General features: G+C 65.4%; 39 protein-coding genes, 2 tRNA genes and 1 pseudogene. 20 read left to right on the top strand and 22 right to left on the bottom strand.

The features are described 5' to 3' along the window. From rpsB to B2527_RS03050, 5 genes are all read right to left on the bottom strand, one after another. Positions 1–559 (bottom strand): 30S ribosomal protein S2 (rpsB, locus tag B2527_RS03070; RefSeq protein WP_293706071.1); only part of this gene is annotated, 559 nt, incomplete at its 3' end. Positions 560–843: 284 nt separating this feature from the next. Continuing rightward, entirely contained in the window at positions 844–1,851 is a 1,008-nt protein-coding gene (locus B2527_RS03065; protein WP_293706070.1) for a Csu type fimbrial protein, read from the bottom strand. Next, positions 1,839–4,070, bottom strand: coding sequence for a fimbria/pilus outer membrane usher protein (locus tag B2527_RS03060; RefSeq protein ID WP_293706069.1), 2,232 nt, complete (start codon positions 4,068–4,070; stop codon positions 1,839–1,841). Before B2527_RS03060 ends, B2527_RS03065 begins: the two co-directional genes overlap by 13 nt. Before the next feature lie 109 nt (positions 4,071–4,179). Further along, the gene (locus tag B2527_RS03055) at positions 4,180–4,968 is read right to left on the bottom strand and encodes a fimbrial biogenesis chaperone (RefSeq protein ID WP_293706068.1); all 789 of its coding nucleotides are present in this window, start codon (positions 4,966–4,968) and stop codon (positions 4,180–4,182) included. Positions 4,969–4,979: 11 nt separating this feature from the next. Continuing rightward, a complete protein-coding gene (locus tag B2527_RS03050) occupies positions 4,980–5,489 on the bottom strand; it encodes a Csu type fimbrial protein (RefSeq protein ID WP_293706067.1) in 510 nt (169 codons plus the stop codon). A 259-nt stretch (positions 5,490–5,748) separates the two neighbouring features. Between B2527_RS03050 and map the strand changes: the two genes are divergently transcribed. The 7 genes from map (at position 5,749) to B2527_RS03015 (ending at position 14,158) form a co-directional block, all read left to right on the top strand. Beyond that, positions 5,749–6,525 carry a type I methionyl aminopeptidase gene (gene map, locus B2527_RS03045; RefSeq protein WP_293706066.1) on the top strand — a complete coding sequence of 259 codons (777 nt, stop codon included), beginning with the start codon at positions 5,749–5,751 and terminating at the stop codon, positions 6,523–6,525. After that, positions 6,522–9,161: a [protein-PII] uridylyltransferase gene (locus tag B2527_RS03040; RefSeq protein WP_293706065.1), complete on the top strand. Its 2,640-nt coding sequence runs from the start codon at positions 6,522–6,524 to the stop codon at positions 9,159–9,161. The genes map and B2527_RS03040 overlap by 4 nt, the downstream gene beginning before the upstream one ends. Further along, complete coding sequence (dapD, locus tag B2527_RS03035) at positions 9,161–10,210, top strand: 2,3,4,5-tetrahydropyridine-2,6-dicarboxylate N-succinyltransferase (protein WP_293706064.1); 1,050 nt, start codon at positions 9,161–9,163, stop codon at positions 10,208–10,210. Before B2527_RS03040 ends, dapD begins: the two co-directional genes overlap by 1 nt. Positions 10,211–10,384: 174 nt before the next feature. Continuing rightward, the gene (locus B2527_RS03030; protein WP_293706063.1) at positions 10,385–10,741 is read left to right on the top strand and encodes a Spx/MgsR family RNA polymerase-binding regulatory protein; all 357 of its coding nucleotides are present in this window, start codon (positions 10,385–10,387) and stop codon (positions 10,739–10,741) included. Between the two features lie 58 nt (positions 10,742–10,799). Next, positions 10,800–11,927: a succinyl-diaminopimelate desuccinylase gene (gene dapE / locus B2527_RS03025; protein WP_293706062.1), complete on the top strand. Its 1,128-nt coding sequence runs from the start codon at positions 10,800–10,802 to the stop codon at positions 11,925–11,927. Positions 11,928–12,198: 271 nt separating this feature from the next. Continuing rightward, positions 12,199–12,747, top strand: coding sequence for a hypothetical protein (locus B2527_RS03020; RefSeq protein ID WP_293706061.1), 549 nt, complete (start codon positions 12,199–12,201; stop codon positions 12,745–12,747). A 463-nt stretch (positions 12,748–13,210) separates the two neighbouring features. Continuing rightward, the gene (locus tag B2527_RS03015; RefSeq protein WP_293706060.1) at positions 13,211–14,158 is read left to right on the top strand and encodes a S41 family peptidase; all 948 of its coding nucleotides are present in this window, start codon (positions 13,211–13,213) and stop codon (positions 14,156–14,158) included. A 186-nt stretch (positions 14,159–14,344) separates the two neighbouring features. Here B2527_RS03015 and B2527_RS03010 read toward each other — a convergent pair whose 3' ends face one another. Continuing rightward, complete coding sequence (locus B2527_RS03010; protein WP_293706059.1) at positions 14,345–15,031, bottom strand: pentapeptide repeat-containing protein; 687 nt, start codon at positions 15,029–15,031, stop codon at positions 14,345–14,347. Between the two features lie 444 nt (positions 15,032–15,475). Between B2527_RS03010 and asnB the strand changes: the two genes are divergently transcribed. Together asnB and B2527_RS03000 are read left to right on the top strand one after the other, a co-directional pair. Then, entirely contained in the window at positions 15,476–17,161 is a 1,686-nt protein-coding gene (gene asnB / locus B2527_RS03005; protein WP_293706058.1) for an asparagine synthase B, read from the top strand. 154 nt (positions 17,162–17,315) lie between these two features. Continuing rightward, entirely contained in the window at positions 17,316–17,741 is a 426-nt protein-coding gene (locus tag B2527_RS03000) for a RidA family protein (RefSeq protein ID WP_293706057.1), read from the top strand. 153 nt (positions 17,742–17,894) lie between these two features. Here the strand turns inward: B2527_RS03000 and B2527_RS02995 are convergent, their stop codons facing one another. Beyond that, positions 17,895–20,507, bottom strand: a complete 2,613-nt coding sequence (locus B2527_RS02995; RefSeq protein WP_293706056.1) for a penicillin acylase family protein — start codon at positions 20,505–20,507, stop codon at positions 17,895–17,897. Positions 20,508–20,658: 151 nt separating this feature from the next. Between B2527_RS02995 and B2527_RS02990 the strand changes: the two genes are divergently transcribed. Further along, entirely contained in the window at positions 20,659–21,147 is a 489-nt protein-coding gene (locus tag B2527_RS02990) for a ferritin-like domain-containing protein (protein ID WP_293706055.1), read from the top strand. A 173-nt stretch (positions 21,148–21,320) separates the two neighbouring features. Here B2527_RS02990 and B2527_RS02985 read toward each other — a convergent pair whose 3' ends face one another. The 3 genes from B2527_RS02985 to B2527_RS02975 form a co-directional block, all read right to left on the bottom strand. Then, positions 21,321–21,977 (bottom strand): thiopurine S-methyltransferase, encoded by a 657-nt coding sequence (locus tag B2527_RS02985; protein ID WP_293706054.1) that lies wholly within the window; start codon positions 21,975–21,977, stop codon positions 21,321–21,323. 214 nt (positions 21,978–22,191) lie between these two features. Next, positions 22,192–24,435: a DNA topoisomerase IV subunit A gene (parC, locus tag B2527_RS02980; RefSeq protein WP_293706053.1), complete on the bottom strand. Its 2,244-nt coding sequence runs from the start codon at positions 24,433–24,435 to the stop codon at positions 22,192–22,194. Positions 24,436–24,498: 63 nt separating this feature from the next. Continuing rightward, entirely contained in the window at positions 24,499–25,362 is an 864-nt protein-coding gene (locus B2527_RS02975) for a helix-turn-helix domain-containing protein (protein ID WP_293706052.1), read from the bottom strand. Positions 25,363–25,581: 219 nt separating this feature from the next. Between B2527_RS02975 and B2527_RS02970 the strand changes: the two genes are divergently transcribed. The 4 genes from B2527_RS02970 to B2527_RS02955 are packed head-to-tail and all read left to right on the top strand — an operon-like array spanning position 25,582 to position 30,280. Continuing rightward, on the top strand, positions 25,582–26,028 hold the full coding sequence (locus tag B2527_RS02970; protein WP_293706051.1) for a MarR family winged helix-turn-helix transcriptional regulator: 447 nt from the start codon (positions 25,582–25,584) through the stop codon (positions 26,026–26,028). Positions 26,029–26,033: 5 nt separating this feature from the next. Further along, complete coding sequence (locus B2527_RS02965; RefSeq protein WP_293706073.1) at positions 26,034–27,521, top strand: efflux transporter outer membrane subunit; 1,488 nt, start codon at positions 26,034–26,036, stop codon at positions 27,519–27,521. 10 nt (positions 27,522–27,531) lie between these two features. After that, a complete protein-coding gene (locus B2527_RS02960) occupies positions 27,532–28,713 on the top strand; it encodes an efflux RND transporter periplasmic adaptor subunit (RefSeq protein WP_293706050.1) in 1,182 nt (393 codons plus the stop codon). A 7-nt stretch (positions 28,714–28,720) separates the two neighbouring features. Then, a complete protein-coding gene (locus B2527_RS02955; protein ID WP_293706049.1) occupies positions 28,721–30,280 on the top strand; it encodes a DHA2 family efflux MFS transporter permease subunit in 1,560 nt (519 codons plus the stop codon). 265 nt (positions 30,281–30,545) lie between these two features. On the opposite strand, the gene B2527_RS02950 is transcribed toward B2527_RS02955, so the two are convergent. Then, positions 30,546–30,632: transfer RNA gene (locus B2527_RS02950), tRNA-Leu, on the bottom strand. A gap of 226 nt (positions 30,633–30,858) precedes the next feature. Next, positions 30,859–30,945: transfer RNA gene (locus B2527_RS02945), tRNA-Leu, on the bottom strand. A gap of 115 nt (positions 30,946–31,060) precedes the next feature. Here B2527_RS02945 and rnr point away from each other — a divergent pair. The 3 genes from rnr to B2527_RS02930 all read left to right on the top strand — a co-directional run bounded on the left by rnr (position 31,061) and on the right by B2527_RS02930 (position 35,683). After that, on the top strand, positions 31,061–33,574 hold the full coding sequence (gene rnr / locus B2527_RS02940) for a ribonuclease R (protein WP_293706048.1): 2,514 nt from the start codon (positions 31,061–31,063) through the stop codon (positions 33,572–33,574). A gap of 121 nt (positions 33,575–33,695) precedes the next feature. Beyond that, positions 33,696–34,439, top strand: a complete 744-nt coding sequence (gene rlmB, locus B2527_RS02935; RefSeq protein WP_293706047.1) for a 23S rRNA (guanosine(2251)-2'-O)-methyltransferase RlmB — start codon at positions 33,696–33,698, stop codon at positions 34,437–34,439. A gap of 8 nt (positions 34,440–34,447) precedes the next feature. Next, positions 34,448–35,683 (top strand): P1 family peptidase, encoded by a 1,236-nt coding sequence (locus B2527_RS02930; protein ID WP_293706046.1) that lies wholly within the window; start codon positions 34,448–34,450, stop codon positions 35,681–35,683. 332 nt (positions 35,684–36,015) lie between these two features. Here the strand turns inward: B2527_RS02930 and B2527_RS02925 are convergent, their stop codons facing one another. From B2527_RS02925 to B2527_RS02915, 3 genes are read right to left on the bottom strand one after another with little or no spacing between them, the layout of a single operon-like run. Continuing rightward, on the bottom strand, positions 36,016–37,443 hold the full coding sequence (locus B2527_RS02925) for an efflux transporter outer membrane subunit (protein ID WP_414716978.1): 1,428 nt from the start codon (positions 37,441–37,443) through the stop codon (positions 36,016–36,018). Beyond that, complete coding sequence (locus B2527_RS02920; protein ID WP_293706044.1) at positions 37,440–39,392, bottom strand: MacB family efflux pump subunit; 1,953 nt, start codon at positions 39,390–39,392, stop codon at positions 37,440–37,442. The genes B2527_RS02925 and B2527_RS02920 overlap by 4 nt, the downstream gene beginning before the upstream one ends. Next, positions 39,389–40,732, bottom strand: a complete 1,344-nt coding sequence (locus B2527_RS02915; protein ID WP_293706072.1) for an efflux RND transporter periplasmic adaptor subunit — start codon at positions 40,730–40,732, stop codon at positions 39,389–39,391. Before B2527_RS02915 ends, B2527_RS02920 begins: the two co-directional genes overlap by 4 nt. 198 nt (positions 40,733–40,930) lie before the next feature. Between B2527_RS02915 and B2527_RS02910 the strand changes: the two genes are divergently transcribed. From B2527_RS02910 to B2527_RS02900, 3 genes are all read left to right on the top strand, one after another. Further along, the gene (locus B2527_RS02910; protein WP_293706043.1) at positions 40,931–41,656 is read left to right on the top strand and encodes a response regulator; all 726 of its coding nucleotides are present in this window, start codon (positions 40,931–40,933) and stop codon (positions 41,654–41,656) included. Continuing rightward, positions 41,653–43,044, top strand: coding sequence for an ATP-binding protein (locus B2527_RS02905; protein WP_293706042.1), 1,392 nt, complete (start codon positions 41,653–41,655; stop codon positions 43,042–43,044). Before B2527_RS02910 ends, B2527_RS02905 begins: the two co-directional genes overlap by 4 nt. 160 nt (positions 43,045–43,204) lie before the next feature. Then, a complete protein-coding gene (locus tag B2527_RS02900) occupies positions 43,205–44,035 on the top strand; it encodes a GGDEF domain-containing protein (protein ID WP_293706041.1) in 831 nt (276 codons plus the stop codon). A 13-nt stretch (positions 44,036–44,048) separates the two neighbouring features. Here B2527_RS02900 and rnt read toward each other — a convergent pair whose 3' ends face one another. From rnt to B2527_RS02865, 7 genes and pseudogenes are all read right to left on the bottom strand, one after another. Then, a complete protein-coding gene (gene rnt, locus B2527_RS02895) occupies positions 44,049–44,693 on the bottom strand; it encodes a ribonuclease T (RefSeq protein WP_293706040.1) in 645 nt (214 codons plus the stop codon). 257 nt (positions 44,694–44,950) lie between these two features. After that, positions 44,951–45,721 (bottom strand): DNA-binding domain-containing protein, encoded by a 771-nt coding sequence (locus B2527_RS02890; RefSeq protein ID WP_293706039.1) that lies wholly within the window; start codon positions 45,719–45,721, stop codon positions 44,951–44,953. Further along, the gene (locus B2527_RS02885; protein ID WP_293706038.1) at positions 45,718–46,578 is read right to left on the bottom strand and encodes a DUF692 domain-containing protein; all 861 of its coding nucleotides are present in this window, start codon (positions 46,576–46,578) and stop codon (positions 45,718–45,720) included. The genes B2527_RS02890 and B2527_RS02885 overlap by 4 nt, the downstream gene beginning before the upstream one ends. Further along, entirely contained in the window at positions 46,562–46,924 is a 363-nt protein-coding gene (locus B2527_RS02880; RefSeq protein WP_293706037.1) for a hypothetical protein, read from the bottom strand. Before B2527_RS02880 ends, B2527_RS02885 begins: the two co-directional genes overlap by 17 nt. A 136-nt stretch (positions 46,925–47,060) precedes the next feature. Next, on the bottom strand, positions 47,061–47,453 hold the full coding sequence (locus B2527_RS02875) for an RcnB family protein (protein ID WP_293706036.1): 393 nt from the start codon (positions 47,451–47,453) through the stop codon (positions 47,061–47,063). 168 nt (positions 47,454–47,621) lie between these two features. Next, positions 47,622–48,329: a phosphate signaling complex protein PhoU gene (gene phoU, locus B2527_RS02870; RefSeq protein ID WP_293706035.1), complete on the bottom strand. Its 708-nt coding sequence runs from the start codon at positions 48,327–48,329 to the stop codon at positions 47,622–47,624. Between the two features lie 154 nt (positions 48,330–48,483). Beyond that, positions 48,484–48,663, bottom strand: a pseudogene (locus tag B2527_RS02865) (phosphate ABC transporter ATP-binding protein); the annotation flags it as partial.

The raw sequence follows: 48,663 nt of genomic DNA, 5'->3' as shown, positions 1-48,663 counted from the left end.
CCACGGCGATCACCGGGATGCCGAGCTTCTTGGCTTCCTTGATGGCGATGTCTTCGTGACCGATGTCGATGACGAAGATGGCGTCCGGCAGGCGGTTCATTTCCTTGATGCCGCCCAGCGAGGCTTCCAGCTTGTCGCGCTCGCGGCGCAGGCCCAGCACTTCGTGCTTGACCAGCTTGTCGAAGCTGCCGTCGGTCTCACCGGCTTCCAGTTCCTTCAGGCGGGCAACCGACTGCTTGACGGTACGGAAGTTGGTCAGGGTGCCGCCCAGCCAACGCTGGTTCATGAACGGCATGCCGCAACGCTCGGCTTCTTCCTTGATGGCATCGCGCGCGCTGCGCTTGGTGCCCAGGAACAGGATGGTGCCGCGCTTCTGGGCAACGGACGAGATGAAGTTCATCGCGTCGTTGAACAGCGGGACGGTCTTTTCCAGGTTGATGATGTGGATCTTGCCGCGGGCACCGAAGATGTACGGCGCCATCTTGGGGTTCCAGTAGCGGGTCTGGTGGCCGAAGTGGACGCCGGCTTCCAGCATCTGACGCATGGTGATCTGGGACATTGCAAAACTCCTGATAGTGGAACTGACACCGCGCGCGGCCGGTTTGTTCGGGCCATGCTGCGATGCGCGGCTTCTGGGTAGGGCGCGCAACAGTTCCGGGGTTGGGCTTCCCTGGCGCCTACGTGGCCGAACCCTGACTGGCAGGGCACCCCGGCACGGATGGGGGCGACAGGTGAGGATTCACCGGTGGCGCCCGGTGTCGGCGTGTTTGTAAGGACCAAGTCCCAGCAAAGCCCGTCGAGTATAGCGGCAGGCTGGGCTGGCCGCAAATGCTGGCGATCCGGTCAGTAGGTCAGGGTGACGGTGATGGTGTCGCTGTAGCGGCCGGGTACCGCCTCCGGCTGGGCGAAAACCTGGCCGTAGACCGTCAGGGACATGTCCTCATTGTCACCGGTATCGGCTGCGGCGGTGGGTAGGGTGTCGCCCCAGGGGATCAGCAGCGCGGGGTCGCGGTACAGCTCATAGGCCAGGTAATTGCCGTTGGAGACCATCCTTCGCTGCCCGTTGAGCGCATTCAGGCCATTGCTCAGCGTCACCGACCAGTCGGTGTCGGTGGCGCAGCGCAGCTGGATTGTCGAGCTGGCCTCGCGCGTGCTGTCCAGCCGGGTAACGGTGCCGAAATCGAGGTCGCTGGCCAGGTTGAGGACGCAGTTGGCGGTGGCGCGGGCCTGAACGGGACCAAAGAGGAAGGTGCTCTGGCCGGCGCTGCCAAATACGGGGGCCACCCCGTCACGGCAGTTTTCCGGGGAAGGCGCGCCCCCAAATGGGGCAGCAAACGAATAGCGCAGCAGTCCGGGGCCGGGGAAGCCTTCATAGAGGTACGCCGCTGGCAGGTTCTGTCCTGGCGGGATACGGCCGTAGGCGGTCAGGTTGATCTGCGCCGTGCCGGTCAGGGGTATCGACAGATTGCTGTAGAAGATGGGGTGGCCGCTGCTGAGCGAGCCGATAAGTTGGTTGCGTGCGGCATTGGCATAGAGGTCGTAGTTCATGAATGCATTGACGCCGTTGTCCAGGCGGCGTGGGGCAATGCCGGGTGGGGTGCCCTCGTCGATGAAAGCGCATACCGTTACCTGCACCGGCACCCCGGGCAGGCCTTGGCAGCTGACGGTCAGCGTGGCCGAGGCAGTGCTGTCGCCGGCGCTGGAGACCGTGCCGAAGTCCAGTGGCGTTGAACTCAGCACGCGACAGGACTGCTGCGCAGTGGCTGGCAGGGACGACCAGAGCAGCAGCACTAGCAGCAGCTTGCTCAGGATGCCCTGGTCTTGCCGGAGGCCTGACCTCAGGGGTGGCATTGCAGGGGCTCCAAGGCGATCGGGGCGACGGGCGGGCTGCCCGGGTCGGGCAGGGCAAGCCGGCATTCGCGGCTGTCCTGGCGGACGCGCAGGCTTGCATCGGCCGGTACGTTGTCCAGGTACAACTGGCCGTCATGGCCGATCACCGTGCTGGTGACGGCGCGGCCATGGCTTTCGATCACGGCCGGGGTGCCGGCGCGGAGCCAGCGCTTGTCCAGCCCAAGGATGTTTACGCTCAATGGTTTGCTGGGCTGCAGGCGAAATGTCGCGCGTACCCCGCTGCGTGCTGCCGGCACTACCTGTTGCTCGAAGGCGTCGATCTGCATGTCTGCGGGCAGCGCAAGCGGGTCGATGCTGAGCAGGTTGCGTTGCCAGGCGTGCAATGGCGCCACCAGCAGTTCGCCGCGTGCATCTGTGCTGCCGACCGGCTGGTTCTGCAGGCGGATGGGCACGCCGGGCACGCCGCTGGTTGAAACCAGCGCGAAGGCATCGTCGGCGCGGCGCAGCCTGTGCAGTCCGCTGCCGAACCAGGCCAGGCTGCCGGTGCTGTTCACATAGGCCAGGGTGCCGATGTCGCTGATGTGGTCAAGGCCGAGGGCCCAGCGGCCCTGTTCGTGGAGATGGTTGATTTCCAGGTGCGCGCTGGATTGTGCCCCGGTACTGGTCTGCGCACGCCAGCCCCAGTCGCCGTTGTCCAATACCTGACTGTGGTTGGCTTCCAGCGTCACCCCATTGCCGTCATCAGCATGGCGCAGCGCGCTGCTGAGCTGGGTGTGGCGGTCAAGCGGCGTGGATACGTACAGATAGATATTGTCCATGTCGCGCTCGCCCAGATCGTGATTGAGCTGCAGGCTGATCCAGGCTTGCCCTGGCAGGCTCCGCGACCATCCCGCACCGGCCAGGCGGATGTCCGGCATGCCGGGATAACGCTGGCTGATGTAGTTGAGGCTGAATTGACCGCTGTGCACATTGCCGAAGCCGACAAAGAACCGATCCGTGCGCAGCGGCAGTGTCGCCTGGCGCAAGTACGCAGGTGCGTCGGCGAAACGCGGGCTGCGGCGCTGGGTGCTTGCCGAAACGCTGAAGCCGGGTGCGTTCCATTGGTAGCCCAGGCTGCGTTGGCTGCCACGGAGTCCGCCCGCTTGGCTGCCGCTGACCGAGGCGCTGAGCACTCCCCCCCGATCTGCCAGCAGGCCGACGGCGCCGATGCCAGCCAATTGCAGGTCCTGCGCAGCCTCGGCATGGGCTTCCAGGGTCAGTCGCTCCCCCAGGCCATGGCGCAGGCTGGCGCTGGCCAGCGGCTGATGGTCATAGGCGAAGGAGCGTATGCCGTAATCGCGGCGCAGAACGCCGATATCCAGCGACCAATCCGACAAACCCCGTTGCAGCAGCTCGGGCGCCCCGTAGAGTGGAAATTCCAATGCGCTGCTGTGTCCGTTGATGTCGGTCACCAGCAGCTGTGCCTGCCCAATGCCATTGAGCGCGGGCATCGCATCGAGTTGGAAACGCCCGGGGGCCACGCGCTGGCTGGCCTGGCGCACACCGTTGATGTAAAGGTCCACGGTGGAGGGCAGTACCGCCTCGCCGGCGAACGACGACAAGGGGGTGGTGACCCGGTAGGGTTGCAGGCTGAAATCGCGCGCGAGATGCAGCCCTGCCATGCGCGCGGAGCGTGACCAGCTGAGCGCCCCGCTGAGCTGGTCACCCAGGCTCAGGCTCAGCATCCGATCCGGAAGATCCAGCTGCCAGCGGCTGTCCAGGCGGGTGCTGGTGGCGTGCTCGCCGCCCGGGCCCGAGCCCAGCCGGGTGTTCTGGCTGCTGCTCCAGGTGCCGGGCCCCAGCCCGAACAGGCGCAGCTCCAGGTAGCCGTCGATATCGCGCTCGCCCTGCAGTTGCTGGGCATGCAGGTCGTAGTTCAGCAGCAGGCCGGGGCTGGTATTGCTCACTGCCACGGCACTGCGCTCAGGGCCAGCGCGCAGGTAGGTGGTTGGCCGGTCCAGCATGTGCACCGGCACCTCCAGGTCCAGGCGTTGGTTGCGGGCGTCATAGTCAACACGGACGCCGCTCAGCTGGTCCAGTCGGATATCGGGCGCTTCGGCGGCAATCCCTGGAGGAAGCCTGAGGCCAAGTTCGCGCAAGGTCTGGGCACTGGCGGACAGGGTTTGCCCGCGCAGGCTGAGACGGGCCAGTGTGCCGTCAGGGTCCTGGTTGATATGCACTTCCAGATGCAGCTCCTGGGCTGGAAAACGGGCGCCGTCGCCTGCTTCGGGCCAGCTGAGTGGGCGCGCCGGCATTGACGGTGAAACAGCCGCGGCAGCCAGGGCCGCATTAGCGAGCAGCAGGGGGAAGAATCTGCGCGACGGGGGCATCATTCAGCCTGGCCAGCGGGTGGCCTGGTAGAGGGAGACGCGTGGCCAATGGCAGTTTCCACTGCATGCGTTGGCCTGCCAGCACGTAGCCGAGCAGGCCGCGCTGCAAGGGGATGATGGTGCCATTGTCCGCAGTCCAGCCGAGCTCGCTCAGGCGCACGCGCTGGTTGCCGGTGTTGCGCACGTCCAGGATCAGTGTGTCTGCCGATACCTGCCAGCTGGCCTGCAGGGAGCTTGTGTCCAATGGCACTTTGCCGATCTGTTCGCGCGTTTGGGCGCCGCTTGGCAGCACAAATACCGGTATCGAATAACGCAGCTGGAACTGCAGGCCTGCGGGCTGCGGTCCACCGATCTCCGGCAGCTCATCCACCCATACCCGATAGGCCTGCTCGTACTGGGCCGGTGCCGTCGCCATGGGCATCGGGCGTACGATGCGGACGAGCTGCCGCTGGCCGGGCGGGATCTGCACGATGGCCGGGCTGGCGCGCAGCACCTGCGAGGGTTCCAGTTGGTCGCTTGCCGTGGTTTGCGACCATTGCTGGACCCGGATCTGTGCGTTTATCGGGTGGTCTGCGCTGTTCTGCAGCCATAGTGCGTTCGCCTGCTGGTTTTCACTGAATTCCAATACGATCGGCGCAACCTGCAGGTTGCCGGCGGTGCAGCCGGATGCACAGGCAAACAGCGTGGCCAGCAGCAGCCCGTGGCCATCGCTGGCCCTGCTCGGCCTGCGCAGGCAGGGGGCGCGCATCGCCGCCGTGCTCAATAGGTGATCGTGGCGACGACGGTGTCGCTGTAGCTGCCGGCGGGTGCATCGGTGGACGGCACGCGGCCATAGACCGGGATGCTCTGTGCGCTGGCCGTGCCGGTGCCGGCCAAGGTGTCGGTGCCGACGACCTCGCCCCAGAAATCCTGGCGGCCGGCATCGCGATACAGGCCATAGGCGATGAAATTGTTGTTGCCATCACTCATGCGGCGGTTGTCGGCGGCTGCGGTGGTGCTGGTGGCGTTGGCACCGGGGTTCATGCCGATGGTGTAAGGCGTGCCGCTGCTGCAGGTCACTTCCAAGGTGCCTTGGGTGTCGGCCGGGGCGCCGGTGGCGCGGGCCAGGGTGCCGAAGTCGAGGTCACTGGCAGCCACGGCCTGGATGTCGCAGGACTCTGTGATGACGATGCGTACCTGGAACTGGCTGGTCTGGGTGGCGGCGCGGGCGGTGGCAATGCCGGCAAGCGCCAGGGTGGTGACCAGTGCGAGAGCGTTGAGGGTGTGCATGGCAGTCTCCCTTCAGGGTGCTGATGGGCGGGCTGGGAGGGGCGTCAGTCCGCAGTTGCAGCAGACCATGCATGGTGTGGGTCCTTGCCTGTTCATAATTGAGAAAACAAGCTGAATGCGGATTTTTGATCATCTGTGTCAATCGCAGCGGGGTGGGTGCGATGGTTGCTGCTGAAACCGGCTGGCGCCGCCGGTGGCAGCTGGACTGCGGTACAGCGCCGGGTTCGGCTTCCTTGCGTAAATGCGCGATAATCAGGGGATGGCAATCCAACTGAAAACCCCTGAAGAAATCGAGAAGATGCGCATCGCTGGCCGTCTGGCGGCCGAGGTGCTCGACATCGTCGCCCCGCACGTAAAGCCCGGTGTGACCACCGAAGAGCTGGACCGCATCTGCAACGACCACATCATAAATGTGCAGGGCACCATCCCGGCCAATGTGGGCTACCGCGGGTTCCCGAAGACCGTGTGCACGTCGGTCAACAACGTCATCTGCCACGGCATCCCCAGTGAAGCCAAGGTGCTCAAGGACGGCGACATCGTCAACATCGACGTGACCGTCATCAAGGACGGCTGGCACGGCGATACCAGCCGCATGTATTACGTTGGCACCCCGTCGGTGATGGCCAAGCGCCTGGTGGAGACCACCAAGGAAGCGATGTGGCGCGGTATCCGTGCGGTCAAGCCGGGCGCGACGCTGGGCGATGTGGGCCACGCCATCCAGGAATACGCTGAGTCCGAGCGTTTTTCGGTGGTGCGCGAGTACTGCGGCCACGGCATCGGCAAGGTCTACCACGACGAGCCGCAGGTGCTGCATTACGGCCGTCCGGGCCAGGGCCTGGTGCTGAAGCCGGGCATGACCTTCACCATCGAGCCGATGATCAACGAAGGCACCCGTTACACCAAGGTGCTGCCAGATGGTTGGACCGTGGTCACCAAGGACCGCAAGCTGTCGGCGCAGTGGGAACACATGATCGCGGTGACTGAAGACGGCGTTGAAGTGCTGACGCTGTCACCGGCCGAATCCGCGCAGGCATGACCCAACTGCCGGCGGGCCCGAGTCAGGACGCGCCGGCAGACCCTGCCGGTGATGCGCAATGGGCTGCTGACGCACGGCAGTCACTTGCCCATACCGATGCACGCCTGTGCAGGCGCTTCGAGCAGGGCGACAACGTCGAGCGCCTGCTTGGCCTGCGTGCCCGTGCGGTGGATCAGCTCATCAACGAGGCCTGGCAGCGCTGTGTTCCGGCCGACGCTGGCCTGGCGCTGTTCGCGGTAGGTGGCTACGGACGCGGTGAGCTGTTCCCGCGTTCGGACATCGACCTGCTGGTGCTGGCCGAGAGCGAGGTGCAGCAGCGCCACGAGGCTGCACTGGCGCGGCTGTTCGCTCTGCTATGGGACGCCGGCCTGCCGGCCAGCCATGCCGTGCGTTCGGCGGCGCAATGTGTGCAGGCCGGCGCTGACCAGACCGTGCTGACCGCACTGATCGAGGCGCGCCCGTTGTGCGCCGACGCCACTGCCCAGCATGGGTTGGCGCGGGCAATTTCGCCCAGCCTGGTGTGGCCGCCGCGAGAGTACTTCCTGGCCAAGCGTGAAGAACTGCTGGCAAGACACCAGCGCTTTGGTGATACCGCCGACAACCTGGAGCCGGACATCAAGGATGGCCCGGGCGGTCTGCGTGATCTCAATACGTTGGGCTGGATGGCCTTGCGCGCGTTTGGTGTCAGCAACATCGACGCGCTGGTCGGGCTGGGCCACCTGGGCCTGGACGAGGCCGCCGCGCTCAAGCGCGAGCGGCTGGTGCTGGCGCGGCTGCGTTTTGGCCTGCACCTTGTGGCACAACGCGCCGAGGAGCGGTTGCGTTTCGACTACCAGAAGACCCTTGCCGCACGCATGGGCTTTGCCGACGACACCGAAAGCCTTGCTGTGGAAAAGATGATGCAGGGTTTCTATCGCAGTGCGACGGTGATCCGTCGCATCAGCGATCGCCTGCTGCAGCGCTTTGAAGAACAGTTCGACGGCGAAGCCACGCCGCAACCGGTGGGCGACGGGTTTTCGCTGCGCCGGGGCTACCTGTCCGCGGACGATCCGCTTTGGCCCCATGGCGATATCCGCAGCATCTTCGCCCTGTTTGCCTGCTGGGCGCGCATACCGGAGGTGCGTGGGCTGCATTCGCTCACGGCACGTGGCCTGGCCGAGATGCTGGACGAGATTCCGGCGTATACCGATGTCGCTGAGCCTGTGCGTGATCAGTTCTTGGCTTTGCTGCGCGGCCCGCGCGCGGTCGATACGCTGGCCCGCATGGCGCGCCTTGGCGTGCTGGGGCAGTGGATTCCGGCATTTGCCGCAGTGTCCGGGCGGATGCAGTTCGACCTGTTCCATGTCTACACGGTGGACCAGCATACCCTGATGGTGCTGCGGAACATGGGGCTGTTTGCAAGTGGGCGCGCCGACGAGCGCTTCTCCATCGCCCACGAAGTCTGGCCACGCCTGCGCAAGCCCGAGCTGCTGCTGCTGGCCGGTTTGTTCCATGACATCGCCAAGGGCCGCGGTGGCGACCATTCGGAGCTGGGTGCGGTGGACGCGCGCGCGTTCTGCAGCGCGCATGGCCTGAGCACATCGGATACCGAGCTGGTTGCCTGGTTGGTCGAGCAGCATCTGCGCATGTCGGTGACCGCGCAGAAGCAGGACATCACCGATCCGGATGTAATCCATCGTTTTGCCGGCCTGGTGGGCGACCGTGACCGGTTGGACTATCTCTACCTGTTGACCTGCGCCGATATCGCAGGCACCAGCCCGAAGATGTGGAATGCCTGGAAGGACAGGCTGCTGGCTGACCTGTACTTCGCCACCCGCCGCGCGCTGCGCGAAGGGCTGGAGTTCGCCTTGCCCCAAGCCGAGCGGGTGCAGGAGGCGCGTGACAACGTGCGTGAGCAGATGAGCCTGCTGGGTCACAGCGACGCGGTGATCGATCGCCAGTTCGCGGCGATGCCGGACGAGAGTTTCGTGCGCTTCCGACCCGAGCAACTGGTCTGGCAGGCCGCCTCGCTGGTTGAGGTGCACAAGGGCGGCACCTTGGCCAAGGTGCGGCGTATCGCGCCGGAGAGCGATGCGCTGGAGGTATTCGTGCATTCGCCTGACCGTGACGGCATGTTCGCCGCCATCGTGATGACGCTGGACCGTGCCGGTTACGGCATCCATCGCGCACGCGTGCTGGATGGCCCCGACGACACCATTTTCGATACCTTCGAAGTCACCCCATCGGGCAGTTTTGCCGACGGTGATGCCGCGCGGCTGGAGGCGGCGCTGCGCAAGGCGCTGGCCGGCAACATCCTGGCGTTGCGCCCGTCGCGGCGGGTGATGCCACGCCAGCTGAAACATTTCCGTTTCGCACCGCGCATCGAGTTCCTTGAGTCCAGCCGCACGGGCTGGACACTGCTCAATCTGGTGGCGCCGGACCGGCCCGGCCTGCTTGCCGACGTCGCGCATGTGCTGCGCGACCAGCGACTGCGCGTGCAGGACGCGCGCATCGCCACCTTCGGTGAGCGCGCCGAGGATCAGTTCCAGCTCACCGACCGCCACGACCAACCCCTTACCGAAACCTCCATGCAGGGCCTGCGCGATGCGTTGCTGGCTTGCCTGGATCCCGATAGAACGCCAGGAGACCCCCACTGATGGCCACCAAGAAGCCAGCGGCCAAGAAGGCTGCCCCCACCAAGACCGCCACGCGCAAGGTCGTCGCCAAGACGCCCGCTGCCAGGAAAGCCGTGGCCAAGCCTGCTGCCAAAAAGGCTGCGGTGGTAAAGCCTGCACCGAAGAAGCCGGTGGTTGCCAAGCAGAAGGCCGTTCCGTCAGTGGGGCCGCGCAGCCTGCGCAAGCCGCCGGCAGCGGGCGTGGCCGAGCTGAAGTTCAGCATTGAAAGCGCCTTCGAGCGCCGCACCATGCTGACCATGGACGAGATCGAAGGCTCGACCCGGCCGCTGGTCAACCGCGTCATCGACGGCCTGGAGTCGGGCGAATTCCGTGTCGCCGAGCCGGATGGCAACGGTGGCTGGAAGGTCAACGAATGGTTGAAGAAGGCCGTGTTGCTGTACTTCCGTGTCAATGACATGACCGTGATGGATGGCCGCCCCGCGCCGTTCTGGGACAAGGTTGAGTCGCGTTTTGAAGGCTATGACGAGGCCGCCTTCCGCCAGGCCGGCGTGCGCGTGGTGCCGGGTGCGATTGCCCGCCGTGGCACGCACTTCGGCAAGGACGTGGTGCTGATGCCGAGCTTCACCAATATCGGCGCACACGTCGGCGAAGGCACGATGGTCGATACCTGGGCCACGGTGGGTTCGTGCGCGCAGATCGGCAAGCATTGCCACCTGTCCGGTGGTGCCGGCATCGGCGGCGTGCTGGAGCCGCTGCAGGCCAGCCCCACCATCATCGAGGACCATTGTTTCATCGGTGCGCGTTCTGAAGTGGTGGAAGGCGTGGTGGTGGGCCACCACAGCGTGATCGGCATGGGCGTGTTCCTGAGCCAGAGCACCCGCATCTACAACCGTGCCACCGGCGAGGTGACCTACGGCTACGTGCCGCCGTACAGCGTGGTGGTCAGTGGTTCGCTGCCGTCCAAGGACGGCACGCATTCGCTGTACTGCGCGGTGATCGTCAAGCAGGTGGACGCCAGGACCCGCGGCAAGACCAGCGTCAATGACCTGCTGCGTGGCCTGGCGGATTAAGTTATTCCTTCTCCCTGCGGGACTGCAGCCCCCTTTTTGGGGGAAGGTGCCCCGAAGGTGCGGATGAGGGTAAGGCCGTCGCCTGCGGTGTGATTCGCAAGAGGCTTCGCCCTTACCCTCACCCCAACCCCTCCCCCAAAGGGAGAGGGGCTACATCAGCGCGAGCTTTGAACCATGACCACGATCTACGGATTGAAGAACTGCGATACCTGCAAGAAAGCCACCAAGTGGCTGGACCGCTTCAACGTCGCCTATACCTTCGTTGATTACCGCGACAACAAGCCCAGCCCGGAAACCCTGCTTGAATGGGCCGGCAAGGCCGGCGGCTTCGCGGCGATGATCAACAGATCCTCGACCACCTGGCGGCAGCTGCCGGACAACCGCAAGTCGCCCGAGTCCGATGCCGAATGGAAGCTGCTGCTGCGTGAATACCCGCAGCTGATCAAGCGCCCCCTGGTCATCACCGATGACGGCACCCTGAGCCAGGGTTTCAGCGACAACGGCTTCAAGGCGCGCTTCAACATCGCCTGATCCACCACCGCATGCAGGAGCGGCACACGCCGCCAAGCCACCGATCCAGAAGGCCGCCATGAACGACGTACTAGCCCTGACCTGCGATCTGATCGCACGCCCCTCGGTAACCCCGGAAGATGCCGGTTGCCAGCAACTGATCGGCGCGCGCCTTGCTGCGGTCGGCTTCAGCTGCGAACACCTGCGCCTGGGGGAAGTCGACAACCTCTGGGCGACCCATGGCAGCGGCGCACCGGTGCTGGTGCTGCTTGGCCATACCGACGTGGTGCCGACTGGTCCGGTCGAGGCCTGGAGCAGCGATCCGTTCAAGCCGGAGGTGCGCGATGGCGTGCTGTACGGCCGCGGCGCCGCCGATATGAAGGGCAGCGTTGCAGCCTTCGTGGTGGCAGCCGAGCAGTTCGTGGCAGCGCACCCCGATCACCCGGGCACGCTGGCGGTGCTGCTGACCAGCGACGAGGAAGGCGATGCCATCGACGGCGTGCGCCACGTCGCCAGACTATTCGTCGAGCGGGGGCAGGGCATCGACTGGTGCATTACCGGCGAGCCTTCCTCGACCGCCAGGCTCGGCGACCTGCTGCGGGTGGGGCGTCGCGGCAGCCTGTCGGCCAAGCTGTGCATCAAGGGCGTGCAGGGGCATGTGGCCTACCCGGACAAGGCGCGCAATCCCATCCACCTGGCCGCCCCGGCGCTGGCCGAACTCACCGCCCGGCATTGGGATGACGGCTACGAAAGTTTCCCCTCCACCAGCCTGCAGATCTCCAACATCAACGCCGGCACCGGTGCCAACAATGTGATCCCGGGCGAGCTGCAGGTGATGTTCAATCTGCGCTACAACCCGCACTGGACGGCGGACAAGCTGGAAGCCGAGATCACCGCATTGTTCGACCGCCACGGCCTGGACTATTCGTTGCACTGGCACCGCAGCGGTGAGCCGTTCTATACCCCGGAAGGCCGCCTGCGCAGTGTCGCGCGCGAGGTGCTGGCCGGGTTTGCCGGCGCGGCGCCGGAAGAAAGCACAGGCGGCGGCACCTCCGACGCCCGCTTCATCGCCCCGCTGGGGGCGCAGTGCATCGAAGTCGGGCCGGTGAATGCCAGCATCCACCAGGTTGATGAGAACGTGCGCGTGGCCGATCTGGAGGCGCTGCCGGCGCTTTACCGGCAGCTTGTGGAAAGACTGCTGGGTTGAGATGTCGCTTGCCAGGCAAAGCGATCTTGCCAGGCAAGGCCATCCTCTCCTGTCCAGAAGGTCCAGCCGTGTTCTGCTGAAAACCTGAAATGGATGTTCGCTTGGCTGGGACGAAGCGGGTCCTGAACTGACAGCCTGGGTTGATGGCAGATTGGCGAGCTGGACGGAGCCGGCAGCCCCGCTATCGGTCTGGTGCAAGCGGACTGCCCGCGTTGGGTGAGCTGCGGATAGGGCGCATGACCGGACTCCCCGGTCAGCTTATGGGGGACGTATGAAAGCTTTCATACTGCTCATGCTGATTCTTTTTGCCAGCCCCATGGCATCGGCGGAAGGGCGAGGCATGCATCTCATCCATCCGCAAGGATCCGGTCTGGTGGTCACCGGTTTGAAGCGCGACGGGGATCTTCATGTGACGTTTGCAGGGCAAACCTGGGTGTCCGGCACGGTGATTGGACGTTGGCCTGACGGCGCAACCAACAGGCACTACAAGGATCCAGAGTTTGTTCTGGTTCCAGACCCTGAGTCTGTCGAGAAACTGCCTTACTTTCTGCTGCGTCAACCACCGTATTTCCACCGCTATAAGGTCCGCTACGTCGAGCTGATGAACGGACCTGCTGCACTGCGTATCGCTGCAGGTGATGCGCCTGTTCGCAGGCTCCTGCAGCGCAGGGTGAATCATGTCACGGTATCCGGGCGCTTCCTGATGGAGCACTACACGGTGGGGGTCGAATGCGATGCCCCATGGGCACGGGCTGTGTTGTTGAAGGCCGAGCCGTTGGAGCAACGCACCACGCACAATGGCGTACTGGCGGGTTGTTGAGGCAGCCAGGCGACTTTGTGAGTGCGCTGCCAGCAATGCAGTGCCCGTCCGCACCGCTTGCGGTTGCATGGTTCGCCTGGCTCGATGGATTGGAAGAACAGCTCGCGGGGTTCGAAGGTCCGGCACATGAAATGCCGGTAGAGCAGCCTTGGGAAATATTCCTGACGTAGATCGATCGGGTGCTTCCTCGGGGCTGGGTGTATCCATCGTGGCCGCTTGACGCTTCGCTGGCAGCCGGCCTGTTCCAATTAAAAGCCGAACAATTCTGGCGGCCTCCGTGGTGCCATGGTCACGGAGGGGTCGCGTTCGATGTTTTTGATGTTAGCTTGGATGCGTTGGTGCCGTATGACCAACGATCAACCCCGTTCTGGCCGAAGGCATGGCTTGAAACCCATCCCATCTTTCAAGCAACGTGGCGCTCGGTGTGGGTGACGCAGGGTTCGGCTGCCATAGGGAGGCATGGATGCGCTCTGAAATTTTTACCCTAGCTCTGCTTTTGTTGCCTGCACTCACTGCTGCGCAGGAGCAGCCGAGCCTGGACGTGGCAGTGAAACGTGCCCGTGAACATGCCTACTACGCAGCGCGTGTCGACTGGCGGGCCGTCGAATCGCATGCCCGGTCGCTGGCCTCGGAGCAGGACGAAGCGTCAGCTATTCGCTTCGTGCTGAAGTCTCTGGATGATCGCCACTCTTTCTATCTGCCGCCGAAAAATCCGGCCAAGACTGCCCGGACAGGTGAGCAGCCCGATGCGCAGCCGTCGGTGCGCGCCCTGTCTCGAGCCCGGCAAGCGGTTGAGGGCGTACCGGTAATCCAGATCAATGGCTGGTCGGGTACGCAGCAGGAAGCCCTGGCTGCAACCGGCGCCTTGAGGTCGGATCTGGCAAATGCGCTGTCGGTGGCGGGGTGCGGCATTGTTCTGGATTTTTCCGCCAATACCGGCGGCAACATGTGGCCCATGCTGGTGGGCCTGAGTCCGCTGCTGGAGGAGGGAAGGCTGGGCGGCTTCAAGGATGTCAACGGCGCCGTCCATGTCATCGAAAAGAAGGCAGGAGTCATCTCCAGCAATGACTCCGCCCACATGCTCAATGTCGCAACACCATTGCAGCCCAGGCATGCGGCGGCTTCCATTGCGATAGTGCTGGGCCCGCGCAGCGCCAGTTCAGGCGAAATCGTTCCGATCATGTTCCATGGTCAGCACAATGTGCGCTTGTTCGGTCAGCGGACGGCGGGGAAGTCCACGGCGAACTCGACGTACCCACTGCCCAACGGCGGTTACGTCGCCATCACCACGGCAGTTACGTTGGACAGGAACGGCCACGAATTTGATAGCTATGTCGAGCCAGACGTATTGAGCGGGCAGGCTGTGGAAAGTGCGGCGCAGTGGATCGTTGCGCAGTGCAGGAAAGGCTGATCACGGCCTGTTGAAAGAACGCAGTGCCGCGTTGGTGTGCGCCTTGATCCGAGTGACCAGGCTGCCGCTTGTTGCTGCATGCTTGGAAAGGATCGCCCGGCTTGCGGGGCAGTGAGCTGGTGCTTTTTGATATTGCCTTGACGCTGTTGGGCTCACGCCACTGGCCTGATCAGGGAAGATACGTCGCTATGCAACAATCAGCCCGAATGCGGCCAGTGCCGCTGCCGCCTGCCGCTGCGAGATCACCGCTTTCTTGAAGTGCTTGGCATCCATCACGTTGAGCCCGCTGATGTCGGTGTCGCGCAGGTCGGCGCCTTCAAAGCGGGTCAGGCGGGTCTGCGCATTGCGCAGGCTGCCGCCGCTGAACACCGCGTCGCGGAAATCGCAGCCGGAAAGATCTGCATCGGAGAAATCCAGGCCTTCGAGCTTGCCTTTGCGGAATGAAAGGCCGCGCAGGTCGGCGCTGACCAGCAGGCAGTCGCGGAATTCCAGCGCCCAGCCGGTCACTTCCTGCAACTGAGCACCAGTGAGCTTGCAGTCCTGGAACTGCACGGAGGACAACGTGGCGCGCCGCCAATGACTGTTGTTGAGATCGCAGTGCGCAAAGCGCGAATCGCCGAGCTGCGCCGAACTGAAATCGCATTGCCCACCGCGGCATTTCTGCCAGTGGCTTTCTTCCAGTGCTGCGGCGAGCCAGCGCGCACCGGCCATGCTGCACTGGTTGAAGTGGAAGCCATCCATGTCCAGGCGCGAGAAGTCGCCGCCATCCAGGGTGCAGGCCTCGAACGTCGCTGCGCGTGGGTATGCGGCGATGATCTGCTGCATGCGTTCGCGGTCGATGGTTTGTTCGCGGAAAACAGCCGGGGTGGTCATGGGCGCAGTACAGGTGCTGGCGCTCCATTCTGAGTCAGTGGCCGACTGCAGGGCAGTCTTGTGGGAGCCAGCGTTGTGTGTACAGCCTGGCGCAGGTCCGAAGACGACTGGCTGAATGGGGTGGGGCAGGGACGGCAACGGGGCGGATCGGTTGCCAAAGCAACAGTTGCGCGGCCACTCAAACAGGGATAACGTCAGCGCCATGTCCTCGTTCCTGGCCACCGCCGTCAACAATAACAACCGCAATAATCTGCGCGCGAATAATCGTGCGCGGCCGATGCGGAACTGCGACCAGAGCTAGAACAGGCAACACGCTCAGGACACCAGAAAACCCGCATCGGTCGATGCGGGTTTTTTTGTGGCCGGGCGGGAACACCGAGCGGCTGCAGGTCTGGCAGCCGTTGCTTCGAATGTTTGTCCCCACCCAACTCCAGGAGCTTTCCCATGTGTTCCATCTTCGGCATTTTCGGTCTGCAAGCCGGTGACGACCTGCAGGCGCTGCGTCGGCAGGCGCTCGATCAATCCCAGCGCCAGCGCCATCGTGGCCCCGACTGGAGTGGTGTCCATGTCGATGACGGGGCCATCCTGGTGCATGAGCGCCTGGCTATCGTTGACCCGGCCGGCGGCTCGCAGCCGCTGCTGTCCGAGGACGGTGAACTGGCACTGGCGGTCAATGGGGAGATCTACAACCACCAGGAGCTGAAGAAGGAGCTGAGCCAGCCCTATGCCTTCCAGACCGGTTCGGATTGCGAAGTGATCAACGCGCTGTACCGCGAAGACGAGCCGGCGTCCTACCTCAACAGGCTCAACGGCATCTTCGCCTTCGCGCTGTGGGACAAGGCCAAGCGTCGCGTGATCATCGCCCGCGACCCGATTGGCGTGGTGCCGCTGTACTGGGGCCATGACAAGCAGGGCCGGCTGTGCGTGGCCTCGGAAATGAAGTCGCTGTCCGACACCTGTGCCGATGTGGCGCAGTTCCCGCCGGGCCATTGGTACGACAGCAGTACCGATACCCTGAGCAAGTACTACGAGCGCCCCTGGCGCGACTATGAGGCGGTGGAAGGCGTTGATGTATCGCTGGCCGAACTGCGCGAAGCCTTCGAGCGCGCGGTGCATCGTCAGCTGATGACCGACGTGCCCTATGGCGTGCTGCTGTCCGGCGGCCTGGATTCCTCGCTGGTGGCCGCCGTTGCCGCCCGTTATGCGCGCCACCGCATCGAGGATGGCGGCCAGAGCGAGGCCTGGTGGCCACGCCTGCACAGCTTCGCCATCGGCCTGAAGGGCTCGCCTGACCTGGCCGCAGCCAAGGTGGCGGCGGAAATGCTGGGCACCGTGCACCACGGTTTCGAGTACACCTTCGAGGAAGGCCTGGACGCGTTGCCGGAAGTCATCCGCCATATCGAAACCTACGACGTCACCACCATCCGCGCTTCCACGCCGATGTTCCTGCTGGCGCGGCGGATCAAGGCCATGGGTGTGAAGATGGTACTGTCCGGCGAAGGCAGCGACGAGATCTTCGGTGGCTACCTGTACTTCCACAAGGCGCCGAACGCACGTGAGTTCCATGAAGAGCTGGTGCGCAAGCTTGATGCGCTGAACAACTACGATTGCCTGCGTGCCAACAAGTCGATGATGGCCTGGGGCGTGGAGCCGCGCGTGCCGTTCCTGGACCGCGAGTTCCTGGACGTGGCGATGAAGATGGATGCGCGCCACAAGATGGTGGATAAGGCCAGCGGCCGCATCGAGAAGGCGGTGCTGCGCGAAGCCTTCGAAGGCTACCTGCCCAAGGAAATTCTGTGGCGGCAGAAGGAGCAGTTCAGCGACGGCGTGGGCTATGGCTGGATCGACGGGCTCAAGGCCCATGCCGAGTCGCAGGTCAGTGACCGCGTGCTGGCCGCCGCCGACAAGCGCTTCCCGTACAACCCGCCACAGACCAAGGAGGCGTATTACTACCGCCACCTGTTCGAACAGTTCTACCCCAGCCGCGCCGCCTCCGAAACGGTGCCCGGTGGCAAGTCGATCGCCTGTTCCTCGCCGGCCGCCATTGCATGGGATGCCAGCTTCGCCAACATGGCCGATCCGTCCGGCCGCGCGGTGGCAGGTGTGCATGAGCAGGCGCTTGCCGGCTGACACCGCGTGGGTAGATCAGTCTGCATCCGCCTGAGCCCCTCTCCCGACGTGGGAGAGGGGTGAGAAGGGGACGCTCCACATGTCGCACAACCGAACGTGTGCCATCCGGCAACCCTCAGCTCCTTCCCGGCTAACCCAATCAAAAGGATTATCGATGCGTGCCTGTGCGCTAGTGATGTTTGGCCTGTTCAGTAGTTCATTCGCCCACGCCCAGGATATGCCGTTGGAACGGCATCAACTGGGAGGCTGGGAAGCGGATATTGGCTACACCGGTGTGGTGCGTGATGGCGACATGCTGCATGTGTCCGGCGTGCCGTGCAGAGGTGCGGATATGCAGGCAGCGGTACGTGACTGCTATGGCAAGTTGACCAGGATCCTGCAGCAGTTTGATGCTGACAGCAGCCAGGTGGTCAAGGAGACCGTGTTCACCACCGACATGGATGGCTTGATCAAGGCCATTCCCGAGCGCAAGACGTTTTTTGCCGATGGCAAGTATCCGGCCGCCAGCTGGGTGCAGATCAGTCGCCTGTTCGATGCCGAGGCCAAGCTCGAGGTGGAGTGGACCGTGCGCTTGAAATAATGGCGCAAAGCATGGGTAGCCCGGGTAAGCGCAGCGCACCCGGGGCTCTTGCACGCATGGTCATCGCAGGTGGAGGATCTGCGTGTTTCCCGGGTGCGCTGCGCTTGCCCGGGCTACGGCTTTGCCATGTCATGCGTGGGTATGGCAGCGCGGCTAGCGCGGACTCAAGGTCAGGTTGTGTGTCGCGCGACCAGGCAGGAACGGCGTGGGCCGGCCCTGCACCCAGTCCTCATGGCCCGCGCCCCAGAACGGCGACAAGGGATGGCCGCTCTGGCCGCCGGGCATATGCACGATGCCATCGGCCTCGTGGCCGGGCGAGACCACCATGCGCTCGGATGCGCCGAACTTGGGCCCGACCACGCGCGGCATGTTGTCATCGCCGGCCAGTGGCTCGCGGGCCATGCACAACCAGCGCTTGAACAGGCCGGGCAAGGCGGCCGAGACCGGGTGGCAGATGGCGGCGGTGTTGCGTTCGCCCCAGTTGCGCTGTGCCAGGTCCTTGCCTTGTTCGGCCAGGTCCTTTTCCAGTTGCCGGGCACTCTCAGCCAGCACTTCGTCCCAGCTTGCATAGGGTGGCGGCAGCAGGTTGGGCAGGCGTTGTTCCAGCATTGGCCAGACCAGGCCTTCCAGTTGTGGCAGCTTGGGCTCGATATAGCGCTCGCCCAACTGCTCCGCTGCCGGTGCCAGCAAGGCGGCCTGCAGATTGTCGAGCAGGATGCCGCGGAAGCCGCGTGCCATGCGGTAGCTCACCGAATCAGGTGATGCACGTCCCTGCCATTGGCGGCTGACAGCTTCCAGGCGTTTCAGTGCCGGATCGTTGCTGTGTTCCACCGTTCGCCGCAACAGCTTCCACCAGCGCTCCATCAACAGGGCACGGTCATCCAACTGGATGGCAAGCAGGTCGCGCTCGCTGAACTGGTCGCGGGCGAACAGACCATCGCGGATCTGTTTGGCACGCGCACCCAGGTCATAGCCGCCATCGCCGGCTGTTGCCAACGCGGGGCCGTCCAGTACACGGCCGTTGGCCGTCCACAGGCGCTGTTGGGGTGGGTCGATCAGGGCAGGGGCCTGATCGGTGAGGATGCGCCACGGCGAGCAGGTCGGCGGCTGTGCTGTTGCATCGGCATGGCAGGCGGGGTCACGGAGCGGACGTGCCCCGATCAGGCGCCATCCGATACGTCCACTGCGGTCACCCACCAGCAGGTTCTGCGCGGGGATGCCGGAGCGGTCGGCCACCGCCAGTGCGGCGTCCAGGTCGGCGGCCTTGGCCATGTCAGCGAAATCCACGCGCACCGCGCCCGCTTGCTGGCCAACCCAACGCAGCGCCAGCAGCTGTCCATCCGGTTCGTCGTGCAGTACCGGCCCCCAGTCGCTTTCGCGGACCAGCAGTATTTCCGGGCGTGCGCCGGCGACGGCGATGGCTTCGTTGTAGATGCGTAGCGGCGTATTGGCAGGAAGGGTGGTGAAGTCCGCCGTATCGATATAGCTGTTGGTGAAGGCCCAGGCCACCCGCGTATTGCTGCCGACAATGACCGCCGGCAGGCCGGGCAGGGTGAAACCTGCGACATCGACCTTGCCCTCCGGAGCTGTGGGTTCGGCATAGCGCAGCCGCGCGCGGTACCAGATATTGGGCGCACGCAGACCCAGATGCATGTCGTCGGCGATGATGGCACGGCCGTCCGCGGTAAGCGCCCCGGCCACCGCGAAGTTGTTGCTACCCGGAAAAGAATCGGTCGCCGTAGGCGACCCACCGCTGCCTCTCTCCCGCACCGCGGGAGAGAGGGGGACCGCTTGCGAAGCAGGCGGTGGAGTGAGGGCAGCCAGATAAGGCTTAAAAGAATCGGTCGCCGTAGGCGACCCACCGATGCCTCTCTCCCGCACCGCGGGAGAGAGGGGGACCGCTTGCGAAGCAGGCGGTGGAGTGAGGGCAGCCAGATAAGGCTTAAAAGAATCGGTCGCCGTAGGCGACGCACCGATGCCTCTCTCCCGCCTGGTGGGAGAGAGGGGGACCGCTTGCGAAGCAGGCGGTGGCGTGAGGGCGGCTGTAGCGCCGTCATTGCGCAGATCCAGCGTTGCCGCATCCGGCAGCACCGCATCGCCCCGGGCGTCGCCAAACAAAGGCGCATCCCAGCTGCTGCCGTCGTGGGCAAGCAGCGCATACAGGGCTGGTGGCACCACGCTGCGGATGCGGGCCATGGCCAATTCGCGGGTATTGCCAGGATCCTGCAGGTCGGCGTACATCGCCAGCCCGGTCAGCACCGAGTCCTCCAACTGCCAGGCGCGTGGTTGCTGGCGCAGCAGCAGGTAGGGCCAGGGCCGTACGGGAAGGGCCGCCAGGCCGGCGTTGACGCCGTCGCGATAGGCTTCCAGCACGGCGCGTTTGTCGCCCAGTGCAGCGCCCAGGTTTTCCTGGGTATGGGCGCGCAGCCGGTGCACCCGCATGCGCTTGTCCAAGGGCAGGGCCTTGGCACCGAACAGCTCGGACAGTTCTCCCGCTGCCGAGCGCCGCATCAGGTCCATTTCAAAGAAACGCTCCTGGGCATGCACATAGCCCAGCGCCCGCGCCATGTCGGCCTCGTTGGCCGCGTCCACGGTCAGCACGCCCAAGGCGTCGCGCTGGATGGCGACCGGTGCCGACAGGCCCGGCAGGGCCAGTTCTCCATCCAACTGCGGCAGGCTGCCGCGCAGCAGGCCCCAGAGGATCAGCAGTGACAGCAGTAACAGCCCCAGTACAATCCAAAGCGAACGCAGCAGCCAACGCAGCACAGGCCTACCCCAGGTAGCGGTTCTGCCGCGATTGTAGACAGCTTGTGAAGCCGAAAGAGAGGGAATCGCAACTGAAAGTGATTCCGATTAGATCATTGGCTTTTCAGATGGGGCACCCTATGCACCATCGAATCATCAGGAGCATCCCCCCATGCAGGGCAAGTCCGAAGTCATTGAGTGCCTGAAGGAGCTGCTGCGCGGCGAATTGGCCGCACGCGACCAGTACTTCATCCATTCCCGTCGTTACGAGGACCAGGGCCTGCTGGCGCTGTACGAGCGTATCGGCCACGAGATGGAAGAGGAGACCGAACACGCCGACGCCCTGCTGCGTCGCATCCTGTTCCTGGGCGGCAACCCGGACATGCGCCCACACGGCTTCGAGCCAGGCGTGACTGTCATGGAGATGCTGGAGAAGGATCTGCAGGTGGAATACAAGGTGCGCGCCGACCTGGCCGCCGGGGTCAAGCTGTGTGAAGCGCACGGCGACTATGTCAGCCGCGACATCCTGGTCAAGCAGCTGCATGACACCGAGGAAGACCATGCCTGGTGGCTGGAGCAGCAGCTGGGCCTGATCAAGCGCATCGGCCTGGAGCTGTACCAGACCAGCAAGATGGACGCCAAGGGCACCCCGGCGCATTGATCCTGAAGGCAGGTAGTGCCGACCCATGGCCGGCATCTGTCCGGTCTATCGGTAATGCCCCTGCGACCGTGGGTCGGCGTTACGGTGCGGTTGCTTTGCACTGATGTAGTGCCGACCCATGGTCGGCATTCGTCAGGTTTATCGGTAAAGCCTCTGCCGACCATGGGTCGGCACTACTGGCGTTGCAGCCTGTAAACGGCGGTGGAAAGGGCGGTGACGCCGTCGGCACGGAAATCCGGTTGCTGGTCGAGGATGTCGCGGCATTCCAGCAGGCGTGCGTGCCAGGGTGTGGCGAACAGTCGCTGCACCTCGGCCTCCTCCACCGAAAACGGTGGCCCCTGTTTTTCATCCTGCGGGTATTCCAGGGTGATCAATACGCCCTGGCAACCTACCGGCAGCTGTGCGTACAGCGTATCGCGATAGTGCTGGCGCAGATGCGGCGGCAGGGCGATCAGTGCTGCGCGGTCGTAGACGCCGGCGATATCGCCCAGCAAGTCCGCATCCAGCGCGAAGGCATCACCACAGATGATTTCAATCGGCCCGGCGCTGTAGTGCTCGCCGTACTGGCTGCGCTGGCGTTGCGGCACCAGGCCGGCTTCGGCGAAGAACTGCTCGGCCGCCATCGATGACAGCTCGACCCCGAGTACACGGTGGCCCTGGGCGGCCAGCCAGTGCATGTCCAGGGTCTTGCCGCATAGTGGCACCAGCACGCGGCTGCCTGCAGGCTGTGCCAGTGTGAGCCAGTACTTCTGCAGCAGCGGCATGACATCGCTGCGGTGAAAGCCGATTTGGCCGTTCTGCCAACGTTGAAGCCAGAAGTCGGGTTGCATATGTGTTCTCCAATCAGAATCGGTAAGAGCGGGCAACTCAGATGTTTCGCGGTTTACACCGCTCATACCGGTGACGCTTAAAAAGAAAATAGGCCGGGCATTGCCCGGCCTTCTTCCTATTTACTGGACATCCAGCCCTTCGACCTTCTGCCGCGCCGCGCAGACCTCCGACAACCGTGTTGTCGAACGCGTCGCCACGCGCCAGTGAAGTGAATTACTGGACATCCAGCCCTTCGACTTTCTGCCACCCTCTCGGCAACAAATGCCCGCGCGTCGCCCGCGTGCCCAGATAGGTCTCCAGGTCCTTGAACGACAGGTTCATGGTGCGCTGGCCACTGCGCACCTGCAGGGTATTGCCCGGGCCGACCGCCACCACCGCCACCACGCGTTCGGTGGAGAGCTTGGCCTTGGGGATCTCGATGATCTTGTTGCCCTTGCCCTTGTCCAGTTCCGGCAGCTCGCTGGCCGGGATGGCGAGCATGTTGCCGGCGCTGGTGACCGCGACGATGCGGTCGGTTTCCGGGTTGGCAACCAGTGACGGGGTCAGCACTGCCGAACCAGCGGACAGGTTGAGCATCGCCTTGCCGGCCTTGTTGCGGCCGGTCAGGTTCTCGAAACGTGTGACGAAACCATAGCCGTGCGTGGAGGCCAGCACGAAGCGGGTGTCATTGTCGCCGCTGGCCACGGTGACGAAGCTGCTGCCCGCTGCCGGCGAGAAACGGCCGGTCAGCGGTTCGCCATTGCCCCGTGCCGAGGGCAGGGTGTGCACGGGCGTGGAATAGGCGCGGCCTTCAGTATCCAGGAAGGCCACCTGCTGGGTGCTGCGGGTACGGGCGAAGGCCAGCAGGCCGTCACCTTCGCGATAGTTCAGCGTTGCGCCGTCCACGTCGTGGCCCTTGGCTGCGCGCACCCAGCCTTTCTCGGACAGCACGACCGTCATCGGCTCGCTGGGCACCAGCTCGGTCTCGTCGATGGCCTGGGCGGCGCCGCGCTGCACCAGCGGCGAGCGGCGGGCGTCGCCGAACTTCTTGGCATCGGCCAGCAGTTCGTCCTTGACCAGCTTCTTCAGCTTGGCGCTGCTCTGCAGGATGGACAGGATCTTGTCGCGCTCCTTGGCCAGCTCGTCCTGCTCGCCGCGGATCTTCATTTCTTCCAGGCGCGCAAGCTGCTTGAGCTTGGTTTCCAGAATGTACTCGGCCTGGTCTTCGCTCAGTGCGAAGCGGGCGATCAGCGCGGCCTTGGCATCGTCCTCGGTGCGGATGATGCGGATCACTTCGTCCAGGTTGAGGAAGGCAACCAGCAAGCCTTCCAACAGGTGCAGGCGGCGCTCCACCTTCTGCAGGCGGTGGTTGAGGCGGCGAGTGACCGTGTCCTGGCGGAAGCGCAGCCATTCGCTGAGCAGCATTTTCAGGTTCTTGACCTGCGGCCGCCCGTCCAGGCCAATGACGTTCAGGTTGACGCGGTAGCTGCGTTCCAGGTCGGTGGTGGCGAACAGGTGGCCCATCAGCTGCTCGGCATCCACGCGGTTGGAGCGCGGTATCAGCACAACCCGCACCGGGTTGGCGTGGTCGGACTCGTCGCGGATGTCCTCCAGCCACGGCAGCTTCTTGGCGCGCATCTGCGCGGCGATCTGCTCGATCACCTTGGACGGCGAGACCTGGTGCGGCAGCGCATCGATGACGATGTGGCCGGCTTCCTTCTTGAAGGTGGCACGGGCGCGTACGCTGCCATTGCCGGTTTCATAGATGTTGCGCAGGTCGGACGGCGCGGTGATGATTTCGGCGGTGGTCGGGTAGTCCGGGCCCTTCACGTGCTCGCACAGTTCGGCGACGCTGGCATTGGGGTCATCGATCAGGTGTACCAGCGCGCTTACGATCTCATTGAGATTGTGCGGCGGCACGTCGGTGGCCATGCCCACGGCAATGCCGGTGGTGCCGTTGAGCAGCAGGTGCGGCAGGCGTGCCGGCAGCCAGCTGGGCTCTTCCAGGGTGCCGTCGAAGTTCGGCGACCAGTCGGTGGTGCCCTGGCCCAGTTCGCCGAGCAGCACTTCGGCGATCGGGGTCAGCTTGGATTCGGTGTAACGCATGGCCGCGAACGACTTGGGGTCGTCGCTGGAGCCGAAGTTGCCCTGGCCGTCGATCAACGGGTAGCGGAACGAGAACGGCTGGGCCATCAGCACCAGAGCCTCGTAGCAGGCGCTGTCACCGTGCGGGTGGTACTTGCCGATGACGTCACCGACGGTGCGCGCGGACTTCTTGGGTTTGGAACCGGCGCCCAGGCCCAGTTCACTCATTGAATAGATGATGCGGCGCTGCACCGGCTTGAGCCCGTCGCCGATGAACGGCAGGGCGCGGTCCAGCACCACGTACATGGAATAATCAAGATAGGCGCGCTCTGCGTATTCGCGCAGCGGCTGCTGTTCAAAGCCGTGGAAAGCTTGGCGTGCAGGATCGGTCATTGCGGGTGGTGCTACCTGTTGTGCGGAGCCAAGGCGGGGACCGCCGGCTGCCTGATCCGACGATTATCCGGATGGCGGCGGAGATGCCAAGCCACGGACGGGATCGAGCCCGCCTTCCAGCCCCTGATCGGCCCGGTTCTGGTAGCGGCCCGGGGGCAGGCCGAAGTGGCGGCGGAACACGATCACGAAGGCGCTGGGGCTGCTGTACCCCAGTGAATGGGCGATGTCGGCCACGGCATGACCGTCGTTGAGGCGGCGCAGCGCCTCGGCCAGCCGCGCCTGCTGCCGCCACTGGGCGAAGCTCAAGGTGGTCTCGTCGCGGAAATGGCGGCTCAGGCTGCGCGGCGACAAGCCCGCCCACTGTGCCCATTGCGCAAGACTGCGGTCATCGGCCGGCTCGGCCAACAGCTGCGAGGCGATCCGCAGCAGGCGCCGATCGGCCGGCATCGGCAGGTGCATGCGCTGGCGCGGTGCTTGCCGGATTTCGTCCAGCAGTACATCCATCATGTGCTGCTGGGGCGCTGACAGTGGTTGTTCCGGCGACCAGTCGCTGATCCGCTCGGCCAGTGCATTGAGCAGGCGGGAAATGCCGATCACACAGGGGTCGTCGGGCAAATCAACACAGATCGGGCTGGCCAGGGCCATGCCCCAGCCACGCAGCGGGCCGTCGATCACCACCGTATGCGGCTCGGCGGCGGGCATCCAGCCGCCCGAACCCGCCGGCAAGGACCATGTGCCATGGCGGGTGCGGGTGGTCAGCAGGCCGCGCTCGACGCAGATCAGCTGTGCCCGCGCGTGCTGGTGCCAGTCCACCTCGCGGGCCAGGCCCTGCGGGCTGTCGAAGCGGAAGCCGAATACCGGCGGGCCGTCGTCGCGCTCGAACCAGTCCAGTTCCTGGTCACGCAGCAGCGGGGCGGGCAGTTGCATGTCAAAGCCCTGCGGTGCCCGCCGTCTGACCGAAGAGAGGGTTGCGCCCGTGCTTGGCTGGATTTCGTCATTCATTGGCTTGATTATATTACCGGGCCACGTTCACAGCCATTACTGTGTCCCGGTCGGCCGCAGACACCATTGGTGCAACACAGCATTTGATACCAAGTAGAATATTTCCATTGAGAAATATTCCATCTGGAAGGAAAATGCCCACCCATGATCTGTGCCGACACCACCCAGCCCCCCAGCTTTGGCCTGTTGCTGCGGCAAGTCCGCGACGGCCTCGCCCGGCAGCTTGATGCCTCCATGGCCGAAGAAGACCTCGGCCTTGGATTCAGCCACTACATCGGTCTGAAGACCTTGATGCACATGGCGCCCTGTACCGCCAACCAGCTTGCACGCGGCCTGGACCAGGTTCCCAGCGCGGTGACCCGTCTGCTGGACAAGTTCGAAGCGCTTGGTTGCGTGCGCCGCGAGACGCATGCGCAGGACCGTCGTGCATTGCAGATCGTGCTCACCGATGAAGGCCGTGCCCTGTGGCTGCGTTTGAAACAGCGTGGCGACGGGGTGATGGAAGACGCCATGCGTGACCTGCAGGTGGAGGAGCGGGAGATGTTGATGTCCCTGCTGCTCCGTATACGTGACTCCTTGATGACCCCATGAAAACCATGTCCTCCCCCACATCCCTGGTTTCACCCGCCCGCGGCCTCCTGGCCGCGGCGCTGGTTCTTACCCTGGCCGCGTGCGCCAGCAGCCGTGGCCTGCAACCGCAGGGGCGATTGTTGGATGCCGACAGCCTGCACAGCAGTCGCAGCCTGGCCGGTACGCCGCTCAGTGCAGCCGGCTTTCCGGCAGCTGATTGGTGGCGTGCGTTCGCCGACCCGCAGTTGGATGCGCTGATCGACGAAGCCCTGCGCGGCTCTCCGTCGCTGGAGGCCGCCGATGCGCGCCTGCGCCAGGCGCAGGCACACGCCGCCAGCAGCAATGCCGAGCGCAAGCCCAACCTGTCGCTGTCCCCTGGCTATACCGGCATGCGCCTGCCCGAATCCATGGCCGGTGATGAAATCGGCGGCCATTACATGGGCAGCGTGCAGGCCGTGGCCAACTTCAGCTATGGCGTCGACCTGTGGGGCGGCAAGCGTGCCGCCTGGGAAGCCGCGGTCGACAGCGGCCACGCCGCAGCCGTGGATGCGCAGGCAGCGCGCTTGGACCTGGCTGCCGCCATCGTCCAGGGCTACGTGCAACTGGCCCATGCCGGGCAACTGCAGCGTGTGGCCAATGACGAACTGGCGCGCGCCGAGAAGACCTTGCAGCTGACCCGCCAGCGTCGCGCTGCCGGTATCGACAGTGAACTGCAGGTGCAGCAGGCACAGGCGCGGCTGCCAGCCGCGCAACAGCAGCAACTGGCCGCGCAGCAACAGATCGATGTGTCGCGCAATGCGCTGGCCGCGCTGCTCGGCAAAGGGCCGGACCGCGGCCTGGACATCAAGGTTCCGAATGAATTGAATCCGCTGGCCCTGCAGCTGCCAGGTGTAGTTCCCAGCGAACTGCTGGGCCGGCGTCCGGATATCGTTGCCGCGCGCTGGCGCGTGGAAGCGGCGGACAAGCAGATCAAGGTGGCCAAGACCCGTTTCTATCCCAACCTCAACCTGACCGCCTTGGGCGGGGTGGTGTCCAAGGACCTGGGCAGCCTGCTGGAAAGCGGCTCCACCTTCGGTCTGCTGGCGCCTGCGCTGAGCCTGCCGATCTTCGATGGCGGTCGCCTGCGCGCCGGCCTGGCCAGCAGCGATGCCGACTATGACCTTGCCGTGGCCAACTACAACCACACCCTGGTGGAGGCCCTGCGCGACGTTGCCGACCAGGTCAACGCCAGCCGTTCGCTGGCCGAGCAGGTGCAGGCGCAGCAGCAGCTGCGTGGCATCGCGCAGACCGCCTACGCGCTTGCGCAGCAGCGCTACCGCGCCGGTATCGGCAATTACCTTGATGTACTCAGCACCCAGGACCGCCTGCTGCAGGCCGACCAGGGGCTGAGCAACCTGCAATCACAGCAGCTGCTGTCTTCGGTGCGCCTGAGTACCGCCCTGGGCGGCGGCTTCCAGCCCTCCGCCGACACGGCGCCGGCCGTTGCTGCCGGCAACGACACCACGCATTCCTGAGAGTCCCCGAATGAGCCAGACAACCTCCCCCGATGCGGCAGCCGCCGCTCCCAGCCGTCGCGGCAAGCTGCTGCGCGGCCTGTTGTTCGTCATCCTGATCCTGCTGGCAGCGTTTGCCGCGTGGTATTACTTCCTGGGCCGCTGGGCCGAGGAAACCGACGACGCCTATGTCGGCGGCAACCAGGTGCAGATCACCCCGCAGATCACCGGCACCGTGGTGTCCATCGCCGCCGATGACGGCATGAAGGTGGAGCAGGGCCAGCTGCTGGTGCAGCTGGACCCGGCCGATACCGAAGTGGCGATGCAGCAGGCGCAGGCCAACCTCGCCAGCACCGTGCGCCAGGTGCGCGGCCTGTACCGCAGTGCGGAAGGTGCGCAGGCGGAATTGAACGCGCGGATGGTGTCGGTGAAGCGCGCACGCGAAGACTTCGCCCGTCGCCGTGACCTCGCTGCCAGCGGTGCCATCTCCAATGAAGAACTGGCCCACGCCCGTGACGAGCTGGCCGCTGCCGAAGCTGCCGTTGCCGGTTCGCGCGAGACCGTCGAGCGCAGCCGCGCGCTGATCGACGACACCGTCATCGCCACCCAGCCGGACGTGCAGGCGGCTGCGGCGCAGCTGCGCCAGGCCTATCTCAACAACGCCCGTGCCGGCATCGTTGCGCCGGTCACCGGTTATGTTGCACGTCGCTCGGTGCAGGTCGGCCAGCGCGTGCAGCCGGGTGCAGCCTTGATGGCCGTGGTGCCGGCCGAACAGATGTGGGTGGATGCCAACTTCAAGGAAACCCAGCTGCGGCACATGCGCCTGGGCCAGGAAGTGGAGTTGCGCTCGGACCTGTACGGCAGTGACGTGACCTACAAGGGCCGCATCACCAACCTCGGCCTGGGCACCGGTTCGGCGTTCTCGTTGCTGCCGGCGCAGAACGCCAGCGGCAACTGGATCAAGATCGTGCAGCGCGTACCGGTGCGCATCGCCGTCGATGCCAAGCAGCTTGCCGAGCATCCGCTGCGCCTGGGCCTGTCGATGAAGGCCGAGGTCAACCTGCATGACCAGAAGGGCACGGTGCTGCCGGCCGATGCAGCCAAGGGCACGGTGTACGGCACGCAGGTCTATGCCAAGCAGCTGCACGATGCCGACGCCCTGATCCACAGCATCATCCAGGACAACCTGCCGCCGTCCGCGCGCGCCAGCTGAGGTCACCATGTCCGCTCAAGCTCCCACGGCGCCGGCCACGACGGTCGGCGCAGGGCCAGCCAATGTTGCGTTGTGCACGGCCGGCCTGGCGCTGGCCTCGTTCATGCAGGTGCTGGATACCACCATCGCCAACGTCTCGTTGCCGACGATCGCCGGCAACCTTGGCGCCAGTTCGCAGCAGGCGACCTGGGTCATCACCTCGTTCGCGGTCAGTACCGCGATTGCCTTGCCGCTGACGGGGTGGTTGAGCCGCCGCTTCGGTGAAGTGAAGCTCTTCATCTGGGCGACCATCGCGTTCTCGGTCGCTTCCTTGTTGTGTGGCATCGCCCAGAGCATGGGCATGCTGGTGGTGTCGCGCGCGCTGCAGGGCTTCGTGGCCGGGCCGATGTACCCGATCACCCAGTCGCTGCTGGTGTCGATCTATCCACGGGAGAAGCGCGGGCAGGCTTTGGCCTTGCTGGCGATGATCACGGTGGTGGCGCCGATTGCCGGGCCTATTCTTGGTGGCTGGATCACCGACAACTACAGCTGGGAATGGATCTTCCTGATCAACGTGCCGTTGGGCATCATCGCCGCGGCGATTGTCGGCAGCCAGCTGCGCCATCGCGTGGAAACCACCGAGCGTCCGAAGATGGATTACGTCGGTCTGGTCACCCTGGTGATCGGCGTCGGCTGCCTGCAGCTGATGCTGGACCTGGGCAACGAGGAAGACTGGTTCAACTCGACCAAGATCGTGGTGCTGACCTGTATTGCTGCGGTGATGCTGGCGGTGTTCGTGATCTGGGAGCTGACCGACAAGGACCCCATTGTTGACCTGAAGTTGCTGCGGCATCGCAACTTCCGCGCCGGTACCTTGGCGATGATTGTTGGTTACGCGGCGTTCTTCTCCGTAGCCTTGATGATCCCGCAATGGCTGCAGCGCGACATGGGTTATACCGCGATCTGGGCGGGCCTGGCGACGGCGCCCCTGGGTATCCTGCCGATCATGGTGGCGCCGGTGCTGGGCAAGTTCGGGCACAAGGTGGACATGCGCTACCTGGCGACGATTGCGTTCTTCGTGCTGTCGATGACCAGCTTCCTGCGCTCGGGCTTCAACCTGCAGGTCGACTTCGCGCATGTGGCCGGCGTGCAATTGTTGATGGGTGTTGGCTTGGCGCTGTTCTTCATGCCGGTGTTGCAGATCCTGCTGTCCGACCTTGATGGCCGCGAGATTGCCGCCGGCTCCGGCCTGGCCACTTTCCTGCGTACGCTGGGTGGCAGTTTCGCGGCATCGTTGACCACCTGGTTGTGGGCACGGCGTACGCAACAACATCATGCGGACCTGACCGAGCATGTGTCGCTGTACGACCCGGGCATGCATCAGCAGGTGACCGCGATGGGGCAGGGCGATCTGCAGCATGGTGCAGCGGTGCTCAACGAGATGATCAACCACCAGGCCTCGCAGATGGGCTTCAACGACATCTTCCTGCTGCTGGGCTGGGTGTTCCTGCTGATCATCGGCCTGGTGTGGCTGGCCAAGCCGCCGTTTGGTGCGGGAGCGGGGGCTGCGTCGGCCGGTGGGCATTAGCCCTGGTTGTTGTAGGAACGGCGTAAGCCGCGAAGCTGATTGCAATGAAACTACAGCGAAGCCCGCAATCCGAAAGATTGCGGGCTTCGCTTTGTGTAGTGCCGAGCCATGCTCGGCAGAGGCCTTACCGATAGAGCCTCATGCCGAGCATGGCTCGGCACTACAGGTTGGGATTATCGGTAAAGCCCCTGCCGAGCATGGCTCGGCACTACAAAAGCATCGGGCACAAAAAAACCCGCTTTCGCGGGTTGTTTCGTTTGAGTCATGGTGCCCAGGAGAGGACTCGAACCTCCACGGAGTTGCCCCCGCTAGCACCTGAAGCTAGTGCGTCTACCAATTCCGCCACCTGGGCGACTCAGGAGCGAGATTATGTAGGACGTTTCTGGTGCCGTCAACAGGTTTGTGAAGAAAAAGCACGATCAGCGTAACCCGGGTAAGCGCAGCGCACCCGGGGCATCTGCAGCGGCTTGCTGGAGTAGGGAACCCCGGGTGCGCTGCGCTTACCCGGGCTACCGTGGCCTGTTTGTTCGAACCGCAAAAACGAAAAAACCCGCTTTCGCGGGTTTGATCTTGAAACGTGGTGCCCAGAAGAGGACTCGAACCTCCACGGAGTTGCCCCCGCTAGCACCTGAAGCTAGTGCGTCTACCAATTCCGCCACCTGGGCACTTCAGGCCGCGCAGTTTGAAGAGGATGCGCATCTTTGTCAACGCTTTTTCACAAACATCCGCAGTGACCGTGTGCGCACTCTGTACACCTGCGTCCATGTACCATGGAGGCTGATGAAAAACAAAAAGACCACTGGGGCCGACAAGGCCCGCAAGTCCGCCACCGGCAGCAAGCCGGGCAAGGCGCCGGGCAAAGCCCCCAAAGCAAAAAGTGCCAAGCTGCCGCCGTGGATGCCGGAGAGTCTGTCCGCGCCGGCGAAGTCTGCGGCCAAGCCAGGCAAGGCCGGCCCCCGCGCCGCCGCCAAACCCGGCAAACGCAAATTCACCGACGATGCCGCGCCGCAGAGTTTCGTGCGCGGCCGTCGCAAGTCGGGGCCGCCGGTGGCGACCTTCGATGATCCCTATGCATCGCGCGAGGCCGAGCGCTACGCGCAGCCCATCGCCAGCCGTGAGGCCATCCTGCAGTTGCTGGACCGCTGCGAAGGCCCGCAGAACGCCGAGGAGATCGGTGCAGCCCTAGGCCTGACCGAACCGGACCGCGCTGAAGCGCTGGGCAAGCGCCTGGGCGCGATGGTGCGTGATGGCCAGCTGGTGCAGAACCGTCGCGGCGGTTTTGCACCGGTCAGCCAGCTGAGCCTGATTCCCGGCGTGGTCATCGCCAACCCGGAAGGCTTCGGCTTCCTGCGCCCGGACGAAGGTGGCGACGACCTGTTCCTGTCGCCCTACGAAATGCGCAAGGTCATGCACGGCGACCGCGCGTTGGCAAATGTCACCGGCATCGACCGCCGTGGCCGCCGCGAAGGTGCCATCGCGCGCGTGCTGGAGCGCGGCGTCAACCGCCTGATCGGCCATTTCAGCGTGGAGGCCGGCATCAACTACGTGGTGCCGGACGACAAACGCATCCAGCGCAACATCCAGATCCCGGCCGATGCAACCGGCGGGGCGAAGGATGGCCAGCTGGTGGTTTGCGAACTGACCCATGCGCCGGACTCGCGTCGTCCGCCGATCGGCAAGATCATCGCCGTGCTGGGTGACAAGCTGACCCCGTCGCTGGTGGTGGAAACCGCCATCCACGGCCACGAGCTGCCGTATGAGTTCCCGCCGGAAGTGCTGGACGAAGCCACCGCCATTCCGATGACGGTGGAACCGTCGATGATCGGCAAGCGTGTGGACCTGCGTTCCCTGCCACTGGTCACCATTGATGGCGAAGACGCCAAGGACTTCGACGACGCCGTGTATTGCGAGCCGAACCGCGATGGTTTCCGGCTGGTGGTGGCCATCGCCGACGTCTCCAACTACGTGCGTCCCGGCACGCCACTGGATGACGAGGCCCAGCGCCGCGCGACCTCGGTGTACTTCCCCGGCTTCGTGGTGCCGATGCTGCCGGAGACGCTGTCCAACGGCATCTGCTCGCTGCGGCCGAAGGAAGACCGCATGTGCTTTGTCTGCGACATGCAGGTGGGGCGCGATGGCCAGGTCAGCGGCTCGAAATTCTACGAAGCGGTGATGAACTCGCATGCGCGCCTGACCTATACCCAGGTATGGGGCGCGGTGGGCGAGGACGATGCCGACGCCAAGGCCTTCATTGGCCCGTTGCTGCCGCAGATCCAGAACCTGCACCAGCTCTACCGCATCCTGTCCAAGGCGCGCGAGCGCCGTGGCGCCATCGAGTTCGAATCCTCGGAAGTGCGCTTTGTGCTGGACAACCGCGGCGAGGTCACCCAGGCCGGCATGATGGTGCGCAACGACGCCCACAAGCTGATCGAGGAATGCATGATCGCGGCCAACGTGGAAGCCGCGCGCTACCTGCTGTCCACCCATATCCCGGCACCATTCCGCGTGCATGAGCGTCCGCCGGAATCCAAGTACGCCGACCTGCTGGAGTTCCTCAAGGAGTTCAAGCTGAGCCTGCCGGCGTGGAGCAAGGTCCAGCCGGGTGATTACACCAAGTTGCTGAAGAAGGTGCGCGAGCGCCCGGATGCGGCGCTGCTGGAGTCGGTGCTGCTGCGCAGCCAGTCGCTGGCGGTGTATTCGCCGGACAACAACGGCCACTTCGGTCTGGCGCTGGAGGCCTACGCGCACTTTACCTCGCCGATCCGTCGTTACCCCGACCTGCTGGTACACCGTGCCATCAAGTACGCGTTGACCGGCGGCCCGCGCGAGGAATACACCTATACCCCGCGCGAGATGGCAGCGCTGGCGCTGCAGTGTTCCGAGCGTGAACGCCGGGCCGATGAGGCCGAGCGTGAGGTGGACGAGCGTTTCCGTGCCGCGTGGATGGAAAAGCACGTCGGCGGCCAGTTCGATGGCGTGATCAGCGGCGTGACCAGCTTCGGTCTGTTCGTCGAACTGGACGAGTCCAAGGTCAACGGCTTGGTCCACGTGACCCAGCTGCCGCACGACTATTACCAGTTCGATCCCATCCGCAAGACCTTGAGCGGTGACCGTCGTGGCAACGAATTTCGGCTCGGTGACCGGGTCCGCATCCTGGTGCTGAAGGCCAGCATGGAAGAGCGCAAGATCGACTTCCGGCTGATCGAAAAACTGGATGGCGAGCCGCTGGACGAAGGCCTGCCGCCGCTGCCCGAACGTGGCAAGCCGGCGAAGCGGGTCAAGCAGAAGTACTGATGCCGGTGGTGGCTCCGCCATGGCGGAGCCGCCTTTCCCGTCCCCTGCAGGCCGGTGGCAGCTGCGGGCGGGGCCGAATCGGCCTACCATTGCCACCCCCAGAAGTCCCCATGTGACGCCCATGAGCAAGCAGAACCAGTGGATCGTCGGCGTCAATGCCGTTGCTTCGTCGATCGAGAAAGACCCCGAAAACGTCCGTGAGGTCCTGATCGAGGCCGGCGCCAAGAACCCGCGCCTGGTCGAAATCGAGGAAGAAGCCCTGCGCAAGGGCATCGACGTGCGCAAGGTCAACGCCCAGGCGCTGGGCGGCGTGGCCGGCCAGGTCCGCCACCAGGGCGTGGTTGCGCGTTACGCCGCGCCCAAGCTGTGGGCCGAAAACGAGCTGTCCGGCCTGATCGAAGCCGCTGAAGGCAAGGCGCTGGTGTTGGTGCTGGACGAGGTGCAGGACCCGCACAACCTCGGTGCCTGCCTGCGCAGTGCCGCTGCCGCCGGTGTCACCGCCGTGGTGATTCCCAAGGACAAGAGCGCGCCGGTCAATGCCACCGTGCGCAAGGTCAGCGCCGGCGCTGCCGACCGCATCCCGGTGGTGGCGGTGACCAACCTGGTCCGCACGATCAAGGAGATGCAGAAGCTGGGCGTATGGGTCTACGGCCTGGCCGGTGAAGTGGACGCCACCATCCACCAGCTCGACCTGCGCGGCAACGTGGCGCTGGTGATGGGTGGCGAAGGTGACGGCATGCGCCGCCTGACCCGCGAAACCTGCGACCAGCTGGTGCGTATCCCGATGCCGGGCGATATCGAAAGCCTCAATGTATCCGTGGCGACGGGTGTGGCATTGTTCGAGGCCGTCCGCCAACGCCTGTAAGGAACTTCATGCCCCGCACGCCGCCTCGTCTTTTCCTTCAATTGACCGTGGCGCTGGCGGGGCTCTGTGCCCTGGGCGCTGCGGCCCACGCCGCCGCCCCGCAGGACACCGCCGCCCACGACGACGTCGCCCGGGACAGCCTGCGCGTACGCGCCCGTGATCTGGGCGTCGCCCCCGGCATCTTCGCGCCCGGCAGCAACAACGCGATCACCGACGTGGCTGGCGTGCGCGTTGGCCAAGTGACGCTGAGCACGGGCAATACGGTGCGCACTGGCGTCACCGCGATCCTGCCGCACCCCGGCAATGCCTACCGCTCGCGGGTGCCGGCGGCCCTGCATGTTGGCAACGGCTTCGGCAAATTTGTCGGCAGCACCCAGGTCAATGAACTGGGCGAGCTGGAAACCCCGATCCTGCTGACCTGCACGCTGTGCGTGTGGAAGGCCGCCGATGCGATGGCCGAGTGGATGCTGGCGCAGCCGGACATGCAGCAGGTGCGTTCCTTGAACGTGGTGGTCGGAGAGACCAATGACGGTGGCCTCAATGACATCCGCGCCCGGCCGGTGACCGCCGATGCCGTGCGTCGAGCCTTGGAAGGTGCCAAAAGCGGGCCGGTGCAGGAAGGCAGCGTGGGCGCAGGCACGGGCACGGTGGCGTTCGGTTGGAAGGGCGGTATCGGCACCTCGTCGCGCAAGCTGCCCGAGAGCCTGGGCGGTTGGACGGTGGGCGTATTGGTGCAGGCCAATTTTGGCGGCGTGCTGCAGGTGGAAGGCGCGCCGGTTGGGCGCGAGTTGGACCGTTATGCGTTCCAGAACGCGGTTGCCGCGCAGGGCAATATGCGCGGGCTTGCCGACGATCGCGGCGATGGCTCGGTAATCATTGTGGTGGCCACCGATGCCCCCTTGTCCGACCGCAACCTGCGGCGCCTGGCCTCGCGCGGAATGATGGGCCTGGGGCGTACCGGCAGTTCTGCCTCCAACGGCAGTGGCGACTATGTGCTGGCGTTTTCAACCGCAGCATCGGTGCGGCGCGGGTTTGATGCGGCGCAACTGCAGACCACTGAACTGGCCAATGAGCAGATGAGCGCGGTGTTCCAGGCCAGCGTGGATGCGGTGGAAGAATCGGTCTACAACGCCCTGTTCATGGCGACCACGGTCAGTGGCAATGGGCAGACGGTGGAGGCGATACCGCTGGACAAGGTGCGGGAGGTTTTGCAGCGGCATGGGGTGAAAGCACCGGGGCAGTAGGGTGCTCGGAATGCTGCAGACCGCAGAGATGGTTGTCGAAATCGCTTCTCCCGCGGGCGGGAGAAGGTGGCGCGGAGCGTCGGATGAGGGGGCTTTTGACGTTGTTTCTTCTCCCGCCTGCGGGGGGCGAACAGGCATTCACGAGCCAAAGGCGCGTGACTTCTCTTACGCCCTGCGTGCCACGCCGGGCCGAGGCGCGGAGCGCGCTGCCCGACGAGACTGCCCCCGCGAAGGCGGGGGCGGATGAGGGGAGCTCTTCAGCTTCTCGGCCTTTCAGCGTTTGCTTCTCCGCTCGGCCCTCTCCCCAACCCCTCTCCCGGAGGGAGAGGGGCTCACGAGGCCCCACCACCCAGCGCCTTGTACAGCGTCACATCATTGACCAGCTGGCTGCGCTTGGTCTGCGCCAATGACAGCTCGGCGTTGCGGCGGGTCTGCTCGGCCTCCAGCCAGGTGCGCAGGTCGGTGGCGCCGGCGCGGTAACGCACTTCGTACAGGTGCGCGATTTCCACCGCCTCGTCATACGACGCCTGCGCGGCAGCTACCTGCTCGGCCAGCCGGGTGCGCGCCGACAAGGCGTTGTCCACCTCCGACAGCGCGGTATACAGCGTGCGGCGGAAATCATTGGCGGCGATCTGGTAGGAAAGATCGGCGGATTTGATGTCCAGCTGCATCTGCCGGAACTTCAGGAACGGCAGGCTCAGCCCCGCCCCCAGGGTTGCCACCGGATTGGTCAGCACATCGCCCAGCGAGGCGCTGGAACTGCCTACCGCGCCGCTCAGGCTCAGGCTGGGGTAATAGCTGGTGGCGGTGACCTTGATGTTCTTCAGCGATTGCCGCAGGCGCAGTTCGGCCGCGCGCAGGTCGGGGCGGCGCGCCAGCAGCTCGGCCGGCAGGCCTTCGGCCAGGGCCGGGCTCTGCGCGATATCCAGGTTCTGCGGCTCATCGGCCAGCGGCCACGGCTGGCCATCCAGCAAGACGGTCAGCGCGTTGCGGGTTTCCACCCGCTGCTGTTCCAGCTGCGATTGCGCGGCCTTCTGGCTCTCGATGTTCTGCTGCGCCTGGCGCACTTCCAGCCGCGATACACCGCCCGCATCGAACTGTGTCTGCACCAGGGACGCGGTGCGCTGCAGGCGTTCGAGATTGGCCTGGCCTGTCGCAATTGCCTGGTTGAGGTAACCCAGTTGCCAGTACAGATCGGTGCTCTGGCCGACCAGGCTCAGCACCGTGTTCTGCAGGTCCTGTGCGGTGGCCTGCGCCTCCCATTGGGCGATGTCGCGCTGGCCGCGCAGCTTGCCCCACAGGTCCAGTTCCCAACCCAGCGAGACGCTGGCGCTGTGGTTGCGCGACCAGTCGTCGCCGCTGTCGATGCTGCGGCTGCCGCTGGCACTCACCGAGCCATTGGCCTGCGGCCACAGGTCGGCTGTGGCCAGGCCGGCCTGGGCGCGGGCGCGTTCGAGTTTGAGCCCGGCCGAGGCCATGTCGGTATTGCGGGCCAGCACGGCCTCGATCAGGCGGTCCAGGCGAGGGTCGGCAAAGCCCTGCCACCAGGCATCAGCGTGTACGTCGGCGACCGGCGCGGTGACTTCGTGCGCAACGGCCTGCACCGGCGCATTGGCGGCGGCATCGCCGCGGCCATAGACGGCGGGTACGCGCAGCTCGGCGGCCGGGTCGGCGCTGGGGGTGGTGGCGCAGCCGGCCAGGGCGGCGGTCAACGCGGTGGAGAGCAGCAGGGGGCGCAGTAGGTTCATGGTCATCTTCATTCGCGGGCCAGGGCTTCGACCGGGTCGAGCTGGGCGGCATTGCGTGCCGGCAGGAAGCCGAACGCCACGCCGATCAGGGTCGAGCAGGCAAAGGCGGCAATGATCGAGCCGGTGGAGAACATCAGGGTGAAGCTGGCACCAAAGGTCTGGAACGCCCAGCCGATGGACAGCGCCAGCGCGATGCCCAGCACGCCGCCGAGCAGGCAGACCAGCACCGCCTCGATCAGGAACTGCTGGCGGATATCGCTCTGGCGCGCACCCACGGCCATGCGCACGCCGATCTCGCGGGTACGTTCGGTCACCGACACCAGCATGATGTTCATCACGCCGATGCCGCCGACCACCAGCGCGATCGCGGCGATGGCGCCGATCAGCAAGGTCATGGTCTTGGTGGTGGATTCGATGGTCTCGCGGATCTCGGCAGTGTTGCTGAGGAAGAAATCCTCGGTGCCGTGGCGCAGGGTCAGCAGTTTGGTGATGGCCGACTGCGCGGCATCCATCGGCGTGTCGTCCTTCACCCGCAGGGTGATGCTGCTCAGGTAGGTCTGGCCCAGCATGCGTGCCATCACCGTGGTGTAGGGCACCCACACGCTGAGGTTGGTGCTGCCACCAAAGCCCATCGACTGGCGCTTGGCCACGCCGATCACACGGGCCGGCACATTGCCCAGCAGGACCACCTGGCCCAGCGGGTCGTCACTGCCGAACAGCTGGGTGCGGGTGTTCTCGTCGATCACCACCACCTGGGCCAGGCTCTTTACTTCGCTCTCGTCGAAGTAGCGGCCGCTGACCAGCGACATGCCCTTGACCCGGAAGTACTGGTCACCGATGCCGCTGACCTGCGCCGAGGCGGCCTTGTTGCCAACCCGTGCGGTCACCGAGCTGGACACGCTGGGGGTCACGCTGTCGATATAGCTCTGCGTGGCCAAGGCCTCGGCATCGCTGCTCTTGAGCGTCTGCACGCGGCCCGAACGCATGTCGCCAAAGCCCTTGCCCGGGTAGACGTCGATGGTATTGGTGCCCAGGGAGGAGATGTTCTGCAGGATCTGCTGCTGCGAGCCGTTGCCCATCGCCACCACCGATACCACCGAGGCGATACCGATGATGATGCCAAGCATGGTCAGGAAGGTGCGCAGGCGATGGGCATTCATCGCCAGCAAGGCCATGCGGAAGGCCTCGACGAAGCGGTCGCGGGCGGCTTGGAAGGCATTGCCGGTGCTGGGCTGCGGGGCAGGGCATTGCTGCTTCTGCAGCGCCGGCACCTTGTCGTTGCGGCGGTCGGCGATGATCTCGCCGTCGCGGATCTCGATGATGCGCTGGGCGTGCTCGGCCACATGCATGTCGTGGGTGACGATGATGATGGTCTGGCCCTCCGCATGCAGCTCGCCGAGGATGGCCATCACTTCCTCGCCGGAGGCGCTGTCCAGCGCACCGGTGGGTTCGTCGGCCAGGATCACCTCACCACCATTCATCAGCGCACGCGCGATCGACACGCGCTGCTGCTGGCCGCCGGACAACTGGCCCGGTTTGTGGCCCATGCGGTCGCTCAGGCCCAGCCGCGCAAGCAGCGCCTCGGCGCGGCTGCGGCGGGCATCTGCAGGGGTACCGGCATAGATGGCCGGCACTTCCACGTTGCCGCGCGCATCCAGATCTCCCAACAGGTGATAGCGCTGGAAGATGAAACCGAAATGCTCGCGGCGCAGCTCGGCCAGCTCGTCCGGCTGCATGCGCCCGGTCTCGCGGCCGGCCACCTTGTAGGAGCCGACAGTGGGGCGGTCCAGACAACCGAGGATGTTCATCAGCGTCGACTTGCCCGAGCCGGACTGACCAACGATGGCGACCATCTCGCCGGCGTGGATGTCGAGGTTGACGTCCTTCAGCACGGCGATGGTTTCCTCGCCGGCGGGGAACTCGCGACGCAGGTCGCGCAGTTGCAGCAGCGGCTGGCTCATCGGCGCGGACCACCCATCATCGGGCCCATCGGGCCGCGCTGGTTGCTGCTGGATTTCTCGCCGGCGGTGACTTCGCCGACCACGACCAGCTCGCCTTCCTTCAGGCCTTCCAGCACTTGGACATTGGAGCCGTTGTTGAGGCCCACCTTGATCGTGCGCGGCTCCGGCTGGCCCTCCTTGTTGACCACGCGGACCACGTAGCTGTTGCTCTTGGCCAGTGCGGCGGCATCCGGCTGGCGGCGCTGCTGGCGCTGGCCTTCCTGCTTGCTGCGGGCAGCGCGCTGCTCGCCATTGGCGGTATTCGCGCCGGGGCCACGGCCGCCTTCCGGCACCTTGGGGCCGAGCGCGACGGTGGGGATCAGCAGCGCGTCCTTGGCCTGGGCCAGCATCACCGACACCTGCGCGGTCATGTCGATGCGCAGGGTGCCGTCCGGGTTCTCGACGTCGAACAGTGCGTTGTAGTACACGGCGGTGCTGGAGCTGGATGAGGATGAGCTGCTGGAGCTGGTGCTGTCGGTGCTGATCGAGGCCGGCGCCGGGTTCACCGTGCGCAGCGTGGCCTGGTACTTGTGATCGGGGTTGCCAAGGATGGTGAAATAGACCGGCATGCCGGGCTTGATCTTGACCACGTCGGCTTCGGAGATTTCTGCGTTGACCGTGACCAGGTCCAGCCGCGCCAGCTTGACGATGGTCGGCGCCGACTGGTTGGCGTTGACCGTGCGACCTTCTTCGGCCACCACTGCCACCACGGTGCCATCGATGGGCGCGGTGATGCGGGTATAGCCGAGGTTGGCCTGGGCGGTGCCCAGCTCGGTTTCGCGCTGGCGAATCTGCGCATCGAGCGCGCGGATCTGCGCGCGGGTGCTGGCCAGGTTGGCTTCGGCCGACTCATAGTCGGCGCGCGAGGTGGCTTCGGCGGCCAGCATCTCCTTCTGGCGGGCGAAGGCCAGCTCCGATTCCTTCAACGAGGCGGTCTGCACCGCACGCTGGGCGCGGATGTTTTCCAACGCGGCTTCGGCGTTCTTCAGGCTGTTTTCCTGGGTGACCGAATCGATTTCGGCGATCAGGTCGCCCTGCTTGACCACATCACCCAGCTGCACCTTCAGCACCTTGATCTGGCCCGAAGCCTGCGCACCGACGCTGACCAGCTTGTAGGCATCGATCACGCCGGTGGCATCGACCGTCTGTTCCAGGTCGCCGCGGCTGACCGGCGAGGTGGCCATCGAAGGAGTAGCGGGCTTGCGCGTGGCCCAGAACACGCCGCCGGCGATCAGGACGACGATGGCAGCGGCAAGCAGGAGGCGGTTGCGGCGGGAGGAGGGCAGCAGCTTCACGGTGATCAGGCACTCAGGCTGGGCCGCAGCGTGCGGCGTTGATGCCAGTGTGGTCAGCGCCCTGTTCAGCCTCAAGGCACAGTATGTGTCGGCGTGTATCAGGTTCAGCCAGCCATGTGTCGCTGTGTATCAAACGTGGGTGTTGATACTCGTGGATACATGCACGGGCGCGCACGACGATCCGCTAGCATGGATCATTGCCCCATGACGGAAAAACAGACCTTGCACCGCTTGTTGGTGGTAGACGACGACAGTGACATCCGCAACCTGCTGGCCGAACAGCTGGGCCGGGCAGGCTACGCGGTGAGCACGGCGGCCGATGGCAGCCAGATGCGCCAGGTGCTGGCGCGCGAGCACGTTGACCTGATCGTGCTGGACCTCAACCTGCCGCGCGAGGATGGCCTGGCCTTGTGCCGGGAACTGCGCGTGCGCTCGACCACGCCGGTGATCATGCTGACCGCGCGCAGCGAGCCGATCGACCGCGTGCTGGGCCTGGAAATGGGCGCGGACGATTACCTGGCCAAGCCCTTCGAGCCGCGCGAGCTGCTGGCGCGCATCCGCAATGTACTGCGTCGCACCGAGGCGCTACCGGCCAACCTTGAGCCACTGGCGATGCGTAGGGCGGTGTTCTCCGGCTGGGTGTTCGACCTCGAACATCGCCATCTTATCGACCCGGCCAAGCGCGTGGTGATGCTGTCCGGCGCCGAGTTCCGCCTGTTGCGGGTACTGGTGGGGCATGCCAACAAGGTGTTGTCGCGCGAGCAGCTGGTGTCGCTGAGCAGCGGCCGCAGCTATGGATCCCAGGACCGCGCCATCGACCTGCAGATCAGCCGCCTGCGGCAGAAGCTGGGAGACGCGGGGGCCGATGGCCTGATCAAGACGGTACGCAACGAGGGCTACGTGTTCGCCAGTGCGGTGACGCTGGAATGAAGCGGCTGCGTCTGTTCCTGTCGTCGATGGCGGGGCGGCTGTTCGTCATCCTGCTCGTCGGCATGATGGTGGCCGCGATCGGCGCGACCTTGCTGGCGGAGTCACGCCGCCAGCAGGAGTTCGAGCGACAGAACCTGGCCCGCATGGCCGACCGCCTGCAGGGCTTCGTCAACCTGCTGGACGGCAACCCGGAGCTGCGCAGCCGCCTGTTGGCGGTGGGCGGGCCGAACGTGCGCGAGGTCAAGCAGGTCGCACGCATCGGCGGCGCCGACACGGCCTTGATGGACGTGCTGGCCGCGCGCGGCGGGGTGCTCGCTGGCGCACGGGTACGGGCCACCAGTTTCCGCGCCTGCATGCCTCAGTTGCCGGAGTTCCTGCCGCCGCCGACACGGGGCCAGCGTCCGCCGCCGCGTGAGCGCGATGCGGAGTTCACGCCGCCGCGTTGCCGCCTGGTGGAGCTGACGCTGAGCGACGGCACGCCACTGAAGCTGGCGCTGGAATACCCGGCCGTGGCACGACGTTCGGCAGCGGCGTTTGACCCGTGGTTCCTGTCGTTGCTGGCCCTGGCCATCGGCCTGCTGGCCTATCTGGTTGCGCGCATCGCCAGCTCGCCGTTGCAGCGGCTTGCAAACCACGCCACCGCGCTGGGCCATGACCTGCAGCGTGATCCCTTGCCGGTGACCGGGCCGCTGGAGGTGCAGCGTGCCGCAGAGGCATTCAACGCCATGCAGAAGCGCCTGCAGCGGCACCTGGGTGAACGCACGCAGATGCTGGCCGCGATCACGCATGATCTGCAGACGCCCCTGACCCGGCTGCGGCTGCGGCTGGAGAACGTTGCCGACGAGACCCTGCGCGAGCGCCTGATCGCGGATCTGGCGGCGATGCAGGCGCTGATCCGCGAAGGGCTGGAACTGGCGCGGAGTGCCGAAAGCGCCGAGCAGCGTGCCGCGCTGGATCTGGATTCGCTGCTGGAGAGCGTGGTCGAGGACGTGGCCGAGTCCGGCCACGATGCAGCCTTGCAGCAGGGCTGTGGCGCGGTATTGATGCTGCGCCCCCTGGCGATGCGGCGGCTGTTCTCCAACCTGGTGGAGAATGCAGTGAAGTACGGCCGCAGTGCGCGGGTGAGTGCGTGTTGTGATGGCGGTGCCATCGAAGTGCGGGTGCGCGACCACGGCCCTGGGCTTGCCGGCGACGAACTGGAAGCGGTGTTCACCCCGTTCCTGCGCCTGGAAACCTCACGTTCGCGCGAGACCGGTGGAGCCGGCCTGGGCCTGACCATCGCCCGTGCGCTGGCGGAAAAGGACGGTGCAACGCTGGTGTTGCGCAATCACCCGGATGGCGGGCTGGAGGCGGTGGTGCGCTGGGAGGCGCCGCAGCGGGCGGGCTGAGCGCAGCGCGCCGCCGCGTTCCATCGTGGCCTGTCGCGATGCTGGGACGGCGTGACCGGCATCGCTGAATTTCACCCGGTGTTTGCTAGTATCGGGCGACCAGCTTGGGGCATGAACGATGGAAGTGGAGAGGGTTCTGGCAGCCAGGTCGGGCGCGCGGATGCGCTCGCTGGTGGGGGGGGCGAAATTCTTTTCCCAGGGTTGCGTGCTGGCGGGGGTGACCGCCGGCCTGCTGCCGCAGGTGGCATGGGCGCACAGTGGCAATGCCGGATTCGGCGGCGTGTCCGGCGTGCTCGGTGCGGTCTGCGTGCTGCTGGTGATCGCGCTGTTGTGGATGGGCGCGCAGCTGCGCCAACAGCGCAGCCAGGCCGAACAGTTGGCCGTGCAGGCCCGCACCGAGGCGAGCCAGGTGCAACATCGGCTGGAAGCGGCTTTGCTGGAAAGTGCGCAGCTGGAACAGCAGTTGCGGGAGCAGGCCGAGGCGTTTGAACGCCTGGCCAACGAAGATGACCTCAGTGGCCTGCCCAACCGGCGCGCGTTCGATGACGCACTGGCCCGGGACATGGCGCTGGCGCGTCGCGGCGGGCGTCCCTTGAGCCTGGTGGTGCTGAGCATCGACCACCTCAAGCAGATCAACACGCAGTGGTCGCGCGCGGTCGGTGACCTGGTGCTGTGCGAAGTGGGTGACCTGATGCGGCGCAGCTTGCGTGCTTCGGACATGCCGGCGCGGCTGGGCAACAAGGAGTTCGCGGTGCTGCTGACCGATACCGCGCTGGCAGACGCCGAAACCGCCTGCCAGCGGCTGCAGCGGCTGTTTTCGCAGTACGCCGAATGGGGCGGCCATCCGGGCGGCGACATCAAGGTGAGTTTCAGTGCCGGGGTGGTAGAGCTGGGCGAGGACGACCAGGCGCCGGTGCTGTTTTACCAGCGCGCCAAGAACGCGTTGGCGCAGGCCAAGCGGGGCGGGCGGGCGCGTACCTGCGCGGGTTGAGCCCGCGCGGTGCTCAACGCCCCGGCGCGGGCGGCCAGGCGTTGACGATCTTGCAGAACAGGCGCGCCGTCTGCTCGGTGTCGTATACCGCGCTATGCGCTTCGTTGGCATCCCAGTCGAAACCGGCGGCCTGCACCGAGCGGGCCAGTACCGTCTGCCCATAGGCAACACCAGCCAGGGTCACCGTGTCGAACACGCTGAACGGATGGAAGGGGTTGCGCTTGTGGCCGCTGCGGGCGACCGTGGCATTGAGGAAATTCAGATCGAAGTGGGCGTTGTGCCCGACCAGGATGGCGCGCTGGCAGTTGTATTTCTTCATCGCCGCGCGCACCGGTGCGAACACATGTTCCAGCGCCTCGCGCTCGGGCTTGGCCAGGCGGAACGGGTGGTCAAGCACGATGCCGGTGACTTCCAGCGATTTGGGATCGATTTCGGTACCTTCGGCCGGGATCACGTGCGCACTGGCGGTCTGGCCCGGGTAGAGCAGGCCGTTCTCGTCCATCTCCACCGGCACGGCGGCGATTTCGAGCAGGGCATGGCGGTTCCAGTCGAAACCGCCGGTCTCCACGTCCACCACCACCGGCAGAAAGCCACGGAAGCGTTGCGCCATCGGCGTAAAGGTGGGGTGGGGGAGCGGGGATTCAACAGATTCGTTCATCGCAATAGGGTAGCAGAGCGGGTCAAGCCCCCGTGCCGCCTGTAGTGCCGAGCCATGCTCGGCAGAGGCCTCACCCATAACAACCCGCCCTGTAGTGCCGAGCCATGCTCGGCGAAGGCCTCACCCATAACAACCCGCCCTGTAGTGCCGAGCCATGCTCGGCAGGGGGCCTCACCCGTAACACCCCCCCCTGTAGTGCCGAGCCATGCTCGGCAAGGGGCCTCACCGGTAGAGCATCAGCCGAGCATGGCTCGGCTCTACAGGGGGGCTTGCCTGACTGGCGCGACGCCTACGCTGCCCAGCAAACAGCCCTTGTCCCGCAATTGCCGCAGCATCGCCGCCGCATTGCCGAGGAAATCCGCATCCGCCGTTGTCCCGGCCTCGATCGCCAACTGCTGCACCTGTTCGAGCCCGCTGAGCCGGGGAAACTGCTCCAGCCTTTCCAGCAGGCGGTAAAGCATCGGCGAAAGCTCGGAGAACACGATTGTCCCATCGGTCGCGCGCCGGGCCAGCAGCAGGGTCGGTTGCAGCGGCGGCTCATCGGGCTGGTATTCCGGGCCAATCCTGTGCACGGGCCATTGGTAGGCCAGAGCACGGCAGAACGGCGAACAGACCGGGCTGCCAGCCAGCAGGTCGCCGTGCGGCTCATGCGCTGGCAGCGGTTCGTCGCTGATCTTCAGCGCCAGCTCGATCCACTCGTAATGCGCCAGCTCCAACAGCCAAGGCGCGGCCGGGTCGGTCGGGCGTTGGTCCAGATAGGCGATGAACTCCTGCCCGAACTCGGGGAACACCGGCGTCTGCGGGCGGTGATCGCGGCAGAACGCGCGCACCAGCTGCTGCCAGCGCGGCTCGCCCAGGGTGCGTGCAATCACCGGGAAGTTGCCGCTCAGCAGGCTCTTGATGTTGTTGAAATACAGGTCGCGGTACACCTGCAGCCGCGCATCGGCGATGCCGGCCGGGGTCGGCTGGCGCGGGTCGCGCAGATGGGCCGCAAATACCTGCTGCAGTTCGCGCAGGGTATCGCTCATGGCGCGGCTGCAGCCTGCTGCAACTGGCGGATGCGGCCGACTTCATCCAGTAGTTCGGCCAGCGGCGGAAAATTGAAATCCCGCTCCAGAAGGGTGGGGCGCACCCCATGCATGGCGTAGGTATCGGCCAGCAGGGCCCAGACATCGCTCTTCACCGGCATGCCGTGGGTGTCGATCTTCAGGTCGTCGGTCTCGTCGTGGTGGCCGGCCACGTGGTAGCTGGCAATACGCCGCGATGGCAGCCGTGCCAGAAAATCGCGCGGATCGTAAGCATGGTTGATGGCGTTGACGTAGACGTTGTTGACGTCCAGCAGCAGGTCGCAATCGGCTTCGTCCAGCACCGCGTTGATGAAGCTTGCCTCATCCATGTCGGCGGCGGGCACGGCGTAGTAGGAGGCGTTTTCAACCGCGATGCGGCGGCCGAGGATGTCCTGGGCCTGGCGGATGCGGGCGGCGACGTGCTGTACCGCTTCGGCGGTGAAGGGCAACGGCAGCAGTTCGTACAGCTGCGCCTGGTCGCTGCACCAGCTCAGGTGCTCGCTGTACAGCGCCACCTGGTGCTGGTCGAGGAAACGGCGGGTCTGCTCAAGGAAGGCCACGTCCAGTGGCGCCAGCCCGCCCAGTGACAGCGACAGCCCGTGGCAGCTGAGTGGATGCCGGCGGGAGAGCGTGTGCAGGGCTTCGCCGAGGGCTCCGCCGACGCCTATCCAGTTGTCCGGTGCACATTCGAGGAAGTCGAATGCACCGGCAGGTGCCTGCTGCAGCTCGGCCAGCAGCGAGCGGCGCAGGCCCAGCCCGGCACTGGCCGGGGCTGGGCCGCGCGCGCTGACGACGGTGGGATCAGTGCTTGCCGCCACACTTGCCCTCGCCGCACTTGCCTTCGGCGTGCGCCTTGTCGGCCGCTGCGGCGTTGTCGGTGCTGGCGTTGTCCGTTGCCGCCTTGCTGGCATCGCTGTTGGCGCTGTCGGTCTTGGCCGCGCCGCACTTGCCTTCGCCACATTTGCCTTCGGCGTGGTGCTTGGCGGCGGTGTCGTCGGCCTGCGTGGTGCTGGCTTGCTTTTCAGCGGTGGGCGGGGTCTGTGCGCTTGCACCGAGGGCATAGCCCTGGGCCAGGTCGGTGATGGCAAAGGCGGGGGCGGCGATGCCGCCGAGCAGGGCGGCGCCCAGTACAAGGGTGACGGGTTTGCGGATGTCGTTTGCCAAGGGATAGCTCCGGTAGCGAAGGGGCCGGGGGGAGGCTGGAGCTTAACAAGACCACCGCTGCCGTGGCGCCACCTTGCCATCGTTGGAATGACAACGGGCCGATGATGGGCCCGTTGCGGTGCATCGGCACTGGAGCTCAGCGCTGCGCGTTGACGATATCAATGATCAGGCCGGTGGCCACGGCCACCAGGACATAGCGATCATCGACCTTGCGCCACTCATTGCCGCGGCCGGGCTTGTGCAGGCCTTGCCGGCTGTAATCGGCGACGCGGTTGCCACGCTGGTGCTGCGGCAGCCGTTCGCCCTTGCGCGGGGCGTGGTGTGCGCTGTTGTTGGAGGCGTGGCGGCTGCCGTTGTGGGCCGTGGCTGCCGGGCCGTTGTTGGCGTGGCCCTGGTTGTGCCGGGCGCTGCTGCGCTGCGGTTCATCGCGACGCGTGTGGTCGCGATCGCGGTCCTGCGCAGGGGCGGCAAAGGCGCTGGCAGAGGCCAGCAGGCACAGGCTCAGGACGGTGGCGGCGATACGCTTCATGGGGTTTCCCCGGTGCGCGGCGGAAGTGCTGCGGACGGGTTCCATGCTCGGAAAAATTCCGTGAATGCGGAATTAAAAAAGCCGAGCGGGGCGTATCACTTTGTACCGGCGTGTATCGGCCCGCCACGACCAGGTGTGGCGGACCGATGCGAACCGGTCAGGGGTGGCTCAGGCGTGATCGACGGTGCTGGTTTCGTCGCGCTTTTCGCGCGGCGGCAGCGGCGCATCACCGTGCACCAGGAACCAGACGTTCTCGGCAATGTTGGTGGCGTGGTCGCCGATGCGCTCCAGGTTCTTGGCCATGAACAGCAGGTGCGTGCATGGGGTGATGTTGCGCGGGTCTTCCATCATGTAGGTCAGCAGCTCGCGGAACAGCGCGGTGTACTGGGCGTCCAGGCGTGCGTCGTCGGCGCGCAGGCTGAGTGCGGCTTCGGCGTCGTTGTCACGGTAGGCCTCCAGCGCACGCCGTACCTGCTGTGCGGCCAGCCGGCCCAGGGCACGCAGGCCCTGGATCTGCGGCAGTGGCGGCACGCCGGCCAGGGCGATGGAGCGCTTGGCGACGTTGGCGGCGTAGTCGCCGATGCGTTCGATGTCGGCCGGGATGCGCAGGCCGGCGAGGATCTCGCGCAGGTCGCGGGCCATCGGCCCGCGCAGGGCCAGGCGCATCACGTCATGGCTGATCTGCTGCTCAAGCTGGTCGATGGCTTCGTCGTTGGCGACGATGCGCTGGGCGGCCTTTTCGTCACGGCGTTCGATCACGTCCAGCGCGGCCTCGAGCTGCGCGACGGACATTTCGCCCATGCGCACGATCTCGGCTACCAGCCGCTGCTGCTCTTCGTCATAGCTCTTGACGATGTGGTCGTTGGGAAGATTCATGGAATGCTCGCTGGAGACTGTTCGGGTGGGACTGCATTCGTTCGGAGCTGCGTTGCCGTCCATGGCGTACATCTGGCTTCGGAGTGCGGCCCGGCCGTCCATGGCCAGGCGTCCAGCGGGCAGCGGATCCCTGTACGGTCCGCCTGCGCCAGCCTCAGCCAAAGCGACCGGTGATGTAGTCCTCGGTCTGCTGCTTGGAGGGGTTGGAGAAAATGGTCTCGGTGCGGTCGTGCTCGATCAGGTCGCCCAGGTACATGAAGGCGGTGTAGTCGGACACGCGCGCGGCCTGCTGCATGTTGTGGGTGACGATGGCGATGGTGTAGTCGTTCTTCAG

This window comes from Stenotrophomonas sp. UBA7606 (genome assembly GCF_002477705.1).
GTDB lineage: Bacteria > Pseudomonadota > Gammaproteobacteria > Xanthomonadales > Xanthomonadaceae > Stenotrophomonas.
The sequence above is the reverse complement of the archived record's forward strand: the minus strand, read 5'-3'. Positions and strand labels throughout refer to the sequence as shown.

Excerpts from the sequence above, each read along its gene's own strand:
- dapE (WP_293706062.1), top strand. The coding sequence starts at position 10,800 with ATGAACGACGTACTAGCCCTGACCTGCGATCTGATCGCACGCCCCTCG.
- map (WP_293706066.1), top strand. The coding sequence starts at position 5,749 with ATGGCAATCCAACTGAAAACCCCTGAAGAAATCGAGAAGATGCGCATC.
- B2527_RS03055 (WP_293706068.1), bottom strand. The coding sequence starts at position 4,968 with ATGCGCGCCCCCTGCCTGCGCAGGCCGAGCAGGGCCAGCGATGGCCAC.
- B2527_RS03050 (WP_293706067.1), bottom strand. The coding sequence starts at position 5,489 with ATGCACACCCTCAACGCTCTCGCACTGGTCACCACCCTGGCGCTTGCC.
- rlmB (WP_293706047.1), top strand. The coding sequence starts at position 33,696 with ATGAGCAAGCAGAACCAGTGGATCGTCGGCGTCAATGCCGTTGCTTCG.
- B2527_RS02990 (WP_293706055.1), top strand. The coding sequence starts at position 20,659 with ATGCAGGGCAAGTCCGAAGTCATTGAGTGCCTGAAGGAGCTGCTGCGC.
- phoU (WP_293706035.1), bottom strand. The coding sequence starts at position 48,329 with ATGAATCTTCCCAACGACCACATCGTCAAGAGCTATGACGAAGAGCAG.
- B2527_RS03065 (WP_293706070.1), bottom strand. The coding sequence starts at position 1,851 with ATGCCACCCCTGAGGTCAGGCCTCCGGCAAGACCAGGGCATCCTGAGC.
- B2527_RS03015 (WP_293706060.1), top strand. The coding sequence starts at position 13,211 with ATGCGCTCTGAAATTTTTACCCTAGCTCTGCTTTTGTTGCCTGCACTC.
- B2527_RS02900 (WP_293706041.1), top strand. The coding sequence starts at position 43,205 with ATGCGCTCGCTGGTGGGGGGGGCGAAATTCTTTTCCCAGGGTTGCGTG.
- B2527_RS02975 (WP_293706052.1), bottom strand. The coding sequence starts at position 25,362 with ATGCAACTGCCCGCCCCGCTGCTGCGTGACCAGGAACTGGACTGGTTC.
- B2527_RS02875 (WP_293706036.1), bottom strand. The coding sequence starts at position 47,453 with ATGAAGCGTATCGCCGCCACCGTCCTGAGCCTGTGCCTGCTGGCCTCT.
- B2527_RS03000 (WP_293706057.1), top strand. The coding sequence starts at position 17,316 with ATGCGTGCCTGTGCGCTAGTGATGTTTGGCCTGTTCAGTAGTTCATTC.
- B2527_RS03040 (WP_293706065.1), top strand. The coding sequence starts at position 6,522 with ATGACCCAACTGCCGGCGGGCCCGAGTCAGGACGCGCCGGCAGACCCT.
- B2527_RS02960 (WP_293706050.1), top strand. The coding sequence starts at position 27,532 with ATGAGCCAGACAACCTCCCCCGATGCGGCAGCCGCCGCTCCCAGCCGT.
- dapD (WP_293706064.1), top strand. The coding sequence starts at position 9,161 with ATGGCCACCAAGAAGCCAGCGGCCAAGAAGGCTGCCCCCACCAAGACC.
- B2527_RS03020 (WP_293706061.1), top strand. The coding sequence starts at position 12,199 with ATGAAAGCTTTCATACTGCTCATGCTGATTCTTTTTGCCAGCCCCATG.
- B2527_RS02920 (WP_293706044.1), bottom strand. The coding sequence starts at position 39,392 with ATGAGCCAGCCGCTGCTGCAACTGCGCGACCTGCGTCGCGAGTTCCCC.
- B2527_RS03010 (WP_293706059.1), bottom strand. The coding sequence starts at position 15,031 with ATGACCACCCCGGCTGTTTTCCGCGAACAAACCATCGACCGCGAACGC.
- B2527_RS02890 (WP_293706039.1), bottom strand. The coding sequence starts at position 45,721 with ATGAGCGATACCCTGCGCGAACTGCAGCAGGTATTTGCGGCCCATCTG.
- B2527_RS02985 (WP_293706054.1), bottom strand. The coding sequence starts at position 21,977 with ATGCAACCCGACTTCTGGCTTCAACGTTGGCAGAACGGCCAAATCGGC.
- B2527_RS02930 (WP_293706046.1), top strand. The coding sequence starts at position 34,448 with ATGCCCCGCACGCCGCCTCGTCTTTTCCTTCAATTGACCGTGGCGCTG.
- B2527_RS02970 (WP_293706051.1), top strand. The coding sequence starts at position 25,582 with ATGATCTGTGCCGACACCACCCAGCCCCCCAGCTTTGGCCTGTTGCTG.
- asnB (WP_293706058.1), top strand. The coding sequence starts at position 15,476 with ATGTGTTCCATCTTCGGCATTTTCGGTCTGCAAGCCGGTGACGACCTG.
- rnt (WP_293706040.1), bottom strand. The coding sequence starts at position 44,693 with ATGAACGAATCTGTTGAATCCCCGCTCCCCCACCCCACCTTTACGCCG.
- rnr (WP_293706048.1), top strand. The coding sequence starts at position 31,061 with ATGAAAAACAAAAAGACCACTGGGGCCGACAAGGCCCGCAAGTCCGCC.
- B2527_RS02955 (WP_293706049.1), top strand. The coding sequence starts at position 28,721 with ATGTCCGCTCAAGCTCCCACGGCGCCGGCCACGACGGTCGGCGCAGGG.
- B2527_RS03030 (WP_293706063.1), top strand. The coding sequence starts at position 10,385 with ATGACCACGATCTACGGATTGAAGAACTGCGATACCTGCAAGAAAGCC.
- parC (WP_293706053.1), bottom strand. The coding sequence starts at position 24,435 with ATGACCGATCCTGCACGCCAAGCTTTCCACGGCTTTGAACAGCAGCCG.
- B2527_RS02965 (WP_293706073.1), top strand. The coding sequence starts at position 26,034 with ATGTCCTCCCCCACATCCCTGGTTTCACCCGCCCGCGGCCTCCTGGCC.
- B2527_RS02925 (WP_414716978.1), bottom strand. The coding sequence starts at position 37,443 with ATGAAGATGACCATGAACCTACTGCGCCCCCTGCTGCTCTCCACCGCG.
- B2527_RS02910 (WP_293706043.1), top strand. The coding sequence starts at position 40,931 with ATGACGGAAAAACAGACCTTGCACCGCTTGTTGGTGGTAGACGACGAC.
- B2527_RS02905 (WP_293706042.1), top strand. The coding sequence starts at position 41,653 with ATGAAGCGGCTGCGTCTGTTCCTGTCGTCGATGGCGGGGCGGCTGTTC.